34 protein-coding genes are annotated in these 44299 nt (G+C 33.9%); 17 read left to right on the top strand and 17 right to left on the bottom strand.

All coding sequences use genetic code 11. The annotated features are described in order from the left end of the window. Nucleotides 1-254 precede the first annotated feature (254 nt). From pbpC to DPN68_RS11975, 3 genes are all read right to left on the bottom strand, one after another. Complete coding sequence (pbpC, locus tag DPN68_RS11985; RefSeq protein WP_113989885.1) at nucleotides 255-2543, bottom strand: penicillin-binding protein 1C; 2289 nt, start codon at nucleotides 2541-2543, stop codon at nucleotides 255-257. Nucleotides 2544-2688: 145 nt separating this feature from the next. Next, nucleotides 2689-8169, bottom strand: a complete 5481-nt coding sequence (locus DPN68_RS11980) for an alpha-2-macroglobulin family protein (RefSeq protein ID WP_113989882.1) — start codon at nucleotides 8167-8169, stop codon at nucleotides 2689-2691. Between the two features lie 108 nt (nucleotides 8170-8277). Next, entirely contained in the window at nucleotides 8278-8718 is a 441-nt protein-coding gene (locus DPN68_RS11975) for a nucleoside deaminase (RefSeq protein ID WP_113989881.1), read from the bottom strand. 42 nt (nucleotides 8719-8760) lie between these two features. Here DPN68_RS11975 and DPN68_RS11970 point away from each other — a divergent pair, with 42 nt between their 5' ends. The 5 genes from DPN68_RS11970 to DPN68_RS11950 all read left to right on the top strand — a co-directional run bounded on the left by DPN68_RS11970 (nucleotide 8761) and on the right by DPN68_RS11950 (nucleotide 13514). After that, a complete protein-coding gene (locus tag DPN68_RS11970; protein ID WP_113989880.1) occupies nucleotides 8761-10536 on the top strand; it encodes a 1-deoxy-D-xylulose-5-phosphate synthase in 1776 nt (591 codons plus the stop codon). Further along, complete coding sequence (locus DPN68_RS11965; RefSeq protein ID WP_113989879.1) at nucleotides 10529-11470, top strand: DUF3078 domain-containing protein; 942 nt, start codon at nucleotides 10529-10531, stop codon at nucleotides 11468-11470. Before DPN68_RS11970 ends, DPN68_RS11965 begins: the two co-directional genes overlap by 8 nt. Before the next feature lie 93 nt (nucleotides 11471-11563). Next, nucleotides 11564-12070 (top strand): hypothetical protein, encoded by a 507-nt coding sequence (locus DPN68_RS11960; RefSeq protein ID WP_113989878.1) that lies wholly within the window; start codon nucleotides 11564-11566, stop codon nucleotides 12068-12070. Then, nucleotides 12070-12963: an RHS repeat-associated core domain-containing protein gene (locus DPN68_RS13335; RefSeq protein WP_239987126.1), complete on the top strand. Its 894-nt coding sequence runs from the start codon at nucleotides 12070-12072 to the stop codon at nucleotides 12961-12963. Before DPN68_RS11960 ends, DPN68_RS13335 begins: the two co-directional genes overlap by 1 nt. Beyond that, on the top strand, nucleotides 12963-13514 hold the full coding sequence (locus DPN68_RS11950; protein WP_133256603.1) for a hypothetical protein: 552 nt from the start codon (nucleotides 12963-12965) through the stop codon (nucleotides 13512-13514). Before DPN68_RS13335 ends, DPN68_RS11950 begins: the two co-directional genes overlap by 1 nt. A gap of 959 nt (nucleotides 13515-14473) precedes the next feature. Here the strand turns inward: DPN68_RS11950 and DPN68_RS11940 are convergent. The 7 genes from DPN68_RS11940 to DPN68_RS11910 all read right to left on the bottom strand — a co-directional run bounded on the left by DPN68_RS11940 (nucleotide 14474) and on the right by DPN68_RS11910 (nucleotide 24650). Next, nucleotides 14474-17839 carry a PA domain-containing protein gene (locus DPN68_RS11940; protein WP_113989875.1) on the bottom strand — a complete coding sequence of 1122 codons (3366 nt, stop codon included), beginning with the start codon at nucleotides 17837-17839 and terminating at the stop codon, nucleotides 14474-14476. 83 nt (nucleotides 17840-17922) lie between these two features. Further along, nucleotides 17923-19266: a dGTP triphosphohydrolase gene (gene dgt, locus DPN68_RS11935; RefSeq protein WP_113989874.1), complete on the bottom strand. Its 1344-nt coding sequence runs from the start codon at nucleotides 19264-19266 to the stop codon at nucleotides 17923-17925. A gap of 36 nt (nucleotides 19267-19302) precedes the next feature. Further along, nucleotides 19303-19806 carry an RDD family protein gene (locus DPN68_RS11930; protein WP_113989873.1) on the bottom strand — a complete coding sequence of 168 codons (504 nt, stop codon included), beginning with the start codon at nucleotides 19804-19806 and terminating at the stop codon, nucleotides 19303-19305. A gap of 54 nt (nucleotides 19807-19860) precedes the next feature. Then, the gene (locus DPN68_RS11925; RefSeq protein WP_113989872.1) at nucleotides 19861-20085 is read right to left on the bottom strand and encodes a hypothetical protein; all 225 of its coding nucleotides are present in this window, start codon (nucleotides 20083-20085) and stop codon (nucleotides 19861-19863) included. Between the two features lie 120 nt (nucleotides 20086-20205). Continuing rightward, nucleotides 20206-22638, bottom strand: coding sequence for a ribonucleoside-diphosphate reductase subunit alpha (locus tag DPN68_RS11920; protein ID WP_113989871.1), 2433 nt, complete (start codon nucleotides 22636-22638; stop codon nucleotides 20206-20208). Between the two features lie 200 nt (nucleotides 22639-22838). Then, complete coding sequence (locus DPN68_RS11915) at nucleotides 22839-23816, bottom strand: ribonucleotide-diphosphate reductase subunit beta (protein WP_113989870.1); 978 nt, start codon at nucleotides 23814-23816, stop codon at nucleotides 22839-22841. Nucleotides 23817-24083: 267 nt separating this feature from the next. Further along, nucleotides 24084-24650, bottom strand: a complete 567-nt coding sequence (locus tag DPN68_RS11910) for a DUF3109 family protein (protein WP_113989869.1) — start codon at nucleotides 24648-24650, stop codon at nucleotides 24084-24086. 242 nt (nucleotides 24651-24892) lie between these two features. Between DPN68_RS11910 and DPN68_RS11905 the strand changes: the two genes are divergently transcribed. The 3 genes from DPN68_RS11905 to DPN68_RS11895 are packed head-to-tail and all read left to right on the top strand — an operon-like array spanning nucleotide 24893 to nucleotide 26289. Continuing rightward, a complete protein-coding gene (locus DPN68_RS11905; RefSeq protein WP_113989868.1) occupies nucleotides 24893-25465 on the top strand; it encodes a MarC family protein in 573 nt (190 codons plus the stop codon). Nucleotides 25466-25478: 13 nt separating this feature from the next. Next, a complete protein-coding gene (locus tag DPN68_RS11900; RefSeq protein ID WP_113989867.1) occupies nucleotides 25479-25676 on the top strand; it encodes a hypothetical protein in 198 nt (65 codons plus the stop codon). A 4-nt stretch (nucleotides 25677-25680) separates the two neighbouring features. Then, nucleotides 25681-26289 (top strand): FAD-dependent oxidoreductase, encoded by a 609-nt coding sequence (locus DPN68_RS11895; protein WP_113989883.1) that lies wholly within the window; start codon nucleotides 25681-25683, stop codon nucleotides 26287-26289. 6 nt (nucleotides 26290-26295) lie between these two features. Here DPN68_RS11895 and DPN68_RS11890 read toward each other — a convergent pair whose 3' ends face one another. The 4 genes from DPN68_RS11890 to fbp form a co-directional block, all read right to left on the bottom strand. Continuing rightward, nucleotides 26296-27861: a S41 family peptidase gene (locus tag DPN68_RS11890; protein ID WP_113989866.1), complete on the bottom strand. Its 1566-nt coding sequence runs from the start codon at nucleotides 27859-27861 to the stop codon at nucleotides 26296-26298. A 1-nt stretch (nucleotide 27862) separates the two neighbouring features. Continuing rightward, nucleotides 27863-28285 carry a deoxycytidylate deaminase gene (locus DPN68_RS11885; protein ID WP_113989865.1) on the bottom strand — a complete coding sequence of 141 codons (423 nt, stop codon included), beginning with the start codon at nucleotides 28283-28285 and terminating at the stop codon, nucleotides 27863-27865. Nucleotide 28286: 1 nt separating this feature from the next. Continuing rightward, on the bottom strand, nucleotides 28287-28880 hold the full coding sequence (locus DPN68_RS11880; RefSeq protein WP_113989864.1) for a HupE/UreJ family protein: 594 nt from the start codon (nucleotides 28878-28880) through the stop codon (nucleotides 28287-28289). A 138-nt stretch (nucleotides 28881-29018) separates the two neighbouring features. After that, nucleotides 29019-30026 carry a class 1 fructose-bisphosphatase gene (gene fbp, locus DPN68_RS11875; protein ID WP_113989863.1) on the bottom strand — a complete coding sequence of 336 codons (1008 nt, stop codon included), beginning with the start codon at nucleotides 30024-30026 and terminating at the stop codon, nucleotides 29019-29021. Between the two features lie 112 nt (nucleotides 30027-30138). Here fbp and DPN68_RS11870 point away from each other — a divergent pair, with 112 nt between their 5' ends. From DPN68_RS11870 to DPN68_RS13260, 8 genes are all read left to right on the top strand, one after another. Further along, complete coding sequence (locus tag DPN68_RS11870) at nucleotides 30139-30609, top strand: GNAT family N-acetyltransferase (RefSeq protein WP_113989862.1); 471 nt, start codon at nucleotides 30139-30141, stop codon at nucleotides 30607-30609. A 95-nt stretch (nucleotides 30610-30704) separates the two neighbouring features. Continuing rightward, on the top strand, nucleotides 30705-31958 hold the full coding sequence (locus tag DPN68_RS11865; protein ID WP_113989861.1) for an aspartate kinase: 1254 nt from the start codon (nucleotides 30705-30707) through the stop codon (nucleotides 31956-31958). A gap of 44 nt (nucleotides 31959-32002) precedes the next feature. Then, a complete protein-coding gene (locus tag DPN68_RS11860) occupies nucleotides 32003-32215 on the top strand; it encodes an addiction module protein (protein ID WP_113989860.1) in 213 nt (70 codons plus the stop codon). Continuing rightward, nucleotides 32208-32504 (top strand): type II toxin-antitoxin system RelE/ParE family toxin, encoded by a 297-nt coding sequence (locus tag DPN68_RS11855; protein WP_113989859.1) that lies wholly within the window; start codon nucleotides 32208-32210, stop codon nucleotides 32502-32504. The genes DPN68_RS11860 and DPN68_RS11855 overlap by 8 nt, the downstream gene beginning before the upstream one ends. A 48-nt stretch (nucleotides 32505-32552) precedes the next feature. Continuing rightward, nucleotides 32553-33041, top strand: coding sequence for a hypothetical protein (locus DPN68_RS11850; protein WP_113989858.1), 489 nt, complete (start codon nucleotides 32553-32555; stop codon nucleotides 33039-33041). 66 nt (nucleotides 33042-33107) lie between these two features. Then, nucleotides 33108-36494 (top strand): hypothetical protein, encoded by a 3387-nt coding sequence (locus tag DPN68_RS11845; RefSeq protein ID WP_113989857.1) that lies wholly within the window; start codon nucleotides 33108-33110, stop codon nucleotides 36492-36494. A 65-nt stretch (nucleotides 36495-36559) separates the two neighbouring features. Next, nucleotides 36560-40033: a T9SS type B sorting domain-containing protein gene (locus tag DPN68_RS11840; protein WP_113989856.1), complete on the top strand. Its 3474-nt coding sequence runs from the start codon at nucleotides 36560-36562 to the stop codon at nucleotides 40031-40033. Between the two features lie 52 nt (nucleotides 40034-40085). After that, the gene (locus DPN68_RS13260) at nucleotides 40086-40262 is read left to right on the top strand and encodes a hypothetical protein (RefSeq protein ID WP_164496747.1); all 177 of its coding nucleotides are present in this window, start codon (nucleotides 40086-40088) and stop codon (nucleotides 40260-40262) included. A gap of 5 nt (nucleotides 40263-40267) precedes the next feature. Here DPN68_RS13260 and DPN68_RS11835 read toward each other — a convergent pair whose 3' ends face one another. Then, on the bottom strand, nucleotides 40268-40885 hold the full coding sequence (locus tag DPN68_RS11835; protein ID WP_113989855.1) for a 2OG-Fe(II) oxygenase: 618 nt from the start codon (nucleotides 40883-40885) through the stop codon (nucleotides 40268-40270). A 93-nt stretch (nucleotides 40886-40978) separates the two neighbouring features. On the opposite strand from DPN68_RS11835, the gene DPN68_RS11830 reads away from it, so the two are divergent. Further along, on the top strand, nucleotides 40979-41431 hold the full coding sequence (locus DPN68_RS11830; RefSeq protein WP_113989854.1) for a 6-pyruvoyl trahydropterin synthase family protein: 453 nt from the start codon (nucleotides 40979-40981) through the stop codon (nucleotides 41429-41431). 89 nt (nucleotides 41432-41520) lie between these two features. On the opposite strand, the gene DPN68_RS11825 is transcribed toward DPN68_RS11830, so the two are convergent. Next, on the bottom strand, nucleotides 41521-43398 hold the full coding sequence (locus DPN68_RS11825) for an OmpA family protein (protein ID WP_113989853.1): 1878 nt from the start codon (nucleotides 43396-43398) through the stop codon (nucleotides 41521-41523). Nucleotides 43399-43416: 18 nt separating this feature from the next. Next, the coding region (locus DPN68_RS11820) for a PorP/SprF family type IX secretion system membrane protein (protein WP_113989852.1) at nucleotides 43417-44299 on the bottom strand (883 nt) is incomplete at its 5' end.

Raw genomic sequence — 44299 nt, 5'->3', positions numbered from 1 at the left:
CGTGACGCTTACACGTATCTTGAATACCATTTCTTTGACAAAGAAGGAAATGAAATTAAATAAACTAAAAACCGTTACTCTTAATTGAATAACGGTTTTTTTGTTTTTATAAATACCTGAAGTCCACCGGACTTCCTCCTCTTAATATCAAATCTCGTGACGCTTACACGTATCTTGAATACCATTTCTTTGACAAAGAAGGAAATGAAATTAAATAATACCAAAAACCGCTTTTCGAAAGATTGTCGGTTTTTTTATTGCTCAATAGTGATTTTTCTTTTGATTTCGTAACCCAAATCATCAACAACAGTCATTAAATAGCTTCCGGTTGGTAATAAAATTGGCATTTCGTGAAAAGTTTTGGTGCTTCCTAAGTAGATTTCGTTTGCGTACCAATATACTGTAGCATCGGTTTTGGTATGTGCTATTTTTATAATTGCGGGTTGTAATTCGCCATTGAAATTCTTGGTTAACATGATTTTTGTACCTTCATTTGGATAAATAAAACCCATAGTAACTTCTTGTAACTGTGATTCACAGCCATTTTTGAAGTTGGGCAATACTTGATAATCCACATTTTTGGATTTGTAATACCATTCCATCACGGGCGGCAATACAAACCACGAAAGCATGATCATATTTTCGGGTGATTCGCAAGAACTATTCACTCGAAATTGCTCCGTTGTATCCAAATGAATCCATTGATGATACGGACAATTTTCTGTTTTCTTAGCTGTTTTTGGTACCCAAGAAAGTACTTTTGGACAATTATCTTTTGCCAAAAACCCCGATTTTTCACAAACTTCAACTTCTTCCATGTCGTTATAAGGCGTTGCGAACCATTTAGCTTTTGGAAATAATTGAAAAACATCAAATAGTATTGGCGCAGCAGCTTCCACTCCAGATAACATAGGTCGACCTTCACCTGTTGCATTTCCAACCCAAACTCCCACAACATAATCTTGCGTTACACCAAGCGCCCAAGCATCGCGAGCACCAAAACTTGTTCCTGTTTTCCATGCCAATTCTAATGAAGAATCGTAAAAACGCCAAGCTTCATCACCATTGGGTCGGTTTACTTCTTTCATAGCACTTAATGTATGCCAAATGGAAGCGGGTTGTAGAATATTTTTCTGCTTAGTTGGCGAACCAAAATCTGCTTTTCTATCAAATTCATAATTCAAATTAGCCAATTCCTTAGTTCTATATTGATCTTGATTTTTGGTATAAAAGTCCAAAGTCCCAGCCATAAACGCATACGATTTACACAAATCCCACAAATTGGTTTCGGCACCACCTAAAATTAAGGAAAGTCCGTAGTTTGATGGCGGTCTATTAATGCTTCGAAATTGAAATTTTTGCAATTGCTCATAAAATTTATTCACCGAATACTCTTGCAAAAGCAAAACCGATGGAATATTCAACGAACGCGCCAAAGCTCTATCCGCTGGCACTGCACCATCATAAGTAAGATTGTAATTTTGAGGCGAATACCCCGAAATTTGCGTAGGAATATCAGGAACCAAAGATTTTGGCAACAACTCACCATCATCGAGCATAGAAGCGTATAAAAACGGCTTCAAAATACTGCCCGAACTTCTTGGCGCATCAATAATATCCACATCTTTTTGGTGGTCTTTATCTGTTGGACTGTTACCAACATAAGCCACGATATTTCGAGTTTTTACCTCAACAACCAAAACCGCCATATTATACACCTGATTTTGTTTGTATTGTTGGTAATATTGGTTTACAATTTCGTTTACACGTTCTTGAATGTCATAATTTATAGTGGTTACTACTTTTTGATTCGCTTGTTTTTTAGCTACTTTTTGCAACAAATGAGGTGCAATTTGTGGTACAGCAAAAGGTTTTTGTGGTAAGGTTTCTTCCAATGAAAGTTCGTAAGTAGCTTGATCAATTACTTGATTTTCATAAAGTCTTTTTAGTAACCGATTACGTTTTTGTAATAATTTTTCCTGATTTTTTCCAGGGTAAATTAAACTTGGTGCATTGGGTAAAACTGCTAAAGTTGCCGCTTCAGCCCAAGATAATTGATGCGATTGCAACCCAAAATAACGCCAAGAAGCCATTTCCAATCCCACTACATTACTTCCAAAAGGCGCGTGAGCAGCGTACAAGGCAAGAATTTCTTCTTTCGAATGGCGAAGTTCGAGTCGAGTGGCCAAAACCACTTCAATAACTTTCTCGAAATACGTTCTTTTTTTGCCGTTTCTGTGTAATCGAATTACTTGTTGGGTTAATGTACTTCCACCACGAACTACTTTATTTGCTTTTCTATTTTGCAAAAAAGCGTGATACATTGCACCAGGATTGAAGCCAACATGCTTATAAAAATATTGATCTTCAAAAGCTACAATACATTTTTCAAACTTATTGGGAACGCTATCGGTTTGTGGAAAACGCCATTGCCCATCAGCAGCTATTTTTGCACCTATTAATTGTCCATCTGAACTTTCAATTACGGTTGCATATTGGTTTTCGAAAAGTTGTTTGGGTAGTGAAAAATAGTAAACAACCATAAGCAACAACAAGAAAATGGATTTTTTCTTGTTATTTGTTACTTTAAGCTTGATGAAATTATAGAATTTCTGGAATATTTTTTTCACTTAATCACTTTGTTTTTGAAAAACCTAACAGGTTTTCGAAACCTGTTAGGTTTTTCAACTATTTAACAATTGTAATCCATTTTCCTTTCGTTCTTGCTATATACGTATTGTCGTACATGGCTTCGCATTGTATTCCTGGCAAATAGTAATTTCCTAGATAAGTTGCGCTTAAAAGTATATTAAACGTTCTGGTTTCTCCAGCTTTTAAACCAAAATAGAAATTAGTTCTATCATCGCGAATGTCAATGTAATCGGCTTTGTTTTCGGCATAACTTCCAAAATCTGTGAATCTGGAATTCATAATTTCAAATCCAGAAGGAAGAATTTGGGTTAAAGCCACATTTTCAATAGGTTCGTTTGACGTATTTCTTATGGTAATTTGGGCAATAATTTCGGTTCCTTGTGGAATTTCGTTCCAATTCAAATTGGCTCCTGCTCTAGTTTTATAGTTGACAATCGCACTTAAATTGGTAAACATTTCTTTTTCTTCACCAATTGGAAGCACGCCGCTATTCGTAACTCGAACATAAATCGTATTGTTGTTATTGTTCTTAATTTGCACCGAATTACTGCCATTTTTAACCACTAACTTTTTATCAGCAACAGATTTATTAGTAGTAACTGTCTCAGTTTTCCCATTATTTGTAACCGCAACTTGAATGCCTTTTCCTCCATTTTTAAGTGCAAATTTTGACATAGCATAAAGCGCATAAGCTGTTGTTTGCGTACTCATGTATTGATTCGAAGAAAGATTTTTAGCTAATTTATTTGCCAATTCAAAAGCTTGCGTTTTTTGGTCGACCAATAAATACGTTTCTAACAACATCGCTCGGTTTCTGTCTGCTGAACCGTAATAGTAATTGTTGTTGCTTTCTACTGAAGTTACTGTGTTTATCAAATTCACCGCTGCATTTTTTTGACCAATTAAAGCATACGAAGCCGCCAAACGCAACTTAGATTCGTTACTAATGCCAACTTCTCTCAATCGGTTCATGGAGCCAACATCAGCATTTCCGGCTAAAGCCAAAGTGTACAAACGATAGGCTTGAGCAAAATCATTGTTGTATTCTTTTCTAAAACGCCATTGTTTTGCTGTGTTTTTTTGGTACGAAACCCATTTATTTTTAAAACCAATTGGCAAAACATACCCTTTTTTCTCCGCTTCTATCAAAAAATGTCCCACATAAGAAGTGCTCCAATCATCCGCATTTGTATTTCCTTGCCAATACGAAACGCCACCATTTGCAATTTGGAAGCGACCCAATTTTTGGATAGCATCATTGATATGACGTTGAATTTGTTGTTTTTTGGCATCATCAAGCGCTACAACATCGGCTAAATACAACTGAGGAAAAGCCGCAGAAGTAGTTTGTTCTACACAACCGTGCGGATATTGAATCAAATATTTTAATCTTCTGTTGAAATCAATTGTTGGGAAAGATGAAACTTCTAATTGTGCTTTGTTGGTTCCATTTACGCCAAAAGTTGTCCAATTGATGGTTTTGGTTGTATTGGGTTCCAAAATCAAATCGACAAAATCAGTAGTTTCTGGATTTGGATTAACAATATCAATTTCAACAGGAAACGAAGCTTTTTCAGAACCCGAAGTAGCTATAATTTCGATTTTTCCTAAACCAATGACATCGTTTACTTCCAAATCAAAATACAGCATTTTTTCATCAGGTGAAGCAAATGAAAGTTGTTTGGTTGCTGTTTCAAGCACTCGGAAACCTGAATTCGTTTTTACTTGAACACTTACATTTTTCACGTTATTTTCCATAGCAAAAACAGTAACTGGCAACGTGATTTTTTCGTTGGAAGAAATTTTTCTTGGCACTGAAGCTAATACCATCAACGGACTTCTGACAGTCGAAGTTTTTTCGGAAGCACCGTAAGCATTGGTAGTAGCATTTCCAGCAACCACCATAGTACGAACTGAACCCACGTAATTTGGCATGGTAAATTGGTGCGTTTGGGTTTGTCCTTTTTCCAATTTGAATGGTCCCATATAAATCACCACTGGTTTGAAACGGTTTGCTTTTTTGGCATTGCCACCGCCTAAATCCTCGTCACCACCAATACTGAAAATTTGGTTGATTTTTCCTCCGTAAGCTCCAATTACATCATCATAAACATCCCAAGATTTTACTCCTAAAGCTTGTTTGGCATAAAACTTATTCCAAGCATTTGGCGTTTTAAATCGAGTTAAATCTAGCAAACCGTCATCAACAATAGCGATGGTATACGTCATTTCTTTGCCGTTTTTTTCGCTGACTTTTACACTTGCTTTCTTTTCTGGTCGCAATACGTCTGGCATTGTTATTTGAGGTTCCAAAACGGTATTTTTATCTACTACTTCGATTGGTAAAACACCATACATTCTAATAGGTGTATCATTTAAAGTGGAAGCATGCGGTTTCAATAGCGAAATATTCACGTAAACATTGGGAGCCATATCTGGCGTAACTGGAATTTCTACTTTAGTCTCTCCTTTAGTTGTGGTTGCCCAAAGTGTTTTCACTACTTTAGAACCATTTTCTAACGACAATAAAGCGCGACTTCCTTCGCTGGATGGAAACGAAATAATCGCTTTTTCACCAACAGCATATTTTTGTTTATCCGAAGTAAATACTAGCATATTTGCTGTATTGGCATCACCTGATTTTGATTTACCTGACCAATACGGCCAATCAATAATTTCGGTAGTACTTGTGGCGTGACCGTCATTCGTATCTTCCACACGAATCAAATATCTTCCCCATTCGTTTTCTGGAACTTGGAACTGAAAACTGGCTTTTCCAGAAGCATCAGTGTTCACTACAAAATTTTTGTAAGCCGTAGTAACATTGGAAGCATTATATTGAGCTAAATCATCACCATTGGAATTCCACCACCAGCGCCAAGACACTTTATAAACACGAACTTCCAAGTTTCGAACGGCTTTTGGACTCCCATTTTCGGATAAAGTTACCACTTCAAAACGGTTCATTTTATCGGTTTCCAGCATGCCGTATTTGTTAGGCGTTGGGCGTTTTAAACCCACATACGTTTTGTATGGCGAATAGGTTGCTGAAACTACATCCGTGCTGAAATCGCCTCCGTTTTCAAAAGCTTTGGTTTGCATAACAATTTTCAGTTTTCCTGGAGCTTGCTTTTGGATTTTAGGTTGTAGCGTGACATTGGTTTTACCAAAATCATCTAATTTTCCAGAGAAAACATTGACTTCTTCGGTGAAAAATTTTCGCACTTCGTCATCAAAATCATAATTGGAATAACCTTTAAAAGTAGTGGCTTGCTCCATAAATTTGGCTTGCATTTCTACTTTTAAGTTTTTGGCAATAGCACCGTGCAACCAAGCTACTTCAACTTTTCCGTTATTGGGTTTACTTCCAAAAATTTGAGCATCGGCAAAACTGTTTTTGATTTTTAAACGATTAGGTTTGATGGTTTCAATCTTGATGCTTTTGTAAAAATTGGCGCCACCAACCGAAATTTTAGCTTCCCAATTTCCTGTAAAATCTGTTGGTTTAGTTGCTACTTTGAAAACATAATGATTGCTTTCCTTGTATTTTTGAACGGATTGATACGTTAATTTTCCGCGAGGATCACTCAAATGAAATTTGATAGGATGCGATTTTTCTAGTCTACTTTCGTTGTCGTTCAACATGAAAGCAATATGTAAAGTATCGCCTGGACGCCAAACGCCTCTTTCGCCATAAATAAAACCTTTTAATCCTTTTTCTAGTGTTTCGCCACTAACATCAAAGTTACTTACGGATAGTGATTGCCCTTCATCCAAACGAACATAAGTTGTGTTTTTATCTTTGGTTACAATGGCAAAAAATGCATAACGCTTGGTTTCTGTCGTTGCAAATCCGTCGGCATCTGTTGTTATATTGGCTAATTTTTGTTGTTGGAAATCATACAACTCAATAGTCGCTCCCGAAACTGGATTGGCAGAAACAATGTCGTTTACAGCGAAGAAATAACTTCCGTTTTCGCCTCTTTTAGCAATCACACCTAAATCTGTTGCGATTACATTTGTTCCAATGGTATTGTTGTAATAGTACGAATTGGTGCACGGATCTTCTCTTTCGTACCAATCATAATCGTCATAATAATCGTCGTAATATCCAGAATTGCTTCGAACTTCGCCAGTGTCTTCCGATTCATTTTCCTCTTCATTTTCCTCTTCAGAAGAAGCACATTTATAAAGCGAATATTTCTTGCCAAAACTCAACTCTACACGATAAATGGCTCCCGGTTCAGTTTGAATTATTTTTGATAAATCGATGGCGTAAGCATTCCATTTGCTATAATTGGATAAATTATTTTTCTTTAAAACTAACTTGTGTTTGGCAATTGGCGCGGCTACTTTTCTTAAATTACGTTGTCCATTTATCTCGTTATCTTGCAGAAATTGTAAAATATTGTTCTTGTAAATGCGGTACACTTTTACATCAACAGCACTTACATTTACAGCTTCAAAATTGATTTTTAGATTATTAGAACTTGGCAAAATAGTCCCACTTTTTACAAATCGAACAGCGGGTTTCATTTGTTCGAAAGAAACTTTTTGTTCAAAATTTTGCTTCATTTTGAATCCGTCTTCGCTTTGAATTCCTTGAAAAACTTCTACCAATAGTTCTCCTTTCAGCGGTTCGGCGAAAAATACTTTCAAAAGATTTCCAGCGGTTGCGAATTTCAAATTGGTTGCTGATTCAACTTGGACTAAACCGCTAAAATCTTGTCCTTTTTTTAAGGGATCAGAGAAATTCAACAAAAGCACTTGGTTGTTACTTTCTTGGACTTCTGCACTAATGATTTTGAAATTATTTTTACCTGGAATTTCGTATTCTAGGCTTCCTTTTTGTTTGATTCCAAAGTCATTTCCGTTCCAAGCAATGGTAATTTTAGAGTCGTCTACCAAACGTTGAATGCTATCGATTACGAATTTAAATTCTTTGGAAGCACTCAATGCTTTATCGATTTTCACTTTTAATGGTTTTCCATTTTGGGTTACTTGAACTAGTTTTTTGGCAATGTCCAAATCCAAATTATCACTGGTTGTAATAGTTCCGTTTAAATAGGAAAAATCTTTGCTATACGATTGCAAATCTTGTGTATTAATGACAAAATCTTGTTTGATGGTTTTGATAGTAAAATTGAAATTTTTCAATTCTTTTGGCACGTCTTTCACTTCAGACAAATGAAAAGTAACTTGATATTCTTTATCATTTTCCAATGGCTTTTTAGGAACGAAAGCTATGGTGTTATTTGATAGTGCTATTACTTTTCCGTCTACGCTGGGTGAAATTGTAAAATAATCGGAATCCAATTCTTGATTGGGCGTCCATTCTTTTTTATCGAATGCCAAAACCACACGAATATCATTTGAAGCCGAGACCAAACCCGAACTAAAATTCAGAATATACTCTTTGTAAAGAGAAAAATCAGAATTAAAATCTTTAGAATCTTTGGAACAAGAAAGGGCTAAAAATACAATCAACAAGAGATTGACAACGCGAAATTGCTTCATAAAAAGTAGAATTAGAATGGAAAATGTACCACAATTGCATAACATCAAAAAGTATGCAAATATTGTTTAAAGATAGAAAAAACTTATAAATTTTCGTATTAAAAATTTTTAACGTTTGTTCCTAAAAAAAGCACGCATCAATAAAGCACACTCTTTTTCTAAAACACCAGAAACCACAACAGTTTTCGGATGTAGTTGTGTTCCCATTTTTTGAAAACCACGATTTTCATCGGAAGCGCCATAAACAATTTTTGAAATTTGGGACCAATACAAAGCTCCAGCGCACATTTGGCAAGGTTCAAGTGTTACGTACAACGTGCAATCTTTCAAATATTTTCCACCTAAAAAATTGGCAGCACTAGTGATGGCTTGCATTTCGGCGTGAGCAGTGACATCATGTAGCAATTCAGTTAAATTATGACTTTTTGCAATCACTCGATTATCGATTACAATGACAGCACCAACAGGAATTTCACCTTTTTCAAAAGCAGTTTCGGCTTCTTGTAAGGCTTTTTTCATGAAAAACTCGTCGGTAAAAATTTGCTCCATAATTACAAAAATACAACAACCAATGCTTACTTTTGTGACGAAATGGAAAATTTGCTTTCAAAAATTAATAACCCAACCGATTTGAGGAAACTTCCTGAAAATCAATTGCCTCAATTAGCTCAAGAATTGAGAAATTTTATCATTGATATTATTTCCAAAAAAGAAGGGCATCTGGGAGCGAGTTTGGGTGTTGTGGAATTAACAATTGCGCTGCATTACGTTTTCAATACTCCAGAAGACTTATTGGTTTGGGATGTGGGTCATCAAGCCTACGGACATAAAATCTTAACCGAAAGACGCGACATTTTTCATACCAATAGAGCGTTACACGGAATTTCTGGTTTTCCAAGACGAGAAGAAAGTGAATATGATGCTTTTGGCGTGGGACATTCTTCTACTTCGATTTCGGCTGCGCTTGGAATGGCTTTGGCTTCGCAATTAAAAGGAGAAGTTGACAAACAACATATTGCAGTTATTGGTGACGCATCGATTGCGAGCGGAATGGCTTTTGAGGGTTTGAATCATACTGGAGTTACCGATGCGAATTTATTGGTAATTTTAAATGACAACGCCATTGGGATTGATCCAAGTATTGGAGCTTTGAAAAACTATCTAACTTCGGTTAAAGAAGGCAAAAATCCAAAACAAAATAACATTATTAAGTCGTTGAATTTTGATTATTCGGGTCCAATTGACGGGCATGACTTACCCAAATTACTTTCGGAATTAGAACGATTAAAAAAAGTAAAAGGTCCGAAATTTTTGCATGTGATTACTACCAAAGGAAAAGGATTGCAATTGGCAGAAGAAGACCAAGTAAAATATCATGCACCAGGAAAATTTGATGCCGAAACTGGAAAAATTCACCCAAAAGACGAATCACATTTACCGCCGAAATTTCAAGATGTTTTTGGACATACTTTGGTAGAATTAGCAGGAAAAAACGAAAAAATCATTGGAATTACTCCAGCTATGCCTACAGGAAGTTCCATGAAATACATGATGGAAGCTTTTCCAAAACGTGCTTTTGACGTTGGGATAGCCGAACAACACGCTGTTACCCTAGCCGCGGGAATGGCCACACAAGGAATGGTGGTTTTTTGTAATATCTATTCCACTTTTTTGCAACGCGCTTATGACCAAGTGATTCATGATGTAGCTTTGCAAAATTTGCCTGTTATTTTTTGCTTGGATAGAGCGGGTTTGGTAGGTGAAGATGGCGCTACGCATCATGGTGTTTTTGATATTGCGTATTTGAATTGCATTCCAAATTTAATTATAGCAGCACCAAAGGATGAAGTGGAATTACGAAACCTAATGTTTACTGCTTCAGAAGGTTTGAATCATCCTATTGCGATTCGCTATCCCAGAGGAAGAGGCGAAAATGTGGATTGGCAACAACCGTTTGAAAAAATTGAAATTGGAAAGATAACCCAACTTCAAAAAGGAACAAAAGTGGCAGTTTTATCGACTGGAACTATTGGAAATAATGTAACGAAAGCTTTAGCTGAAACTGAAAATTCGAGTTTATTTTCGCATTATCATTTCCCATTTGTAAAACCTTTGGATATAAAAGAAATTTCAAAAATAATTGATTCGCATGATTACATTATAACCGTTGAAGACGGCGTAATTACTGGTGGTTTTGGCGAGCAAATTAATTCGATTGTGGTTCGACAACATTTACAAAAACCAATAAAAAACTTAGGGATTTCTGATTCGTTTATAGAACATGGAACAGTTTTTGAGCTACAACAAATTTGCAAAATAGACGTTACTAATTTAATTCAACTATTTAATACCTTTCAACATGACTAAAAAAGCCTTACTACTAGGATTTTTATTTATGGTTTTTCAAGCCAATGCCCAAATTATCCAAACTACTTCCCCTGATACTATTTCGAAATGGGAAAAGAAAAACAGAATAGGTTTAGATTTATCGCAAATCACTTTTTTAAACTGGAATGCAGGAGGTAATAACTCTATTTCTGGTCTTGCACGTGCAAATTTTCAAAGAAATTATTCAAAAGGAAATTTGAGATGGAGCAACGAACTTATTATGCGCTATGGAATTAATAAACAAGAAGATAGAGAAGTTAGAAAAACGGATGACCAATTTCAGATTAATTCGAATTTTGGATACAAAAAAGATTCATTATCAAATTGGTATTATGCAGGGAGATTTAATTTTCAAACCCAATTCGCCAACGGATATGCTTACCCAAATGTAGACTTAGCAATTTCTAAACCTTTTGCTCCTGCTTATATCTTCTTAGGTATTGGTTCTGAATATTCTCGCAAAGATTTGAATTTAAACGTTTATTTATCGCCATTAACTCAAAAAACAACATTAGTTTTTGATCAACGCTTGGCTAATCAAGGGGCTTTTGGTGTTAACAAAGCCATTTTAGACTCTGACGGAAACATTATTAAAGAAGGGAAATTATATCGTAATGAAGTTGGTATTTTAATTACCAATCAATGGAAAAAAGAAGTGTATAAAAATATGATTTTGGAACATCGAGTGAGTTTTTATACAGATTATTTAAATAAATTTGGAAATATCGATGTAGATTGGCAATTGCAATTAGAAATGGTCGTAAATCAATACGTTAAAGCAAATATTGGTACTCACATTATGTATGACGACGACATCAAAGCTAAAGAAGAAATTGATGGACAACAAGTGGTTATTGGCCCTAAAATTCAATTGAAACAACTTTTAGGAGTTGGGGTTGTTTATGAGTTTTAGCTTTATTTCAGTTGAAATTATTTTTTTTTTAAATAAAGCAATCCCATCTAATCTTAAACATTTATCATAATAAAAGAGATAGAATTTATTAGTATGAAATATTTTATAATTTTATTTTTTTTTCTTTCATGTTCAAACAAAAATTATCAACAAAATGTAGTAAATAGTAATGAAGTTATTTTTCATTTAAATGAAGTTGTTATTGTTGATAAAAAAATAATCAGTGAAATTAAAACGTCAATTCTTCAATATGTTAGAGATTGTAAAATTAAACCTGATTACGGATTTTTAATTAAAGAAGATAAAATGATTTTATCATTAACAAAATATCAGATTTCTGATGATTTTAAAATTAATGAAATACAGAATCGATTAAATCTTACTAAAGGAATTTTATTTATTGATGAAATACCTATTTTAATATATTATAAAGGGAATGATGATAAGTCATTCTATTTGAAAAAAAATAAATTAAAATTTGATATAAAGAGTTCTAATCAAGGCTGTGTTTTGGATAAATACTATCAATTTAAAAATGAAGAATTAATTTTGTATGATGAGTTTTTTCTTGGAAATATTAAAGTTGAAAAAGCAAAGTAATAGCTGGTTATAGTAGTGTTTACAAGTATAAATACAACGGTAAAGAGTATCAAGACGAGTTAGGGCTTAACTTCTACGACTATGGAGCTAGAAATTATGACCCTGCTTTAGGTAGATATTTTACTATGGATAATTTTTCAGAAGCATTTTACAATATAAACCCTTATCAATACACCGCTAATAATCCAGTAAAATTTATAGATGTAAATGGTGATTATATTTACATATGGCAAGGAGGGACTAGGTTTAGATATGATAATGGGAAGATTTTCTCACAAGACAAAGATAAAGGAACATGGGACGAATATCAAGCTGAAGAAGGAAGTTATGTTGCTCAAATATTAGAAGCTTTAAACGGAATTACTATGGGAGATTCAAATTCTTTTGGAGCTCAATTTTTACGCTTATTTGAAAATGAAAATATAAATGTAGACATCGGGATAAACGTATCAAAACAGTTAGATATGAAAGATAGAAATATTACTTTTGATGATTATATATATACAAGTTTTAATCAAAAAGGTAAGGTTCAAACTACAGATGGTCTTAAAGATTTAATTTTTCATATAACCCTAGCTCATGAATTAGCTCATGGTTTATCATATAATTTATTTAATTCTTCAGAAAGGGATAAGCCTTGGATAAAAGCAAATTCTGAAAATGGCTTAGTAAAAGATGTTAAGCAAGATGAAATATTCGCAACAATGTTTGAGAATATGATTAGAGCAGAGCAAGGATTACCAATAAGAACTCATTATATTTTAGGTGGTAGTTCGATGGAGGAATCAAGGATAATTAAGAAATCAAAACTTCAAAATCCCTTTCATACGCAATATGAACCTACAGAACAAGCGCTTAAAATTTGGAATAATATTGTAAGAACACGTAAATAATGAAAAACGGCAAATTAAATCTACTCTATATTTTATATATTATGTTCCTTTACAGTTGTAGCACTCCTAAATTTTATAGTGAGATTAATCAAATGCAGAACGATATTAAAAACGAAACTGAGAAAAATACAGATAGCGCTATTAGTGTAAAAATTAAAAGCAATGATGTAAATAGACTTGTATTTAAAAGGTTAGAAAAAGAATTAGTGTATACTAATCATATCATTTATTTTAATATTCCTAGTTCTTCAATAATGGATGAAAAGTATTGGTTTGTTGTATATGATGTTGATAATCAAAAGTATTATGAATTGGAAAGCAGTGATAATAATAAAAAAAGAATTCAATTATTAAATTCTAGTGACACTTTAATAAATAGTTATTATCGTTTTATTTTTAACAGTTATTTAGATGATAAATGTGAAATGTTAAAACAAAAAGGTAATACTTCTAAATCAGGTGTAAGTACATATGAAGCTATTTATGAAGTAAATTTAAAAAGCAAAGTTAATAGAAGTTGTTATTTTAGAAATTTTCTATATTTGGAATAATGGTAATGTACCTGGTAATGGGTAATGTATCAGATTTGGTAATGTATCGTGATGAACACTTTTAAGGTGTTTAATGATTTGATAATCAATAAAAATTAAAAATAATTGTAAAAAAGATGAGCTATATAGTTCATCTTTTTTTATGTTTAAAGGGCTTAAATCAAAGAAAATGGTGAAAAATGAACCGCACCATCCGCAACCATTTTAAAATAAACGGTTCCATTTAAGGAACTGGTTAAAAAAGTAAAGCCCACTTAACGTGGGCTTTGTTGTTTTATAGTGCTGCTACATTTTTATTAAAGAAGTCTTTAAATTTTTTCTTGGTTAGCATCGTGTCAACGATTTTAAAAATGGTTGTTTTATCCTCTTCATCAAGTTGATTAATCAGATGAAGCTTCTCAAAGTCTGGTTTGTCTACAATAGTAACTTCTTCAGGAATAATATTTTCGTAGTTCAGTATTTGGTCAGTAGTAAGGTTAAAGAGCTTACTTAATTTTTGCAGTTCGTCAATAGATAAATCTCTGTGACCGTTTCCCGACCGCTCGGATATCTCCCCTCAACGTTAGCGCAGATTTGCAATCTGTGCCCACAAAGTATATAAAAGCAAAAACCACTCTGTAAAAAGGAGTGGTTTTGTTGTTTTATAGGAAAGTCTAAATCTATTATATAGCTTTAAGTTTTACATTATTAATCATAGCACCGCACCATACGCAACCATTTTAAAATAAACGGCACCATTTAAGGAACTGGTTAAAAAGCAAAGCCCAAGAGTTGAGTAATTTTTGGGCTTTTTTTTTGGTTATTTGCTTTGTTGTTTGTATTGTTCTAGAAGTGTTTTATTGTTGTTTTTATAAGCTTCTAACTCTTTCTTAGGAACAACTTTTAAAAATGAAAAAGGCAGAAAAAATGGAGCCATCTCAAATTTGAGATGGCTTCTATTTAATAGTTGTTTTATAATACTATTTCTTAATTATTTTTTCTGAGTAATTAAAACCATCTCCTTCGATTCGAGCAATATAAATACCCGATTGAAGACTATTTAAATCAATTGCTTTTTCAAATAAATAATCAAAATTATCAGAATAAACCACTTTACCATTAATATCGTAAAACTCAATTTTAATATTACCTGTGTAATTTGGAATACTTAGATTAACAATACCATTCGATGGATTTGGATACATTTTAGTTGCTTTTGCAAACTCATTATCATTATTTGACAACGTAGTAGATGTAAATACTCCAGAGAAAATTCCTCTACCATAAGTAGCTGCAAAAACCGTATTATCATTACGTAAATCCAAATCAGTAACTTTAACATTACTCATTCCATTATAAGACTGATTCCATGTTGGTGTTGGAGAACTAAAATTATTGGTAAACCAAACACCTAATTCCGTTCCAATAATTACTTCTTCAGTGTTTAATGGATTTTGTAGAATCGCTTTAACTGGGATATCTGGGAAATTACCTTCTTTATTTTGCCATGTCAATCCACCATCGTTTGTATACCAAATACTAACAACGTTATAATTATGGAAAGTCACAAAAATTTCATTATTATTTCTACCGTATTCTACATCTGAAATACTTCCTACGAAGCTAGGCCCTGAAATGTCGGCCCAAACAGGCGTTGTATTAGCATTTGTTAAACGTAGTAATCTTCCTAATCTAGTACCAACCAACAATGTAGTTGAAGTAGTTGTGTACGGGGATACTGTAAATGCTGTAGGCGGGCTAGTTAACAAATCATTTGTTAAAAGTGTTTTTCCAACAGTTCCAGATTTTAAATTGGTATATCTTCTTATTCTATTAGGAGGCGTTGCTGTTCCTAGAGAATAATCAGCGTAAAGTATATCTAAGCTAGAATCTAATCCCATTGGCGCAATAAATGCACCATTTGCAGTACCTTCGGCATTAATTGTTCTAGTTGTACCTCCAGCCATTGGTCTATAAATAATCTGCTGGTTATACACATAATTAGAAATGTAATATCTATCAGCTCCTTGGTCAAACATTGTATATGCGCCATCTCCACCTTGAGATTGAACGCTTGAATTAACACCTTCAACAACATTTCCAAAATATTGAGTTCCATTATCTTGTGAACCTGCAGCAAAATAATTATTACCCGGCAATCCTGAAACAGCACTTGTTGGAGCAACTCCTAAACTGTAAAATTGTGTAATATTTAAATTATTATTTCTAGCAAATATTACATTACTTGTTGCTGCAGTTGACAAACTACCCGTGTAATATACACCTCCATCATTCCCAAAAATTGCTTGGTTTGAATTTCCAGGTCTAAATGCCATTCCATGTTGATCTGCATGAACTAAAGAGCAAGAAAGACCCGATAAGAAATTATTATTTGACCATTTAGAAATTTGTGTCCAAGTGCCGCCACCATTAGTTGATCTAAATAGATCTATACCTCCAGCGTAAAGAATGTTATCATTGTTAGGATCTACTTCTAACATTAAATCAAAGAAAGCTTGTCCTCTACAAAAATCATTTGCAGGTATTCCAGTATCAGCATCATTTGGTAAAGCCATTGGGCCGCTTGACACAAAACTATTTGAAGTTGAATACATTTCAACACCTGTTGGAACTTCAGCTAAAACATATACTTTCCCAGCTGCTGAAGAAGAAACTGCAATTTGAGTTCTATCACCATCTAGCACTTCAAATCGTTCAAAAAAGTTTACACCATCTGTTGAAGATAAAACTTTACCTCCTCCATCATTATAAACTGTACTTTTAATAGTTGATAACCAAATAGTGTTATCAACTCCAACTTCAATGTCATTTGGACATAGCGGATTACCATTTGCTGTTTCAGGCAAGTTCAATTTTTGCCAATTTGCTCCACCGTCAACTGACTTATATAATCCATAATCTGGACCTGACATATAAGTAACTGCATTGGCAGCTGAGTAAAAAGAATCACCCGCTGCTAAATAAATTTCCGATACACCACCGTTGTTTCTTATCTTAATATCATTAACATACTGTATTCCAGGTACTAAATTTCCAGTAAATTGACCAGGTTCTGGCGCAATTAAAGTTACATTAACATTTCCAGAACCTAGAGCTGCTTGAAGAATATCACCATCTGCTTTTGATATCATAACTGAAGGAATAGTAATGGTTTCATCAGTACCCCCCATAGGAACAGGAGTTCCATCAATATTGTTCATCATGATTACAGCAATAGCTCCAGCATTTTGCGCATTTTTAACTTTTTGAGCAAACGTACAATTACCTCTTCTAATTAAAGCAATTTTACCACTAACTTGAGCTGCGTTTGTTAAGCCATTACAACCTAATGTACTTGTTGCTCCTGAACCATCATTAACTAGAACAATATCTGATGTAATGTTAGAACTCAAAGGTAAACCAAAAGCAGTAGTTGGATAACATGCATAATCATTAGCAATTCCAGCTGGAGTATTAACCCTAACTGCTGCTGCAGATTCAAAAGTTGTAGCTCCTGAAATTCCACCAAATATTTTAGTCCAAGTATTTCCACCATCTACTGATTTCCAAACACCATCACCATTCACATCTCCTCCTACATATGATTCTCCAGTACCTAAATAAAATACATTTGTGTTATTAGGATCATAAGTTATGGTTGATACTGCTAAATTATCAGGTATGTTTACTCTTGTCCACGCAGTATTGGCGGTAATATCAGTGTTTTTCCATAATCCTCCACTTACACCACCTGCATAAACAGTTCTATAAGTAGCATCATTAGGGTCAAACATAACTGCTCTTACTCTTCCTCCTACATTATTTGGCCCTCTTTCAACCCAATTATTATTTGAAGCATCTCCGGGTGTTCTCCCCTCCGAAATAGCCTGAAGTCTTTCTTCTAACAATTGATTTCTTAATCGATGTAAATTTTCGGGATTTGGTCTTCCTGTTTCAGGATTCATGGTTAATTCCCACTCCAATTCGTAGTATTTCTTAGGGGGAATTCCTAAAGCCTTACGTTCCGATTTGGTTAGATTTAACGTATTCTTGAAAGGACTATTCTGCAAAAATTGCTGATGCTTCTTTCTTAAAACTTCTGTTTCAGAAAGTTCCTCACAGTCATTATATGTCTGTGAAATATAAGAACTACTGGTTTTAGTTTTTGCTGTATTTACAGTACTTAAAACAGTACTAGTCTCTTGCTTTTCGACCAGATTTTCATTAGTGTTTACTTGACTATCAAGCGTTGAAGAATTTTTTTCAACACTAGTTTCTGATTTAGGATTGTTACATCCAAATACAAGAAAAACTAATAGATTTAATAAAAATAATTGTTTTTTCATATGTTATAAAAGGGGTTAATTTAATCTCCAAATTTAAAGATATTTCTGAATATTCAAAATTTATTTATATAAAAACCAATGAATTAACTTTTGTTTGATTGAATTATCGTAAAAAGCTGCAACGCTTTACCATCTGTTAATAAAGAAACAAAGTGACAAATATGTAATAGTTGGTCATATAAAGTTTCTTTGGGTTGTTGGAAACGTTCGGGTAATAATTTTAGAATTAATTTATCGTAATTGGATGCGTTTCCTTGAAAATTGTTTATATATGCCGAACAAAATTTATCTAAAAGCGTGTTAATCACCTTGTAGCCAACTAATTCTTTTTCAATAACTTCTCTACTTTGGTAGACATTTTTTATACTGATTTGGATAATGTCATTCATTTGTGCTTTGTACTGACTTTTATCCATAATTGCAAAAGGAAAATCGCCGTTTAAAATTGCTGTTTCGTTCTCCATAAAAACGGTAACTGCATCTGAAATTAAACTTCCAATAGCTAGTGCTCTTAAATAACTAATTCGATCTTCTTTTGTGGTAAGTTCGTTGTATTTTTTGGCATCAATTCCAGTTTTTACCAATTTAATTAAGTATTCCAAAGCAAATTCTTCTTGAATTAATCCCAAATTGATTCCATCTTCAAAATCGATAATGGTATAACAAATATCATCAGCGGCTTCTACTAAATACGCTAACGGATGACGTTCAAATCCAATATCATTTCCTGATTTATTGGATATTAAACCTAATTCATTGGCAACCTCAACAAAAAATGCTTTGTCTTGTTGGAAAAAACCATATTTTTTATCGCAAATTTTTAATGTTGGTTTTTTGGGTAAACTTTCTTTCGGATATTTCATAAAAGCGCCTAGTGTAGCATACGAAATACGCAAACCACCTTCAATTCCTTCTCTAGAGGTAGTTAATACCGAGAATCCATTGGCATTCCCTTCAAAATCAATTAAATCTTGCCATTCTTTTGTAGTTAATTGGTCTTTGAAACGTTGGCCGTTTCCGTTTTTAAAATACTCGCCAATAGCTTTCTCTCCTGAATGACCAAAAGGCGGATTTCCAATATCATGAGCTAACGAAGCTGCTGCCACAACCGCACCAAAATCATTCATATGAAACCCATGAATTTCTCTCAAAGATGGATATTTTTCCAGTATTTTTTTACCTACCAAACGCCCTAAGGAGCGCCCAACTACTGAAACTTCTAAACTGTGAGTTAAGCGGTTATGAACAAAATCGGTTTTTGATAGCGGAATAACTTGTGTTTTATCTTGTAAACTTCTGAAAGCGGCAGAAAAAATGATTCGATCATAATCTACTTCAAAGCCCAAACGCGTATCGTCTTGTTCTTTACGCAAACGTTTACTGGTGTCGCCTTGTCTTTTTAAAGATAATAATTGTTCCCAATGCATCATACGGTTTTGGATTGAAGATTAATGGTTTTTGATTTAAGCATTCCCAATTTCAGAAAGTGAATTTTGCAACTCAACAATTTCATTGTACTTTTTAACATCTACTACGACTGTTTTGGCTATTGAATCATGCCAACCTCTTCCTTCATCACCTAAAAATGAAAAGGCTTCAAAAGGAATCATTCTCGAAAGTGTTCGGTATAAAATCTTATCTGCTTCAGGCTTTTGGCCATCTTCCGTAAGCACTTTGGTATTGGTTATGTATTTCCCTAATGTTCTTCCTGTTATAGTTTCAAAAACCATGTAATAAACAATTAATATTACAATGCCCAATGCATATTCTCCTAATGTTCCCATAGTATCAATCCACGCTACATATTCATAATCGCCTGTTATTTCGGAAATTATTGCCATAGCAATTCCAATGGCTCCACCAATAATTAATTGACCTATATAATCAATTATAAAATTTGCAAATCGTTTGCCTTTTGAAGCATACATTTGAGGCGTAATTTTAACTTTTTTGATAGAAGTTTCCATTAGTTATAATTTAAAGTTATTGAAGCGATTTTTATTTAAATAAGTAAAGAAGTATTACTTTTTATCGTTTGCCAAAAAGAAATTACTTGACTTTTTTGGGTATTGATTGTAGCTTTTATCACTCGGATTCTCAATTACCGATTTAATATTGACTTTGTCTCCTAATTTAAAATTTTTCGAAGCCTGTTGATAGTCCAACAAATAAGGACCACAAAAAAAGTTTCCGTTTTCATCTTTTTCTATGATTCCTGTATAAACGCCTTTTTGCTCTTTTGCCATAATTTTTATTTTTTCCAAATGTACGAATTGAAATGCAATTTTTTAAAACAAAAACAGCCATCTATTACGACAGCTGTTTCTATAATCTAAACTCTATTTACTAATTTCTATGTTCTTTTGTTATGAACCACACATTTCACAATCCTCTGGTCCAGCATTTTTTGCCAATTCAATCATGGCTCTGTATTCTTCTGCGGTCATTTCAACCGGTTCGTTTACTACAGGAATCGCTTCAACTTTTTCGTATTTTGGTTTAGATTCCACTTCTATTGGTGCTGCTACTTTATCATTATTCAAAGTAAACTTAATTGCATCAACTGCCGCTTTGGTTCTTAAATAATACATTCCTGTTTTTAAACCTGATTTCCAAGCGTAAAAATGCATAGAAGTTAATTTAGCATACGTAGCATCTTGCATGAACAAGTTCAGCGATTGCGATTGGTCAATAAAATAACCTCTTTGGCGACTCATATCAATAATATCTTTCATAGACATTTCCCAAACCGTTTTATACAATTCTTTCAAATCTGTTGGAACAGAAGGAATATTTTGTACCGAACCATTATGGCGCATGATTTCTTGTTTCATGGATTCGTTCCATAATCCTCTTTCTACTAAATCGTGTAATAAGTGTTTGTTTACTACAATAAATTCTCCAGAAAGCACTCTTCTAGTGTAAATATTTGAAGTATAAGGCTCAAATGCTTCGTTATTCCCTAAAATTTGAGAAGTAGAAGCTGTTGGCATTGGTGCTACTAACAATGAGTTTCTTACTCCGTTCGCCATTACTTCTTTTCTTAAACTTGCCCAATCCCAACGACCAGAAAGTTCTTCGTCTTTAATATTCCAAAGGTTGTGTTGGAATTCTCCTTTAGAAATTGGTGAACCTTCGAAAGTAGAATATGGACCTTCTTCTTTAGCCATTTCCATAGAAGCGGTTACAGCTGCAAAATATAAAGTTTCAAAAATTTCTTGGTTCAACTTTTTAGCTTCATCGCTAGTAAAAGGCAAACGTAGCATGATAAAAGCATCTGCTAAACCTTGTACTCCTAATCCAATTGGACGGTGACGCATATTTGAGTTTTCCGCTTCTAAAACTGGGTAATAATTTCTATCGATTACTTTGTTTAAGTTACGAGTTACGCGTTTTGTTACATTATACAACAATTCATGATTGAAAGCTCCGTTTTCAACAAACATTGGTAACGAAATAGAAGCCAAGTTACATACTGCAATTTCGTCTGGAGATGTATACTCCATAATTTCGGTGCATAAATTAGACGAACGAATGGTTCCCAAATTCTTTTGGTTTGATTTTCTGTTCGCTGCATCTTTGTACAACATATAGGGCGTTCCCGTTTCAATTTGTGACTCTAGGATTTTTTCCCAAAGTTCACGTGCTTTAATCGTTTTTCTGCCTTTTCCTTGTGCTTCGTAAGACGTATAAAGTGCTTCAAATTCATCGCCATAAACGTTATCTAAACCAGGACATTCGTTTGGACACATTAACGTCCAAGTGCTATCTTCTTCTACACGTTTCATGAATAAATCAGAAGTCCACATAGCGAAGAATAAATCTCTTGCACGCATTTCTTCTTTACCTGTATTCTTTTTCAAATCTAAAAATTCGAAAATATCAGCATGCCAAGTTTCTAAGTAAATAGCGAAACTTCCTTTACGTTTTCCTCCACCTTGGTCTACATAACGAGCGGTATCATTGAAAACACGTAACATTGGAACAATTCCGTTTGAAGTTCCGTTAGTTCCACGAATGTATGAACCTGTTGCACGCACATTGTGAATTGCTAAACCAATTCCACCCGCTGATTGCGAAATTTTAGCCGTTTGTTTTAACGTATCGTAAATTCCATCAATACTATCATCTTTCATAGTTAACAAGAAACAAGATGACATTTGAGGTTTTGGAGTTCCTGCGTTGAATAATGTTGGTGTAGCATGTGTAAAGAACTTTTTCGACATTAATTCGTAAGTTTCAATTACTGCTTCTAAATCATTCAAATGGATTCCTACCGAAACACGCATTAACATGTGTTGTGGACGTTCTACGATTTTACCGTTGATTCTTAGTAAATACGAACGCTCTAAGGTTTTGAAACCAAAGTAATCGTAATTAAAATCACGTGTATATATAATATGAGAATCTAAAAATTCTGCATTAGCTTGAATTACTTCATGAACCTCATCAGAAAGCAAAGGTGCTTCTTGATTGGTTCTTGGATTTACATAGTGATACATAGCACTCATCGTTTCCGAGAATGACTTATTGGTATTTTTATGTAAGTTTGAAATAGCAATTCTAGCGGCTAATTGCGCATAATCAGGATGTGCAATTGTCATAGAAGCTGCTGTTTCAGCTGCTAAATTGTCTAATTCTGATGTAGTAACTCCGTCATACAATCCTTCAATAACACGCATGGCTACTTTAACAGCGTCTACTCTGTCGTTTAAACCATAACATAATTTTTTAATTCTGTCTGTGATTTTGTCGAACATCACTGGCTCCTTATGGCCATCTCTTTTTACTACATACATAAGCTTTTAGTTTTTTGAAAACAGACAATCCCTTCTCTATTTTCTGGTTAATTGTAATCGTTTTTGTTTTGTTGTTTTTGCCACGAAGACACTAAGTCGCAAAGGCTTTTTTATAAATGAAAATATAAATATAGAGTTTAAAAATCCTTAATTTTTCTTTGTGCCTTTGTGCCTTTGCGGCTAATTTTTGCGTCTATTAATTAAAAATCAGCGTCGAAACTAATTTTACTTGATTCTGAATCCGAATTCATCACTCCAGCTTTTTGATATTCCGCTACACGTTTTTCAAAGAAATTGGTTTTTCCTTGTAACGAAATCATATCCATAAAATCAAACGGATTGGAAGAATTGTATACTCTATCACAACCTAATTCTACCAATAATCTATCTGTAACGAATTCCAAGTATTGCGTCATCAAAGTCGCATTCATACCAATTAAACTTACTGGTAACGACTCTGTAATAAACTGACGTTCGATATTTAAAGCATCAACAATAATTTCAGTGATTCTTTCTTTTGGTACCTTATTTACAATGTGATGCGTATGTAAGTGAACCGCAAAATCGCAATGCATTCCTTCATCACGAGAAATTAATTCGTTAGAAAAGGTTAATCCTGGCATTAATCCACGTTTTTTCAACCAATAAATCGAACAAAACGAACCTGAGAAGAAAATTCCTTCAACAGCCGCAAAAGCGATTAATCTTTCAGCAAATGAATCCGACTCAATCCATTTCAAAGCCCATTCTGCTTTCTCTTTAATTGCAGGAAATACTTCAATAGCATGAAACAATTGATCTTTTTCAGCCTCATCTTTAACATAAGTATCAATCAATAACGAATAGGTTTCGCTATGAATGTTTTCCATCATGATTTGAAAACCATAGAAAAATTTAGCTTCAGGATATTGTACTTCATTCACGAAGTTTTCTGCTAAATTTTCGTTTACAATTCCATCAGAAGCTGCGAAAAAGGCTAAAATATGTTTGATAAAATATTTTTCATCTTCGTTCAATTTATTGTTCCAATCATTTAAATCGGTATGTAAATCTATTTCTTCTGCTGTCCAAATACACGCTTCTTGTTTTTTGTACCATTCCCAAATATCTTGATGTTTGATTGGAAAAATTACGAATCGATCTTTGTTTTCTTGCAAAATAGGTTCCACTACAGCCATAGCTATTTGATTTTTATAATGTTATTGATTGGTTAATTTGATTGTTTTGGGGATTACAAAGTTTATCATTTGAATTGAAAAATGAAAGACAAACTTATTCACAATTGGGGTAAGTTTTTAACAATGTCTGGTTTTGTCAGGAAATTAATATATTAATTCAATGTTTTGATTTTCAATATATTACAAAACAGAAAAAGCGAATAGAATCAGCCGTTAACTACTGAAAAATCAATTGCTAACAACGCTTTTTTTGAGAAATTTTAAAGATTATTTTTTTAGTTCTTGAGCTACTTTTTCCAACTCATCATACCATTGCTGACCAAACTTTCTTACCAAAGCTTCTTTGACAAATTTATACACTGGAACTTCCAATTCTTTACCCAAAGAACAAGCATCATCGCAAATATGCCATTTGTGATAATTTACCGCAGAAAAATCGGAATATTCTTTGACACGAATGGGATATAAATGACACGAAACTGGTTTTTTCCAATCAACCAATCCTTGATTATACGCTTGTTCGATGCCACAGAGTGCTGTTTTTCCATCAAAAATTACATAAGCGCAATCCTTACCATCAATTAAAGGAGTTTCCAATTCACCAAAATCAGAAATCACATGAGTACCTTGTTCTTCGATAGCTAAAATTCCTTCTGGTCGAAGAAAAGGTTTTATTTTAGGATAAATTTCAGCTAAAATTCGAGTTTCTTCTTCATCTAGAGGCGCTCCCGCATCACCATCTACGCAACAAGCCCCTTTGCATGCAGACAAGTTGCAAACAAATTCTTTCTCTAAAATTTCTTCCGAAACGATGGTTTTATGTAGCTGAAACATGATGGGTTTGTATTAAAGTGCAAAGATACGATAAATTGGAAGAAGAAATAAGAAGTTAGAGGTTAGAATTTAGAGTCGGAATATCGAATTCAGAAACTCGAAATGATTATAGACTTTGGGTTTGATTATTGAACTTGTTCTTGAAATTGAAATTGATTTTTGCCCTTGCAATTGATAACGTATCGTTAAATTCTTCTTGTTATCTAACAGATTCCGTTATCTTTGCTTAAAATTTTAGTAAAATGTTCGACTGGAAAGAGATTTTCACCATCAGCATGATTTTATTTGCGGTTATTGATATTGTAGGAAGCATTCCTATTATTGTTGATTTACGTAGTAAAGTTGGGCACATTCAATCTGAAAAAGCAACTATTGTAGCTGCAGTCATTATGATTGCTTTTCTATTTGTGGGCGAAGAAATTTTAAAACTAATTGGAATTGACGCTAATTCATTCGCTGTTGCTGGTTCGTTTGTTTTGTTCTTTTTGGCATTGGAAATGATATTGGGCATCCGACTATACAAAGAGGAAAACCCAACTACGGCTTCTATTGTTCCAATTGCTTTTCCATTAATTGCTGGCGCCGGAACAATGACCACCATACTTTCATTGCGTGCTGCTTATGATAAAGTAAATATTATTATTGCTATAATCATCAACGTAATTGTAGTGTACGGTGTTTTGAAATCGTCTGGAAAAATCGAACGTTTATTGGGCGTAAATGGTTTGAGCATTATTAGAAAAATATTTGGTGTAATTTTATTAGCAATTGCGGTGAAATTATTTGCTTCCAATGTTCAAGGTTTATTTAATTAATTTTTAAAAAGATATGAAAATTGTTTCTTACATAGTTATTGCATTCGCCGCTATTTTATTGGTTTACAATGCAACAAAAGTTGACTTTACTAATCCGTTTGAAGGGGATAGCACTATTGCATTTATTGGAATTGTGGCTAGTTTGTGTGCCATCGTGTTGATGCTAATTTTTCTAATGTCAAAAATGATTGACGATAAAACTAAAAACTAATACTATGTTTGATGTTTTAGTGATTGGCGCTGGCGTTTCCGGCATTTCATGTAGTTTAATCTTAGGTTCAGCAAAAAACAAACCTTTTGCAACCGATAAAAAAATAGGATTAATTGCGCATCAAAAAGCTTCTTCTTTGCAAAATGCCATTTTTTATAACGCTTACGGCATTCCGTCTGGAAAATTAGGCGCTGAATTATTGGATGAAAGTTTGGAACAATTAACCAATAACTATCCGCATGTCACTCAAATTCATGGCGAAAAAGTATTGAAAATCGAAGGCGAATCACCAAATTTCACCATAATTACCAATAAAAACACCTACAAAGCTAAATCTGTAGTAATTGGAATTGGCGCTGGAAATCCTTTTACGATTGAAGGTTTAGAAAACTTCGTCATGCCACATCAGAAAGCAGCTCCAGAAAAAAATCGCATCCAACTGAAAAATAACGATCATTTGGTTACTGAAGGTATTTATGTTATCGGAGTTTTAGCTGGACATCGTAGTCAGTTGAGTATTGCTGCTGGAAGTGGCGCTGCAGTTGCCACTGATATTTTAACACTTTGGAACGAAGGAAAACCTGTTCAGGTTCATGATGCTTTGGGAAAATAATTTAATTTATTGTTCCAAAACCTTTTTAATCATCGCATCTTCTTTTAAAATAATGCTGTAATAACTAGCTTCGTCAAACAATTGGCGAACGAATTCTGCATACAAATACGTGAGAATTTTATCTTTTTGCGCATAGCTCATTAGCAATCCACTATCGGTAATGTGCTGTTTGAAAGCTTCAAAATATTTTTCGCTGGATTTGATTTCTTTTTCTAATTGGGTTTTCGATAACAAGTTGAATAACTTTCTATTAGTATCCAATTGTTCAAAAACAAAATAACTTACCAATCCCGATTGCATAATTAACATAGTAGCTTCTTCACCATGTTTAGCTTCAAACGGAACAAAAATATCAGGAGTGATTCCGCCGCCGCCGTAAACTGTTCTGCCTTTTTTGGTTTTAAATTTCAAACTATCGGCAATTTTAGCTTTGTCGGATTCGTACAATTCACCGCTTTCAAAACGTTTTTCAAATTCATTGAAATAGTTCTCTGCTTTGTCTTCATATGGTTTTTGAATCGAACGACCTGATGGTGTATAATATCTTGCCACTGTTAATCGAATAGCAGAACCATCGCCAAGTGGCATTTCACGTTGCACCAAACCTTTTCCGAAGGAACGACGACCCACTATTGTGCCTCTGTCATTATCTTGAATGGCTCCAGCCAAAATTTCACTAGCAGAAGCGCTATTTTCGTTTATTAAAACAAATACTTTTCCTTTCTCAAACGTACCATTTTCTGTAGCGTAAGTTAGGGTTTCTTTGCCTTGTTTATTGGTAGTTTTAACAATCAAAGCTTTATTTGGAAGTAACTCGTCAATAATCTGAACCGCTCGTTCCAAATAACCACCACCATTATCACGAACATCAATAACCAAAGTTTCCATACCTTTGGTTTGCAAAGCGCTTAATTCTTTTTTGAATTCATCATAAGTAGTTTCTGCAAATCGGTTGATTTTGATGTAACCTACTTTATCTGTCAATTTTAAACCAATATCAACACTTTTAATGGGAACTCTATCGCGAGTAATGTTTAACTTGAATTTTTTATTGGTAGCTTTTCTGTAAATTTCTAAATTAACTAATGAACCCACTTCTCCTTTCAGCTTCGAAAACAAGGTGTCATTAGAAATTTGTTTACCAAAAAGCGTATAATTATTAGCAGATAAAATACGATCGCCTGCCAATATTCCTGCTTTATCCGAAGGTCCGTTTTTTATGGGTTTGATAACTGCAACTGTATCGTTGTACAAATAAAAATTTACACCAATACCAACGAAATCTCCTTGCATACTTTCGCTTACAGCAACCAATTCTTTTTGGTCAATATACACGGAATGTGGATCTAAATTTTCAAGAATCTTTGTAACCGTTAAATCAACTATTGAATCGGTATTAACGGCATCCACATATTCGCGTTCAATGTAATCTAATAATTTATTGAGTTTGTTTTTGTTGGCATTTTTTCCAGAATATATCGAAGCATTCGAATTGAGTTTACTTCCCAATAAAAGTCCAATAGCTACAGAAACAGCTATGATTATTGGAAGATATATTCTATTGGTTTTCATTTTATGTTAAATCTGTAATCAAATCTACTTCAACTCCGGCTTTTCTTAGGAAATCAATGCCAGAGCAATCTTTGTATTCTTCATGATAGACCACGCGCTTAATTCCTGATTGGTGAATTAATTTACTGCAATCTTTACAAGGCGAAAGTGTAATATATAACGTAGCACCTTCACACGATTGTGTGGAACGGGCGACTTTTAAAATCGCATTAGCTTCAGCGTGTAAAACGTACCATTTGGTTAAGCCGTCTTCTTCCTCGCAGCAATTTTCAAATCCTGATGGTGTGCCGTTATAACCATCAGAAATTATCATTCTATCTCTAACAATAATAGCGCCCACTTGTTTTCTTTTGCAGTACGAAAGTTTGCTCCATTCTTTGGCAATTCGCAAGTAGGCTTTATCGTATTTATTTTTTTTTGACATCTTATCTATTCCAAATTTCACTTTCAATAATCATCGGTAAAACCACTCCAATAATGAATGCTGACATCACTAATGCCCAATCTCTTTTCGAAAATCTAAAGAACGTTTGTACGATGTATGAAAGTATTAAAACAATGAAAACCACAATTAACTGAGCCGCTTCAATTCCAAGGGCAAATTCCAAAAGTGGTAGTAATTTATCAGAAGCATCACCTGGTAAAATCGATTTGAAATAACTCGAAAAACCTAATCCATGAATAATTCCAAAGAAAAGTGTAACAATTGCCACAAAAGAAATACTTTCATTTTTAGACGATTTCCCAGCGGTAAACAAATGAAACACCGCAGTGACCAAAATCGTAATTGGAATTAAAAATTCTACTAATGTTGGGTTGATATAAACCACTCCAAAAACCGATAAAATCAAACTCAACGTATGACCAACCGTAAACAATGTTACCAATAACAAAACACGTTTCCAATCTTTAAACGCATACGGAACCATAAGCGCAATTAAAAACAACACGTGATCGTAACCGTTTATATCTAAAACGTGGTGCAAACCTAACTTAAAATACAACCAAAATTCGGACATAGTAATTCAATTTATGGGAATTTCAAACTTACGATTTATTTTAGAAATATGGAAAAGCTTTCATAAAAGCTTAGGAAAAAAATATTTTTTTATTTTCGTGTGAAAAAGCACAAAAAAACTCCTCTTCAGGAGTTGTTATTATTTTGCTTTCGCCATAAATTCTTCGGCTTTTTCGACCATATTTTTGCTTCCGCAGAAAATTGGCACACGCTGGTGTAATTCCGTGGGTTGAATTTCCATGATTCTTTGGTAACCATCTGAAGCTTTTCCGCCAGCTTGTTCTGCTAAAAATGCCATTGGATTACATTCGTATAACAAACGTAACTTTCCATTTGGTGCTTTTGAACTTGTTGGATAGATGTAAATACCGCCTTTAATCATGTTTCGATGAAAATCAGAAACCAAACTTCCAATGTAACGCGATGTATAGGGTCTGTCGCCTTCTTCCATTTGGCAGTATTTCAAATAATCTTTCACACCTTGTGGAAAATGGATGTAATTTCCTTCGTTAATCGAGTAGATTTTTCCATCTTCTGAATATTTCATATTAGGATGTGACAAATAAAACGTTCCAATTGCTGGATTCAAGGTAAATCCGTTTACGCCGTGACCCGTTGTATAAACTAACATAGTTGATGTTCCGTAAATCACATAGCCAGCAGCTACTTGTTGGGTTCCAGGTTGTAAAAAATCTTCCAATTGCACTGGAGTTCCCACTGGAGTTACTCGTCTATAAACAGAAAAAATCGTTCCCACAGAAACATTTACATCAATATTTGACGAACCGTCCAATGGATCCATCAAAACCACATATTTATTGTTGTGACTATTATCAGCTCCAGCAACTGTAATGAAATCGTCGTTTTCTTCAGAGCCAATTCCGCAGACAATTTCACGATTAATTAAAGTTTGAATGAAAACTTCATTGGCATAAACATCTAATTTTTGTTGGTCTTCGCCTTGAATGTTTTGTTCGCCAGCAGCGCCCACGATGTCAACCAATCCAGCTTTGTTTACTTTGTAATTTACCACTTTAGCCGCTAAACGAATCGAGTTCAAAATTCGGGATAACTCACCTGAGGAATATTGAAAAGCATTCTGATTTTCGATAATAAATTCGCCTAAGGTTTTATTTCTTTCTTCCATGGTAAAAATGTAGTTGTGTTTTGTGGCACAAATATCGGTTTTTTTGTGAAAAGATTAAATTATTTACCAAGATGTTTTACTTAATCTTACATTTGTGTCAAATTTCATTCTAATGCAAGTTCGACAAGGCACAAAAGCCGACATGAAAGCCGTTTTAAGTCTTATTCAAGAGTTAGCCATCTTTGAAAAAGAACCTGATGCTGTGGTTATTACCGAAGCGGATTTGATTCGTGATGGCTTTGGAGAAAATCCATTGTTTCACACATTTGTTGCTGAAGAAAATGGAGAAATTATTGGTATGGCTTTGTATTATTACCGCTATTCTACTTGGAAAGGCAAAACCATTCATTTAGAAGATTTGGTAGTAAGAGAAAACAAACGCGGCACCGGAGCTGGATTTGCTTTGTACAGCGCCATCATCGAGCAAGGAAAAAAAGACAACGTACGAAGAATCGAGTGGAATGTTCTAGATTGGAATACCAATGCCATTCACTTTTACGAAAAATCAGGAGCAAAAGTCTTACCTGATTGGCGCGTGGTTCACATGGATGAAAATGGAATCGAAATTTTTACAAATAAATAATATTTAGGAACACAGATTTTTAAAATTATAAAAATTTCTAAAATCTGTGTTCCAAAAATCTTGATACTTAATACTAAAATCTTAATACTTTTAGGATGAAAATTTTCAAATTTGGTGGCGCTTCGGTAAAAGATGCGGCGGGTGTTAGAAACGTGTTGCACGTGTTGCAAACGGTTGGTCATGAAGATGTTTTGGTAGTTATTTCTGCGATGGGAAAAACTACAAATGCTTTGGAATTGGTAATAAAAAATTACTTCGAAAAATCCAAAGAATTACACGCTTCCATGCAAGAAGTTCGCAAATACCATAACCAAATTGTCCTTGATTTGTTTGAAGACGAAGAGCATCCCGTATTCTTTGATGTGAATGCGCATTTTGATGATTTGGAATATTTCATTCGCAGTAATAAATCGCCTAACTACAACTTTGTTTATGACCAAGTGGTGAGTTTTGGTGAATTAGTTTCTACTACCATTGTGAGTCATTTTTTCAATTCGCAAGGATTAGAAAACACTTGGATTGATGTGCGACCGTTAATCAAAACCGATAACACGTATCGAGATGGACAAGTGAATTGGGAAATCACACAAAAAAACATCATCAAAGCAGCCAAAAAGAAAACGTTACAAATTACCCAAGGATTTTTAGGTTCCGATGAAAATAACTTTACTACAACTTTAGGTCGTGAAGGTTCCGATTATACTGCGGCTATTTTCGCGTATTGTTTGGGTGCTGAAAGTGTAACAATTTGGAAAGATGTTCCAGGAGTTCTAAATGCCGATCCAAGATATTTCGAAAATGCGATTTTATTGAACCAAATTTCCTATCGTGAAGCCATTGAATTAGCGTTTTATGGCGCTTCGGTTATTCATCCAAAAACGTTGCAGCCATTGCAGAAAAAGGAAATTCCATTGTTTGTTAAGTCGTTTTTAAACCCAACATTAGCCGGAACAAGTGTTTCCAAAGGCGCCGATTTAGAGCCAAAAACATCGTGCTTCATTGTGAAGAAAAACCAATTGTTATTGTCGCTTTCTTCGATTGATTTCGATTTCATTATGGAAAATCACATCAGCGAAATTTTTGGTTTATTTGCCAAACATAAAATCAAAGTGAATTTAATCCAAAATACCGCGATCAGTTTCTCGGTTTGTTTGGAAGATAAATACCAAACCTTTCAAGAATTAGTAAAAATCTTGTCCAAAAAATTCAAAGTAACGTATAATGAAAATGTGTCGCTTTACACGATTCGTCATTTTGATGAAAATTCCGTTCAAGTGGTTGAAACCAATAAAACCGTTTTACTGAAACAAATTTCAAGAGAAACGTTGCAAATTGTGACGAAAGAATGATTTTAAAATATAAAAGTTTTTTATCTTTATAAAAAAGTTATAAAATGAAAATCAAAGATTTAGATAAATATACTAATGCTGAAAAAATCCTTTTAGCAGAAGAACTTTGGGATAGTGTTGCCAAAGATAAACTTGAATTGTCTGATGCCTTGAAAGAAGAATTAGACAGAAGAATTGCTTTGGTTGAAGAAGACAAAACCGAATTTTATACTTGGGATGATGTTAAAAGCATACTGAAAAAAAACAGAAATGCATAAATTAGTTTTTACCAAAGAAGCATTATTAGATATTGAAAATATTGGTATTTGGTACGAAGAACAAAGAATAGGTTTGTCTTATGATTTTGAATTATGTTTGGAAGAAGTAATTAGTCAAATTGCTAGAAATCCTGAACATTTCCAAGTTCGTTATAAAAAAGTCAAAATTCGTTTTCTAAAACGATTTCCATATGGTGTTCATTATTTGTTGTATTCCAATAAAATCACAATAATCGGTGTTTTTCATACTTCTCGCTCACCTATCAATTGGTCAAAAAGAATCAAATAATTCCAACAATTAATACTACTTTTGAACGTCAAATGAATATAAAAAATAATGAAAATTAAGAGAAATTCTGACAATTGGTTTGATGTTGTTTTTGGAACTTTAGCTAGTTTTTTATTTTTAATTCCAATATTTATTTTTCCTTTAGTTGTTTTTGAAATCCAAATTCAAACTCTTTATTTTTTATTTCCATTGATTTATACGATTTACGAACAATGGAAATCAAATCATTTTTCTGAGTTTACTACAAATTTTACAGAAAAAGAGAATTTAGAAATTTTAGAAATTGTATTCTCAAAGTTACAATGGAATCATTACATAAGTTATGGTGAAATTAAAATTGAGAAAAACAAATTCTTTCTTTTACCATTAGATGTTACTTTTCAGCTTAGGAGTAAGATAATTTATTACAATTTTGGATATGAAAACCTCATCAGAGGCGGAAGACTAACTTTTCTTTTAGGATTAGCCACAATTCAAAAATATATTTTCTTGTATCAATTAAAAAAAGTAATTACTGAACAACGGATGCGCAAGTAACAAACAAAATCCTTCCTTTTTTCCAACAATTAATACTACTTTTGAAGATTCGGAGTTATTATACGTATGAAGAAAAAGTGGTTGGTTTGGTTTTTTGTATTGCTATTTGCTGGCGTTTCGGCTCAGGAAATAACAACACCCTATCATTCCAAAAAAATCACGGTTTCAAAAGATACGATTGCCATTGAAATAGTCAGTATCAACAAAGCTTTCTTCAAAATTTTAGACAAAAATGGCGTGGCTATCGACACTTCATTTTACCAAGTCGATTTCCAAAAAGGAACGCTACTTTTCAAAAATAATTTCGTTACTTCTGATACTTTGGAAGTGAAATACTTGAAATTTCCTGATTATTTAACCAAAGTCTACAGCATTTACGATGATTCCAAAGTTGTTCCCAATGAAGCCGGACAATTATTCACCATTAAAAACGAAACCCGACAAAATTTCAAACCTTTCGACGGATTGAACACTTCGGGAAGTATTTCTAGAGGAATTACGGTGGGAAACAACCAAAATACTGTTGTTAATTCCAATTTAGATTTGCAAATCACTGGGAAAATTTCGGATAAAGTTGGGATTCGCGCTTCCATTCAAGACAGTAATATTCCATTGCAAGAAGGCGGTTATTCGCAGCGATTGGATGAATTTGACCAAATTTTCATCGAACTTTTCTCCGACAATTGGAACATTCGAGCGGGTGATTTGTTTCTTGAAAATCGGCAATCACAATTCTTGAATTTCAACAAAAAAGTGCAAGGATTATCTACTCATTTTACCTTTGGAACACCCGAGAAAAAAACCGAAGTCTTTGCTTCAGCGGCTTTAGTTCGTGGGCAATATGCTAGAAGTAATTTTGTAGGTCAAGAAGGCAATCAAGGGCCGTATAAATTAAGAGGAAACAACGGTGAATTGTTTGTTTTGGTTATTTCGGGTTCGGAACGGGTTTTTGTGAATGGAATTTTGCTCAAACGTGGCGAAAACAACGATTACATCATCGATTATAACGCAGGTGAAATCATTTTTACATCTTTATTTCCAATAACTTCCGAAATGCGAATTAGCATTGAATACCAATATACCGATAGAAATTTCACGAGATTTTTGGCTTATGGCGGTGTGATGCACGAACGCGAAAAGTTTAAAATTGGTACGTTTATTTATTCGGAAAATGATGTAAAAAACCAACCATTACAACAAAATTTAACCGAAGAACAAGTGGCGATTTTGCAAAATGCTGGCGATGATGTCAACTTAATGAATGCGCCATCTGCTTACTTGGATTCGTTTTCGGAAAATAAAATTTTGTATCGCAAAGTCATCATTGGAACGGAAGAAGTTTTTGAATTTTCAAACAATCCTGATGAGGAATTGTACAACGTTCGCTTTTCATTCGTAGGGCAAAATCAAGGAAGTTATGTGTTAGCAAACAACAATGCCATTGGTAAAATTTATGAATATGTTGGCCCGCTACAAGGCAATTTTGAACCCACCATTCCATTAATTGCTCCCAATAAAATCCAAATTGCCACGGTTTTAGGAAGTTATATGCCGAGCGAAAAAACTACCATTGATTTTGAATTTGGACTAAGCAACAACGATAGGAATTTGTATTCCAATTTAGACGATAACGACAACCAAGGAATTGCTGCCAAAATCAATGCGAAACAACGTTTGTATTCAGGAAAGTTTTTTGCTGATGCTTTTGCGAATTTCCAATTTGTGCAAGATGATTTTAGAACCATTGAACGTTTGTTTACCATTGAATTTAATCGTGATTGGAATTTGAATCAGCCGTTGGGCAATCAAAGTTTATTGACAACGGGTTTGGATGTTAACTTCCAAAAAAACGGTTTTGCCAAATACCAATTAGAAAAACTCGATTTCTCCGAAAATTTCACTGGAACCCGACATTTATTACTCACTCAATTGAAGCACAAAAAGACTACTTTTTCCACTGATTTTAGTGCCATGAACAGCGATGGAACTTTGGCAAATTCAACTTTTATCAGAAATCAATCGATGGTGCGACAACATATTGATAAAAATTGGATTGGTGGCACTTTTCGTCATGAAAACAACCAAGAAAAATTGGCTGAAACTAACCAATTGAGCGCTATTAGTCAGCGGTTTTCAGAATTTGGGGGATTCATTGGAAGAGGCGATTCTACCAAAGTTTTTGTGGAATTGGGTTATTTTCATCGGGTGAATGATAGTATTCAAAATTCGGTGTTACAGCGTGTGAATCGTTCGGATTCGTATTATGTGAAATCACAATTGATTAAATCAGAAAAAAGGAATTTAAGTGTTTTTGTCAATTACAGAAATTTGCAATTTGAAGACCAAAACCGAAAAGATGAATCCTCTTTAAATTCGAGAATTTTATACAACGACAACTTTTTCAATAGCTTGATTCAAACGTCAACCGCTTATGAAACGTCATCAGGAACTATTGCCCAACAAGAATTCACGTATTTAGAAGTAGAACCTGGACTTGGTGTTTATATGTGGAACGATTACAACAACAACGGCATTCAAGAATTGCAAGAATTTGAAATTGCACCTTTTCCTGATTTGGCGCGTTATGTTCGAGTATTTTTGCCTAATCAAATATTCGTTGGAACCCATCAAAATAAGTTTTCGCAAGCGATTAATTTTAACGGATTGGCTTGGCAAAATGAAAAAGGAATCAAGAAGTTTTTCTCTCATTTTTACAACCAAATGACGTTATTGGTAGAGCGAAAAAATTTGCGCGATTCCAATAATTTCGATTTGAATCCGTTTTCAAAAAGTGATAACAGTTTGGGATTGAACAATAGTTTCAGGAACAGTTTATTTTACAATCGAGGCAAACAAAAACATTCTACAACTTACACTTTTATTAAAAATGAAATTCGAAATTTATTGAACGTTGGTTTTCAGGAAAATACGATTACTTCACACCAATTGCAATATGTGCATTTGTTTAAGAAAAGTTGGTTGTTTGAAGCGCTTCAAGTCATTGGAAACACCACGAGTGAATCCGAGAATTATTCTCAAAGAAATTTCGACATTCAATCTTCAGAAATTAGTCCAAAAATATCGTATTTATTCTCAAAAAATGCAAGTTTAGGGATTTTCTACCAATACAAAAATCAAGAAAACACGATTAATGCTTTGGAAGTTTTGAAGCAAAATCGTTTTGGAACCACTTTCACTTTCAATAGTGAAAAAGGATTTACGGCAAATGGCGAGTTTTCATTGGTAGACAATCAATTTTCTGGAGCTGCGGCATCGCCTGTTGGTTTTCAAATGTTACAAGGATTGCAAGTGGGCAAGAATTCCGTTTGGCGATTATTGGTACAAAAAAATATTACCCAATATTTAGACATTAATATTAATTACCAAGGCCGAAAATCAGAAACCAGTCAAACAATTCATACCGGAAATATTCAATTAAGAGCATTTTTTTAGCAAATAATTTATTTATAACAAGCTAAATACCTATTTTTACGAGCTATTTTTACCCCAAATAAAAAATGAAGAAATTTATAGTTATTATTACCTTTTTAAGTTTATCAACAAATGTCTTTGCGCAATTAAGTAATAGACATTGGATACCGCCGTTGCATGCGCGTCAAGCTAACTTAGTAGAAGATCATTATTTATATTTATCAACACCTGTGGCTTCACCTATTCAAGTAGTTGTAAAATTAGGAAATGGAACTCCAATAATTGGTTCCCCTTTTACAATTTCTCAGGGTAATCCAATAACAATTGAACTTGGATTTTCTCAACCTTCTATAATGTTTTCGAACACTAATGAAGTAAATACGCCCGTAATTGATAAAGGTTTAATATTAGAAAGCACTAAAGATTTTTATGCTAGTTTTCGTGTGCGCTCACAAAATCATGCTGAAATTTTAGTTTCAAAAGGAAAAACTGCTTTAGGAACTTCATTTAGAATTGGAAGTGTTCCACAAGAATACGACAGTGGAATAAGAAATTTTGTAACTAGTTTTATGGCTACAGAAGATAACACCACAGTTTCGGTTTCTGATTATGAAAGTGATGTTGTCTTTATTACTCCTTCGGGAGATAATAGCTATGCGTCTCAAACTTTTAATTTAAACAAGGGCCAAAGTGTAGTTTTGGCAGGTAACTCTTCATATCCGTCAAATTTAACTGGTTTTGTTGGAGCCTTAATAACATCTGACAAACCAATAGTAGTAAATACGGGTAATGCAACTGGTGGTGCTGGGCCAAGTCCGGGCGGAGGAAATTCAGGTCAAGATTTCAATTTAGATCAAATTGTACCAGTTGAAAAAGTGGGAAAAGAATATATTATAGTAAAAGGGAACGGCAGTAGTAATTCTGAATTCCCTTTAATTATAGCTACAGAAAATAATACAGAAATTTTTGTGAATGGAAATCCTCTTCCTGAAGTTGTAATGCAAGCTGGTGATTTTTACAAAGTTCCCAATGGGTTTTATCAAGGCACTACCTCTCAAAATATTTATGTTAATAGTTCAAAACCAATATACATGTATCAGGTTTTAGCCGGGAGTACTAGCGATGCTACTTCGGGATTAAACTTTATTCCACCTTTAAGTTGTTTTTTTCAAAAAAGTGTAGATTTAATTCCTGATGTAGACAATATTGGAGGCATTCAATACCAAAGCGATGTGTTTATTTTAACAACTACAGGCTCTTCTGTTTCGATTAATGGTAATATCACAACAGTTATCCCAGAAAATGTATTAGGAAATCCTAATTGGGTAACTTACCGAATTTCTAATATGCAAGGAAATGTTGTTGTTACTTCAACTGGCCCACTTGCTGTTGGTGTTTTTGGATTTAGTGGTGCAGCGGGTTTTGCTGGTTATTATTCAGGTTTTGGTAGTGAACCAGAAGATAGTGAAACTATAATTTGCACCAACAACATTATTAATTTATTTGAAAGAATTCCAGGCAACCCCGAGCCAGGAGGAACTTGGATCGTTCCTGATGGAGCACCACTATTAAATGGTGATTTATTTAACCCATCAATAAACATTGAAGGCTTATACACTTACTCCTTTTCTATTCTCTGTGAAGGGGAGCAACTTAATACAAGTATAAGTATTGATGTAAGTTTAGAAGAAGGACCTAATCCTGGAAATAATACAAGTATCAATTTTTGTAGTTCGGACCCTGTTTTGGATCTTACTACTTTATTAGGCTCATCATTAACACCTGGAGGGACTTGGAGTTATAATGGAATCGCAAGACCTAATGGTTTATTTGATCCTGCAATTGATCTTTCAGGTAATTATACATATACATTAGAAGCAACTTCAGTATGTGAGGCAACTTCAGCGACTGTTTCTGTAACAATAAATCCATCTCCAATACTTTCAACTATTCAGCCATTATTAGTTTGTGATGATAATTTGCCTTCAGATACAGATGGTGAAACTTATTTCCTTTTAACAAATAAAAATACTGAAATCATTGGAACGCAAACCAACGTTAATGTAAAATACTTTGCAAATGAAATTGATGCCATTGCTAATAATAGCAACAACATAACAAACATTAGAGCTACATCTAATACTATAATTTATTATACCATTACAAATCAATTCAATTGTTTCACGGTTGGATCTTTTGAATTAATTGTTGCTCCTTTACCAATTGTAAACTCAATTGTAAATCTTAAACAATGCGACACAGATACTGATGCTATTACTGATTTCAATTTAATTCAAGCAAATTCAATTTTGTCTGATGATTTTATCAATTTAGCATTTACTTATCATACAAGCGAAATTAATGCATTTAACAATACCGGACTAGTTTCAAACCCAACTCAGTTTAATGCCTCAAATGGCTCAATCGTATGGGCTAGAATTGAAAATGAAAACGGTTGTTTTAGAACAGCACGAGTAAACTTATTAGTTTCTACTACTTCATTAAATTCATCAAACGCTTTCACTATCACTGAGTGTGATGATTTAATTGACGCAAACAACACCTTTAATGACGGAATTGATGTTTTTGACTTAACTCCGGCATTTAATTACTTTTTAAGTTTGTTTCCTACAAATCAAAACCTTATTTTGAATTTTTATGAAAATGCAAGTGACGCTCTTTCAGAATCTAATCCTATAACCAACCTTTCTGCATACAGAAACACTGTACCAAATACTCACAATTTATGGGTTAGAATAGATAGTACTATAAATAACGAATGTATTGGTCTTGGCGATTTTTTAACACTAATCGTAAATCCTTTACCTAATATAAATTTGGGTGATGATTTTGTTTTATGCGTAGATCCAATTACAGGCCTAGGTTCGCAAATCATTGATGCAACACCTAGCGAACCGGGTAATTATAGTTATGTATGGAATCCAATAAATCCAAATGGAAATTCACCGTTCTATGACGTTACACAAGGTGGTAATTATTCTGTTATTGTTACTAACAACATTACAGACTGTGTTAATTCTGATTCAATAATTGCAAACTTTTCTTCTGAACCAGCAATATTTAGCGCAGAAGTTGCTACTCCAGCATTCTCGTCGGGAAGCACGACTATTGTAGCCATGGCTTCTGGAGGTTTTGGAGAATATGAGTATAGTTTAAATCTTGTGGATTGGCAATCAAGCAATGTTTTTACGGATTTGCCTAATGGTTCTTATGTAGTTTATGTTAGAGATATTCAAGGCTGTGGGTTATTAAATTCAGGAACATTATTTGCTTTAACGTATCCTAACTTTTTTACTCCAAATGGCGACGGTTATCATGACACTTGGAATATTGCGAATTTAGACCCAAGTTACGAAGCTAAAATATTTATTTATGATCGTTATGGAAAATTAATTCGCCAAGTTAATCCAAACGGTGAAGGCTGGGATGGAACTTTCGCCGGACAACTACTTCCAGCAACGGACTATTGGTTTAGAATTGAATACAAAGAAAACGGAACTGCCAAAGAATTTAAATCGCATTTTAGTTTAATTAGATAATAAAAACGAAGCTTGGTTAATACTAAGCTTCGTTTCCTTTTTATTTTTATTTATGAATTTATTTATTGCACTTCAAACTGTAAACATTGAGGACAAAGTAAAAAACGCTCCTGATAACAACTACGAAATTGGTCTAGTCATTGGAAGTTATTTACCTTTTGTTTTCTTAGTAATTATAGCTTATTTATTGTACTTCAATGCAAAAAAAAGAAGCAAAAAACAAGAGTAACCATTTCAAACTTTCCTTGTTTTGAGCCAACCCGTGATGCTTAATCTTTCTTTTTTAACAGGCTTAACTTCATGTTCTAATACTTGACTTTCAAAAACAACCACTCTACCTTTCATGGGCAAAATTGCTATCTCTTCATTTTCTTTATAGATGACCAATTCTCCGCCAAATTCTTCTTTCCAATCTTCTTCGTTTAAATAACATACAATTGACAGTTTTCTTCTTGAATCATTTTGGAAAGTGTCCAAATGCTTTTTATAAAATGTTCCTTCAGGATAAAGAGCATAATGAAATTCTTTATCTTGAATTCCCAAAAAACAGGTGCGATTCATGTATTGAACAAAATCCTCTACTTTTCCAAAAAATAAACTTTCTGCTTCATTTGCATTATTCTCGTCTATCCACGAAATAAAATCACCTCGAATCGATTTTATAATTTGTTCATTGAATTGATTCCCAATTGCTGCTTTTTTGAATTCATCCTCTTGGTGTTTTGAGAGTAATGAATCCCTTAAACTAGTTGTTTCTGTTTCTGAAAAGAAATCATCAACAATACTAAATTGCTGATTTAAAAGATCATCTATAATCTTTTCATATTTGGGATTCAAATTAAAATCGCTCATATATTTTGGAATAATAACATGCAAATATACTGCAAAATTCAACGCATTTTAAGTGGTGAATATTTATTACCTTTGCAATGAAATTACATCAAAATGAGCAATATTAGAATCACCAAACAATTTTCTTTTGAAACAGGCCATGCTTTATATGGTTATGATGGAAAATGTAAAAATGTTCACGGACACAGCTACAAATTATCAGTAACCGTAATTGGAAAACCCATAACAGATACATCCAATGTAAAATATGGAATGGTGATTGATTTCGGCGATTTGAAAAAAATTGTAAAAGAGGAAGTTGTTGATGTTTTTGATCATGCTACCGTATTTAACCAAAATACCCCTCATATTGAATTAGCACACGAACTTCAAAACAGGGGACATCATGTGATTTTAGTAGATTACCAACCTACAAGTGAAAATATGGTAATTGATTTTGCTGCTAAAATTTCAAACCGACTACCTCAAAATATAACTTTACATTCACTGAAACTTCAAGAAACGGAGACTTCCTTCGCCGAATGGTATGCTAGTGATAATATTTAAAAGAGTATAATTTTCAATACAAAAAAAGCCCTAAAATTTTTCAATTTCAGGGCTTTGGTAATCTAATTTGGTTAACTTAAATAACTATCTTACTTCTTAACAATTAAGAATTCACTTCGTCTGTTTTGTGCGTGTTCCTCTTCTGTACACTTGGTGCAGTTCACTTTTGGCTCACTCTCTCCAAATCCTTGTCCAGAAATACGCTCTTTTGCAATGCCTTTCGAGATAATGTACTGAACAGTAGCTTTTGCTCTTCGATCCGATAAATTCATGTTGTATTTATCACTTCCTCTGTTATCGGTGTGGGATTTAGCAAATATGACCATCTCTGGATACTCGTTCATTACCATCACTAACTTGTTTAACTCCTCAGCTCCTTGCGCCGTGATGTTGCTCTTGTTGAACTCAAAGAATATCGGTGCTAAAATCACTTCCTTCTCTGTTATAACTGGCATAATTGGATTCATCAAAATCTCAATTGTCGTCTCGCCTCCTTCTGATTCTTGCATAGTAGCTATTGCATTCTCAAATCCTGTCTTTGTTGCTTGGAAGTTATATACCATTTCGCAATTCAATCCGAAATTTGTAGTTCCCATTTCAGTTGTAGTTTGTGTAGCCGCAAGTACATTTTTAGCGTCCATTGCGCTAACTGTTGCACCTTCTATCAAAGCACCTGTTTTTGCGTTTTTAGTAACCACCAAAGCGTTTACACCACAAACTGGTATAGCCACGTAAATATTGTCTACTCCTGCTCTATTACTTGAAAAGAAGGCTACTTTCTTGCTCTTATTGAACGTAAATGAAAAATCATCTTTCTCTGTATTTACTGGAGCTCCAATGTTAGTTGCTTCAGTTGGTTTGTTCATATCTACTTTATAGATATCAAAACCTCCAAAGCCTTGTCTGGCATCTGAAGTAAAGTACAATACATTGTCATCCGCAATAAATGGAAAACTCTCGTTTCCTTCTGTATTGATGTTCTTTCCTAAGTTCTCTGGTGTACCGTATGTATCGCCATCTACACTTACTTTCCAAATGTCTTCTCCACCTAATCCCCCTGGCATATCCGATGAAAAATAAAGCGTTTTCCCGTCTTTGCTAATACTTGGGTTTCTTACCGAGTACGACTTATTATTCATTGGAAGTGGTTTTACACTAGTCCACTTATCGCCCTCTTTGGTAGCTTTATACAAGTAGATTCTTCCTTTTTTTATAGTTTGCTCCGTGGTAGTTGTTTTTCCTTTTTCAAATTCCTTCTCATTGAAACTCTCACTTCCAAAGTACATCGTGTTTCCATCGCTAGAAATAGCTACGGGCCCGTCATGCCATTTGGTATTTACATCACTTAGTGGTGTAGCTTCGCTAATGGTTTTGTTTTCATTGAACGTAGCTTTATAAATATCCAAATATGGCTCTTCGTTCCATCCGTGTGTTCTGCGAGATGTGTTTCTTGCACTTGTGAAATAAATCGTGTTATCGTTAGCTAATACCGCTCCAAAATCACTCTTATCGCTACTGATATCTGATGGGGTAATATCAAATAACTTCGCCTGTGATTTAACCGCTGCAAGATAATTTGGATTCGATTTGAATGCTTTGGCTCTTTGGTCATTAGGCGCTAAGGTGGCAAACTGCTCCATTTGCTTGTTAGCTTCTTGGTAGTTACCTTCTGCTTTAAGCATTTGGGCATATTTATAATACGTTTCTGCCTCTTGCTTTTCTTCTACAAGTTTTGAAAACCACTTTACAGCTTCTTTGGTATTAAAAATATTGTAATAACTCTCTGCTAATTGTTTTACTACATACGTATCTGCATCGCCTTTATCGGCTAATTTTAAATACTCTTGAGCGGCTTCAACATATTCGTAGCGCTCAAATAACTTATCCGCTACTCGGGTTTGTTTGTTTTGTCCCTGTGCTAAACTAACAGCTAAAACAAAACTTAAACTTAAATATATATTCTTCATTTTTTTTGTGCTATTAGGTTAGAAAAATCTCGGTGAACTTGATACCTTTTTCGGGAAGTTTACATCAAACAACAAGATAATCTCGTGCGAAGAAGGTGTAGTTACTTTTAAATCCGATACAATATGATCATAGGCATAACCAATACGTAAATTAGGTAATACCGCATAATTAACCATAGCGCCAAAACTATCATCTAAACGGTAAGTTGCACCAATCTCAAACTTCTCGTTGAATAAAAAGTTCGTAGATAAATCTAACGATGCTGGAACATTAAAGGCTGACTTTAACATGAAAAAGGGTTTAAATTTCACGTTCTCTGTTACATCAAAAACATAGCCTCCAGTTAAAAAATAATGACTCGTCTCCGATCCAAACTCGTACTCATCTCCATTTTGACGAATGTCCAAATGCTTTGACTTTAACATATTGGGAACCGAAAATCCTAAATAATACTTATCCGTATAATAGAAAAATCCTGAACCAATATTAAAATAAGTATTGTTTATGTTTTCTTGAAAAGCCGGATCATTGGGCTGTGGCAACGTATTGTAAATATCACTAAACAACCCCACTTTATGAAACGTAAGTCCTGCTTTTAATCCAAAAGCTAACTTATGCTCGCCTCCTAAATTAATCGTGTACGAAAAATCCCCGTAAACATTGTTCTCCTCTACAGGACCAATCTTATCCGATATAACACTCAATCCCAATCCAACATTCTTGCCAACTGCAGAATGACCAAAAAAGGTAGCTGTCGTAGGCGCATCCTCGATCTCAACCCACTGCTTTCTATATAACAATCCCATCGATAAATTCTCCTTACTACCAGCATACGCCGGATTCATAATACTCATATTATACATGTACTGCGTATAATGGGGATCCTGTTGTGCTTGAACA

This window comes from Flavobacterium tibetense (assembly GCF_003293845.1).
Taxonomy (GTDB): domain Bacteria; phylum Bacteroidota; class Bacteroidia; order Flavobacteriales; family Flavobacteriaceae; genus Flavobacterium; species Flavobacterium tibetense.
This window is presented reverse-complemented; position numbering and strand designations above follow the sequence as displayed.

What these genes read in the sequence shown, in the direction of transcription:
- pbpC (WP_113989885.1), bottom strand. Translation starts at nt 2,543, where the DNA reads ATGGTTGTTTACTATTTTTCACTACCCAAACAACTTTTCGAAAACCAA.
- DPN68_RS11980 (WP_113989882.1), bottom strand. Translation starts at nt 8,169, where the DNA reads ATGAAGCAATTTCGCGTTGTCAATCTCTTGTTGATTGTATTTTTAGCC.
- DPN68_RS11975 (WP_113989881.1), bottom strand. Translation starts at nt 8,718, where the DNA reads ATGGAGCAAATTTTTACCGACGAGTTTTTCATGAAAAAAGCCTTACAA.
- DPN68_RS11970 (WP_113989880.1), top strand. Translation starts at nt 8,761, where the DNA reads ATGGAAAATTTGCTTTCAAAAATTAATAACCCAACCGATTTGAGGAAA.
- DPN68_RS11965 (WP_113989879.1), top strand. Translation starts at nt 10,529, where the DNA reads ATGACTAAAAAAGCCTTACTACTAGGATTTTTATTTATGGTTTTTCAA.
- DPN68_RS11960 (WP_113989878.1), top strand. Translation starts at nt 11,564, where the DNA reads ATGAAATATTTTATAATTTTATTTTTTTTTCTTTCATGTTCAAACAAA.
- DPN68_RS11950 (WP_133256603.1), top strand. Translation starts at nt 12,963, where the DNA reads ATGAAAAACGGCAAATTAAATCTACTCTATATTTTATATATTATGTTC.
- DPN68_RS11940 (WP_113989875.1), bottom strand. Translation starts at nt 17,839, where the DNA reads ATGAAAAAACAATTATTTTTATTAAATCTATTAGTTTTTCTTGTATTT.
- dgt (WP_113989874.1), bottom strand. Translation starts at nt 19,266, where the DNA reads ATGCATTGGGAACAATTATTATCTTTAAAAAGACAAGGCGACACCAGT.
- DPN68_RS11930 (WP_113989873.1), bottom strand. Translation starts at nt 19,806, where the DNA reads ATGGAAACTTCTATCAAAAAAGTTAAAATTACGCCTCAAATGTATGCT.
- DPN68_RS11925 (WP_113989872.1), bottom strand. Translation starts at nt 20,085, where the DNA reads ATGGCAAAAGAGCAAAAAGGCGTTTATACAGGAATCATAGAAAAAGAT.
- DPN68_RS11920 (WP_113989871.1), bottom strand. Translation starts at nt 22,638, where the DNA reads ATGTATGTAGTAAAAAGAGATGGCCATAAGGAGCCAGTGATGTTCGAC.
- DPN68_RS11915 (WP_113989870.1), bottom strand. Translation starts at nt 23,816, where the DNA reads ATGGCTGTAGTGGAACCTATTTTGCAAGAAAACAAAGATCGATTCGTA.
- DPN68_RS11910 (WP_113989869.1), bottom strand. Translation starts at nt 24,650, where the DNA reads ATGTTTCAGCTACATAAAACCATCGTTTCGGAAGAAATTTTAGAGAAA.
- DPN68_RS11905 (WP_113989868.1), top strand. Translation starts at nt 24,893, where the DNA reads ATGTTCGACTGGAAAGAGATTTTCACCATCAGCATGATTTTATTTGCG.
- DPN68_RS11900 (WP_113989867.1), top strand. Translation starts at nt 25,479, where the DNA reads ATGAAAATTGTTTCTTACATAGTTATTGCATTCGCCGCTATTTTATTG.
- DPN68_RS11895 (WP_113989883.1), top strand. Translation starts at nt 25,681, where the DNA reads ATGTTTGATGTTTTAGTGATTGGCGCTGGCGTTTCCGGCATTTCATGT.
- DPN68_RS11890 (WP_113989866.1), bottom strand. Translation starts at nt 27,861, where the DNA reads ATGAAAACCAATAGAATATATCTTCCAATAATCATAGCTGTTTCTGTA.
- DPN68_RS11885 (WP_113989865.1), bottom strand. Translation starts at nt 28,285, where the DNA reads ATGTCAAAAAAAAATAAATACGATAAAGCCTACTTGCGAATTGCCAAA.
- DPN68_RS11880 (WP_113989864.1), bottom strand. Translation starts at nt 28,880, where the DNA reads ATGTCCGAATTTTGGTTGTATTTTAAGTTAGGTTTGCACCACGTTTTA.
- fbp (WP_113989863.1), bottom strand. Translation starts at nt 30,026, where the DNA reads ATGGAAGAAAGAAATAAAACCTTAGGCGAATTTATTATCGAAAATCAG.
- DPN68_RS11870 (WP_113989862.1), top strand. Translation starts at nt 30,139, where the DNA reads ATGCAAGTTCGACAAGGCACAAAAGCCGACATGAAAGCCGTTTTAAGT.
- DPN68_RS11865 (WP_113989861.1), top strand. Translation starts at nt 30,705, where the DNA reads ATGAAAATTTTCAAATTTGGTGGCGCTTCGGTAAAAGATGCGGCGGGT.
- DPN68_RS11860 (WP_113989860.1), top strand. Translation starts at nt 32,003, where the DNA reads ATGAAAATCAAAGATTTAGATAAATATACTAATGCTGAAAAAATCCTT.
- DPN68_RS11855 (WP_113989859.1), top strand. Translation starts at nt 32,208, where the DNA reads ATGCATAAATTAGTTTTTACCAAAGAAGCATTATTAGATATTGAAAAT.
- DPN68_RS11850 (WP_113989858.1), top strand. Translation starts at nt 32,553, where the DNA reads ATGAAAATTAAGAGAAATTCTGACAATTGGTTTGATGTTGTTTTTGGA.
- DPN68_RS11845 (WP_113989857.1), top strand. Translation starts at nt 33,108, where the DNA reads ATGAAGAAAAAGTGGTTGGTTTGGTTTTTTGTATTGCTATTTGCTGGC.
- DPN68_RS11840 (WP_113989856.1), top strand. Translation starts at nt 36,560, where the DNA reads ATGAAGAAATTTATAGTTATTATTACCTTTTTAAGTTTATCAACAAAT.
- DPN68_RS13260 (WP_164496747.1), top strand. Translation starts at nt 40,086, where the DNA reads ATGAATTTATTTATTGCACTTCAAACTGTAAACATTGAGGACAAAGTA.
- DPN68_RS11835 (WP_113989855.1), bottom strand. Translation starts at nt 40,885, where the DNA reads ATGAGCGATTTTAATTTGAATCCCAAATATGAAAAGATTATAGATGAT.
- DPN68_RS11830 (WP_113989854.1), top strand. Translation starts at nt 40,979, where the DNA reads ATGAGCAATATTAGAATCACCAAACAATTTTCTTTTGAAACAGGCCAT.
- DPN68_RS11825 (WP_113989853.1), bottom strand. Translation starts at nt 43,398, where the DNA reads ATGAAGAATATATATTTAAGTTTAAGTTTTGTTTTAGCTGTTAGTTTA.